Annotated in this window: 38 protein-coding genes and 4 tRNA genes; 21 read left to right on the forward strand and 21 right to left on the reverse strand. The window is 49.0% G+C overall.

Going from position 1 to position 54,134, the window contains the following annotated elements:
• From LLG96_14810 to LLG96_14825, 4 genes are all read right to left on the reverse strand, one after another.
• Positions 1 to 1,148, reverse strand: a 1,148-nt coding sequence (locus LLG96_14810; GenBank protein MCE5251482.1) for a tetratricopeptide repeat protein, incomplete at its 3' end; no start/stop codon positions are given.
• 82 nt (positions 1,149 to 1,230) lie between these two features.
• A complete protein-coding gene (locus tag LLG96_14815; protein MCE5251483.1) occupies positions 1,231 to 2,352 on the reverse strand; it encodes a formylglycine-generating enzyme family protein in 1,122 nt (373 codons plus the stop codon).
• A gap of 26 nt (positions 2,353 to 2,378) precedes the next feature.
• Positions 2,379 to 2,888, reverse strand: a complete 510-nt coding sequence (locus LLG96_14820; GenBank protein MCE5251484.1) for a hypothetical protein — start codon at positions 2,886 to 2,888, stop codon at positions 2,379 to 2,381.
• Positions 2,889 to 4,196, reverse strand: a complete 1,308-nt coding sequence (locus tag LLG96_14825) for a caspase family protein (GenBank protein ID MCE5251485.1) — start codon at positions 4,194 to 4,196, stop codon at positions 2,889 to 2,891.
• Between the two features lie 658 nt (positions 4,197 to 4,854).
• On the opposite strand from LLG96_14825, the gene LLG96_14830 reads away from it, so the two are divergent.
• The 8 genes from LLG96_14830 to LLG96_14865 all read left to right on the forward strand — a co-directional run bounded on the left by LLG96_14830 (position 4,855) and on the right by LLG96_14865 (position 16,275).
• Entirely contained in the window at positions 4,855 to 6,366 is a 1,512-nt protein-coding gene (locus tag LLG96_14830) for a sugar ABC transporter ATP-binding protein (GenBank protein ID MCE5251486.1), read from the forward strand.
• A gap of 120 nt (positions 6,367 to 6,486) precedes the next feature.
• Complete coding sequence (locus LLG96_14835) at positions 6,487 to 7,731, forward strand: ABC transporter permease (GenBank protein MCE5251487.1); 1,245 nt, start codon at positions 6,487 to 6,489, stop codon at positions 7,729 to 7,731.
• A gap of 100 nt (positions 7,732 to 7,831) precedes the next feature.
• Positions 7,832 to 8,803, forward strand: coding sequence for a substrate-binding domain-containing protein (locus LLG96_14840; protein ID MCE5251488.1), 972 nt, complete (start codon positions 7,832 to 7,834; stop codon positions 8,801 to 8,803).
• A gap of 34 nt (positions 8,804 to 8,837) precedes the next feature.
• Positions 8,838 to 10,118 (forward strand): beta-lactamase family protein, encoded by a 1,281-nt coding sequence (locus LLG96_14845; protein MCE5251489.1) that lies wholly within the window; start codon positions 8,838 to 8,840, stop codon positions 10,116 to 10,118.
• 62 nt (positions 10,119 to 10,180) lie between these two features.
• The gene (locus LLG96_14850; protein MCE5251490.1) at positions 10,181 to 11,332 is read left to right on the forward strand and encodes an SGNH/GDSL hydrolase family protein; all 1,152 of its coding nucleotides are present in this window, start codon (positions 10,181 to 10,183) and stop codon (positions 11,330 to 11,332) included.
• 86 nt (positions 11,333 to 11,418) lie between these two features.
• The gene (locus LLG96_14855; GenBank protein MCE5251491.1) at positions 11,419 to 13,650 is read left to right on the forward strand and encodes a DUF5703 domain-containing protein; all 2,232 of its coding nucleotides are present in this window, start codon (positions 11,419 to 11,421) and stop codon (positions 13,648 to 13,650) included.
• A gap of 62 nt (positions 13,651 to 13,712) precedes the next feature.
• Positions 13,713 to 15,062: a hypothetical protein gene (locus tag LLG96_14860; GenBank protein MCE5251492.1), complete on the forward strand. Its 1,350-nt coding sequence runs from the start codon at positions 13,713 to 13,715 to the stop codon at positions 15,060 to 15,062.
• Positions 15,063 to 15,270: 208 nt separating this feature from the next.
• Positions 15,271 to 16,275 carry a hypothetical protein gene (locus tag LLG96_14865; protein ID MCE5251493.1) on the forward strand — a complete coding sequence of 335 codons (1,005 nt, stop codon included), beginning with the start codon at positions 15,271 to 15,273 and terminating at the stop codon, positions 16,273 to 16,275.
• A gap of 111 nt (positions 16,276 to 16,386) precedes the next feature.
• Here LLG96_14865 and LLG96_14870 read toward each other — a convergent pair whose 3' ends face one another.
• Positions 16,387 to 16,548 (reverse strand): hypothetical protein, encoded by a 162-nt coding sequence (locus tag LLG96_14870; protein ID MCE5251494.1) that lies wholly within the window; start codon positions 16,546 to 16,548, stop codon positions 16,387 to 16,389.
• A gap of 72 nt (positions 16,549 to 16,620) precedes the next feature.
• On the opposite strand from LLG96_14870, the gene LLG96_14875 reads away from it, so the two are divergent.
• Positions 16,621 to 18,243, forward strand: a complete 1,623-nt coding sequence (locus LLG96_14875; protein MCE5251495.1) for a sodium/solute symporter — start codon at positions 16,621 to 16,623, stop codon at positions 18,241 to 18,243.
• 227 nt (positions 18,244 to 18,470) lie between these two features.
• Here LLG96_14875 and LLG96_14880 read toward each other — a convergent pair whose 3' ends face one another.
• The 5 genes from LLG96_14880 to LLG96_14900 all read right to left on the reverse strand — a co-directional run bounded on the left by LLG96_14880 (position 18,471) and on the right by LLG96_14900 (position 25,625).
• Positions 18,471 to 20,075 carry a DUF362 domain-containing protein gene (locus LLG96_14880; GenBank protein ID MCE5251496.1) on the reverse strand — a complete coding sequence of 535 codons (1,605 nt, stop codon included), beginning with the start codon at positions 20,073 to 20,075 and terminating at the stop codon, positions 18,471 to 18,473.
• Between the two features lie 116 nt (positions 20,076 to 20,191).
• The gene (locus LLG96_14885; GenBank protein MCE5251497.1) at positions 20,192 to 20,968 is read right to left on the reverse strand and encodes a Mut7-C ubiquitin/RNAse domain-containing protein; all 777 of its coding nucleotides are present in this window, start codon (positions 20,966 to 20,968) and stop codon (positions 20,192 to 20,194) included.
• Between the two features lie 273 nt (positions 20,969 to 21,241).
• On the reverse strand, positions 21,242 to 21,934 hold the full coding sequence (locus LLG96_14890; protein ID MCE5251498.1) for a ComF family protein: 693 nt from the start codon (positions 21,932 to 21,934) through the stop codon (positions 21,242 to 21,244).
• Between the two features lie 4 nt (positions 21,935 to 21,938).
• Complete coding sequence (locus tag LLG96_14895; protein ID MCE5251499.1) at positions 21,939 to 23,495, reverse strand: hypothetical protein; 1,557 nt, start codon at positions 23,493 to 23,495, stop codon at positions 21,939 to 21,941.
• A 36-nt stretch (positions 23,496 to 23,531) separates the two neighbouring features.
• Complete coding sequence (locus tag LLG96_14900) at positions 23,532 to 25,625, reverse strand: B12-binding domain-containing radical SAM protein (GenBank protein MCE5251500.1); 2,094 nt, start codon at positions 25,623 to 25,625, stop codon at positions 23,532 to 23,534.
• A 288-nt stretch (positions 25,626 to 25,913) separates the two neighbouring features.
• On the opposite strand from LLG96_14900, the gene LLG96_14905 reads away from it, so the two are divergent.
• The 7 genes from LLG96_14905 (at position 25,914) to LLG96_14935 (ending at position 33,980) form a co-directional block, all read left to right on the forward strand.
• Complete coding sequence (locus LLG96_14905; protein MCE5251501.1) at positions 25,914 to 26,912, forward strand: DctP family TRAP transporter solute-binding subunit; 999 nt, start codon at positions 25,914 to 25,916, stop codon at positions 26,910 to 26,912.
• Between the two features lie 182 nt (positions 26,913 to 27,094).
• A complete protein-coding gene (locus LLG96_14910; GenBank protein MCE5251502.1) occupies positions 27,095 to 27,553 on the forward strand; it encodes a TRAP transporter small permease in 459 nt (152 codons plus the stop codon).
• A gap of 1 nt (position 27,554) precedes the next feature.
• The gene (locus LLG96_14915) at positions 27,555 to 28,847 is read left to right on the forward strand and encodes a TRAP transporter large permease (protein MCE5251503.1); all 1,293 of its coding nucleotides are present in this window, start codon (positions 27,555 to 27,557) and stop codon (positions 28,845 to 28,847) included.
• A 264-nt stretch (positions 28,848 to 29,111) separates the two neighbouring features.
• Positions 29,112 to 30,578 carry an SUMF1/EgtB/PvdO family nonheme iron enzyme gene (locus LLG96_14920; protein MCE5251504.1) on the forward strand — a complete coding sequence of 489 codons (1,467 nt, stop codon included), beginning with the start codon at positions 29,112 to 29,114 and terminating at the stop codon, positions 30,576 to 30,578.
• A gap of 111 nt (positions 30,579 to 30,689) precedes the next feature.
• On the forward strand, positions 30,690 to 32,408 hold the full coding sequence (gene polX, locus LLG96_14925; protein MCE5251505.1) for a DNA polymerase/3'-5' exonuclease PolX: 1,719 nt from the start codon (positions 30,690 to 30,692) through the stop codon (positions 32,406 to 32,408).
• A gap of 52 nt (positions 32,409 to 32,460) precedes the next feature.
• Positions 32,461 to 32,536, forward strand: a tRNA-Glu gene (locus LLG96_14930).
• A 268-nt stretch (positions 32,537 to 32,804) separates the two neighbouring features.
• Positions 32,805 to 33,980: a hypothetical protein gene (locus tag LLG96_14935; GenBank protein ID MCE5251506.1), complete on the forward strand. Its 1,176-nt coding sequence runs from the start codon at positions 32,805 to 32,807 to the stop codon at positions 33,978 to 33,980.
• A gap of 219 nt (positions 33,981 to 34,199) precedes the next feature.
• Here LLG96_14935 and LLG96_14940 read toward each other — a convergent pair whose 3' ends face one another.
• Complete coding sequence (locus tag LLG96_14940; GenBank protein ID MCE5251507.1) at positions 34,200 to 35,702, reverse strand: hypothetical protein; 1,503 nt, start codon at positions 35,700 to 35,702, stop codon at positions 34,200 to 34,202.
• Between the two features lie 1,014 nt (positions 35,703 to 36,716).
• On the opposite strand from LLG96_14940, the gene LLG96_14945 reads away from it, so the two are divergent.
• The 5 genes from LLG96_14945 to LLG96_14965 all read left to right on the forward strand — a co-directional run bounded on the left by LLG96_14945 (position 36,717) and on the right by LLG96_14965 (position 47,182).
• Positions 36,717 to 38,513 (forward strand): T9SS type A sorting domain-containing protein, encoded by a 1,797-nt coding sequence (locus LLG96_14945; GenBank protein MCE5251508.1) that lies wholly within the window; start codon positions 36,717 to 36,719, stop codon positions 38,511 to 38,513.
• Between the two features lie 832 nt (positions 38,514 to 39,345).
• Positions 39,346 to 42,273, forward strand: coding sequence for a hypothetical protein (locus LLG96_14950; protein ID MCE5251509.1), 2,928 nt, complete (start codon positions 39,346 to 39,348; stop codon positions 42,271 to 42,273).
• Positions 42,274 to 42,381: 108 nt separating this feature from the next.
• Positions 42,382 to 42,813 (forward strand): hypothetical protein, encoded by a 432-nt coding sequence (locus LLG96_14955; GenBank protein MCE5251510.1) that lies wholly within the window; start codon positions 42,382 to 42,384, stop codon positions 42,811 to 42,813.
• Between the two features lie 708 nt (positions 42,814 to 43,521).
• Positions 43,522 to 44,979 (forward strand): DUF362 domain-containing protein, encoded by a 1,458-nt coding sequence (locus LLG96_14960; GenBank protein ID MCE5251511.1) that lies wholly within the window; start codon positions 43,522 to 43,524, stop codon positions 44,977 to 44,979.
• 184 nt (positions 44,980 to 45,163) lie between these two features.
• On the forward strand, positions 45,164 to 47,182 hold the full coding sequence (locus tag LLG96_14965) for a transglutaminase-like domain-containing protein (protein ID MCE5251512.1): 2,019 nt from the start codon (positions 45,164 to 45,166) through the stop codon (positions 47,180 to 47,182).
• 117 nt (positions 47,183 to 47,299) lie between these two features.
• Here the strand turns inward: LLG96_14965 and LLG96_14970 are convergent, their stop codons facing one another.
• The 10 genes from LLG96_14970 to sppA all read right to left on the reverse strand — a co-directional run bounded on the left by LLG96_14970 (position 47,300) and on the right by sppA (position 53,729).
• Positions 47,300 to 48,679, reverse strand: a complete 1,380-nt coding sequence (locus LLG96_14970) for a hypothetical protein (GenBank protein MCE5251513.1) — start codon at positions 48,677 to 48,679, stop codon at positions 47,300 to 47,302.
• 37 nt (positions 48,680 to 48,716) lie between these two features.
• Positions 48,717 to 49,283, reverse strand: coding sequence for a hypothetical protein (locus LLG96_14975; protein MCE5251514.1), 567 nt, complete (start codon positions 49,281 to 49,283; stop codon positions 48,717 to 48,719).
• 699 nt (positions 49,284 to 49,982) lie between these two features.
• Positions 49,983 to 50,060, reverse strand: a tRNA-Pro gene (locus LLG96_14980).
• Between the two features lie 5 nt (positions 50,061 to 50,065).
• Positions 50,066 to 50,662 carry a DedA family protein gene (locus LLG96_14985; GenBank protein ID MCE5251515.1) on the reverse strand — a complete coding sequence of 199 codons (597 nt, stop codon included), beginning with the start codon at positions 50,660 to 50,662 and terminating at the stop codon, positions 50,066 to 50,068.
• Positions 50,655 to 51,299, reverse strand: a complete 645-nt coding sequence (locus LLG96_14990; GenBank protein MCE5251516.1) for a protein-L-isoaspartate(D-aspartate) O-methyltransferase — start codon at positions 51,297 to 51,299, stop codon at positions 50,655 to 50,657. The genes LLG96_14985 and LLG96_14990 overlap by 8 nt, the downstream gene beginning before the upstream one ends.
• A gap of 21 nt (positions 51,300 to 51,320) precedes the next feature.
• A complete protein-coding gene (gene surE / locus LLG96_14995; protein MCE5251517.1) occupies positions 51,321 to 52,061 on the reverse strand; it encodes a 5'/3'-nucleotidase SurE in 741 nt (246 codons plus the stop codon).
• Between the two features lie 60 nt (positions 52,062 to 52,121).
• Positions 52,122 to 52,198, reverse strand: a tRNA-Pro gene (locus tag LLG96_15000).
• A gap of 17 nt (positions 52,199 to 52,215) precedes the next feature.
• Positions 52,216 to 52,292: transfer RNA gene (locus LLG96_15005), tRNA-Arg, on the reverse strand.
• A gap of 156 nt (positions 52,293 to 52,448) precedes the next feature.
• Positions 52,449 to 52,724 (reverse strand): integration host factor subunit beta, encoded by a 276-nt coding sequence (locus LLG96_15010; GenBank protein ID MCE5251518.1) that lies wholly within the window; start codon positions 52,722 to 52,724, stop codon positions 52,449 to 52,451.
• Between the two features lie 132 nt (positions 52,725 to 52,856).
• A complete protein-coding gene (gene sppA / locus LLG96_15015) occupies positions 52,857 to 53,729 on the reverse strand; it encodes a signal peptide peptidase SppA (protein ID MCE5251519.1) in 873 nt (290 codons plus the stop codon).
• Positions 53,730 to 54,134 lie beyond the last annotated feature (405 nt).

Raw genomic sequence — 54,134 nt, forward strand, 5'->3', positions numbered from 1 at the left:
CGCGTCTCTTTCAGTTCGTCACGGGCGGGAGTGAATGCGGGATCGAAATCGAGGGCTCTTTTGAAGCAATTCCGTGCATCTTCGGATGCGCCTGTTTTCTTTAAAACGCACCCGAGTTCATACATTACCGATGCATGCCCCGGTTCAATCATAAGCGCGGTATTATATCGTTCGATTGCGGCGTCAAACTCTTCCATGTCGGTATATAACCGGGCAAGGTTGAGGTTGGCATCAAAATTATACTGGTCGGCGGAAAAAGCCCTGTTAAAATATTCCATTGCTTTTTCCGTGTCTTTTTTCCCCCTGTAAGCGAGCCCGATGATATTATATGCCGCCGGAAGAACGGGATTTATCTCCAGAGCCTTTGTACAGGTTTCGATTGCGGAATCGTACGCTTCATTTTTCATGTGTACGAGCGCCATCGAGATATAAAGGGCGCTGTTATTCGGGTCCACCCCGATAGCTTTTTTATAATGAGCGACTGACTCGCCATATGCGCCGAGGATACCCTGAACGCAGGCGCAGCCGATGCGCCCCGGCAGACAATCCGGATCGATTTCAAGGGCTTTTTTGAACTGTGCGAGCGCATCCTCATATTTTTCAATATTTTTAAGCGCTTCTCCGAGATAAACACGAATCAGAGCGTCCCCGGGATTGATTTCGATGGCTTTTTCATACTGTTCAGCCGCTCCCATGTAATCACCGGTATTGAAAAGCGAGGAACCGAGGTGCACGTATGCATGAACGTTGTTTCGGTCACGGTCGATTGCCTTTTTATAACTCATGACGGCTTCGGAGAAATTCCCCTGAAGGCGGTAGCATTCACCGCAATAAAAATCGTTATCGCCATTTTTCGGATCGAACGCTGAAGCCTGCGTGAAAAAATATACCGCGCTCGCGTAATCGTTCTTTCTGAAATACGACATGCCGAGACGGTTGAAAATCACCGCATCGCCCTGTGTTGACTCTATGGCTTTTGTATAATATGCTATGGCGTGGTCAAAATCCCCTTTTTCGAAAGACTCATTTCCTTTTTCGACAAGGTTCCGGTCGATATTCTGGGTTTCCGCAGTAATCGGCATGACAAGAGGCAATGCCGCGATAACCATTATTATAATGAGGAAAAGATGTGTCTGTCTGATTTTCATGAAAGCGTAACCGTTTTTTATGGTGTATATGTTTGTTCTGGCTCCCGAAGCCGGTTATGTTCCGGTACTGTCCGAACAGGTCTCAGAGATTTCCGTTTCGGACAATCCTGAGTCCGATACCGCTGGATTTTGCTCCCTCATTGCAGCGTGACCGCGCAGAAGACCGGCATGTATATGCATCGCTCATCCAGTTTCCCCCGCGAACGATTGTGGATCTTCTCCGGGTTTCGGGACCCGTGGGATTTACCCCGGGACTGGAACCATAGTAAGTATCACTGTAAATGTCGTAACAGAATTCGGAAACATTGCCATGCATATCATACAGACCCCATGCATTCGGTTCTTTTCCTGCGACCGGCCATGTCGATACTCTGCAGTTAAGGGTATACCATCCCGCATTGTCGAGGTCCTGTTCCGTGTCTCCCGTATTGTAACTGGTTATCGTCCCCGCACGGCATGCGTACTCCCACTCGGCCTCTGTGGGCAGCCGGTAACCGTTTCTGGTGTAATCGCAGTTCCATGATTCCTCGTCATAGCATGGCTCCAGACCCGCGATTATGCTCACCTGGTTGCAGAATTTCAGCGCATCTTCCCATGAAATGCTGTCGACGGGACAGGTCATATCGAGATTAAACCGTGAGGGATTTGTGAGCATGATGTTTTTCCACTGTACCTGCGTAACTTCCGTGGTACCAATTATGAAGGCATCGAGGGTGACGGTATGAACCGGTTTTTCATCGGTTTCGCCGGAATCCGAACCCATCTGAAAGCTGCCGGCGGGAACCGCCACATACCCATGCTTTTTCATGGCAACGGTTACGGATGTGGTCTGATCGGGAACAACAGTGATACCGGGTGTTTTCCCCATATAGGAAATCGACCAGATGTTATCGAATCCCATGACTTTCACCGTTATCCCGCTCTGCGCCCTTATCCGGAATGTTTTTGATATCTGTATCCCATCATACGAGAATACCTCGCCGCCGATGAGCGAGTGAAAACTATCGTACACGAAAACAAGCGCGTGTGTCGTTTTTTCTTCAGTCGAGGCTGCTTTTGCGGCATGCTCATCGGGGAAAACAAGCTTTATACTCACCGAGCCGTATTGTTCGTCCGTCTCAGTAGACTTGAGCGGACTTTTTTTACTGCACGAAAGGAAGAGTACGATTAAAATCATCATGAATGCCGGAAAAAATCTGCGCATTGCCGTTGTCACCTCATAGATGCTTCTCATTCGGGGAAAAAGATTTCAACCAAGACCGTTCCGAACTGAATGACCGGAATGGGGCCTTCCGTTTCTTTTCCGGTTTCGCCTCCGCCGGACATCAGGGCAACAGCCCCGCCTACAAGCACGAGTCCCGCAAGGATATACAGTTTATTTACCGGTTTCCCCGGTTCCTGTGTGGCTTCGAGCATGATAACCATGTCGCCGGTGAGTCGGTCAATATCCCTGAAAACATCCCATTCGATAAGCCGGTTGGCTCCGGGACCGATTCCTTTCCCCACATCGCCCGAAAGCGCCGTGGGTTTGATCGGGAACGTTTTACCGCCATCCAGCGAAACCTGAATGGAAACGGTGTATGTCCCTTTTCCGGTAATCTGGTAGCTGATCAGCACCGTTTCATTCGATGTGATGTTGCACTGGATATTTCCGATGGTGGCGGCCGCTGCCTGAGACCGGAACAGCATTACCGCAATCAGTCCGACAGACAGGCATTTTCTCCAGTTTTTCACTCGCATTTATTTCGCTCCGGCAAGAATAAGTTCTGCATTACCCGTGAACCGCGGATGCTGGACATGAGCATTGAATATGACCTGTGACAGGCCGGGAACCCCGATTTTTTCATCGGCCACGTTTTTGAACAAATCCCCGGCGAAAATGGCGGTTTTCCCCTCCATTGCGAGGTTTCTGGCCGAATCGAGAAAAACATAGGTAAAAAGACCATGCATGGATTCATGATACCGGCCGGACCTCTCTCCGGGTGAGGCAGCCATAAAAAGCGCCATATTCCCGAACCTGTCCGCATAACCGTCGATATCGGTTCCGGCTGTACCCTGATTTCCGGTATCGGAAAAAGCAGTATCGATCACGAGTGTCACCGACCGTGGTTTCAAAACGGCGAGGTTGTTCAGGAGGAGTTCGAGAGAGCAGCCGCTTTCCTGGAGATTCTCAGGGGCGTACGCGCTGTCCACCGGTATAAGACATGGTATGCCCGTTTTCTGGTCAACAGCGCCGAAACCGCAGTAATAGATGAATACATCCGATGTATCCGGTTTTATATACTGCGTCATGATGCCCGCCGATTTAACGGTACCGAAAACCTCGCGGAAATCGTCAGCCGTTGCATTCTGATAGAAGAGAATACGGTCGGGGTCATATCCGAAAACACGGACGAGATATTCCCGCACAGTCCGGGCGTCGTTTATCGCATAAGCGTTCGATCCGAAGGACGCGGGATCGTAGTCACAATTTCCGATTACGACAGCGACACCGTCGGGGTTGACACAGCCTGTAGAAGGAACGGCATCGTCTATGGAAATCCGGTTCATGGTAGTACGGATGGTTGTCGGGGTACTGTTACGGGAGTTGTTTTTCGCCCTGCACGAAAGCGCGATATCGACCACCGCCGGTGAATAACCGTACTTCTCGGTTATTGCAAGTCGCAGAGGTATGATGCGGTCGGTTATGGAATCGGGCGCACTTGACGAGAAGGTCAACAGTTTTTTCCCGCCCGGAGGAATGGTTCCGGCCACTGAGGACTGTTCGAGCACGATTCCGTTCAGCGGCCCCCCCGAAATATATCCTTTCACATCGTATGCCTTCCCTCTGCCCATGTTGGTAATCTCTACGACAACCTGTGCTTCCTGCCCGGCATCCATGTAACGGTCGGGATCGCTGAAACTAACCGTTACACCGAGCACAGGTTTCTGATGAACAAGGGAAACCGGAATGAGAGCCGATTTGCTGAATATGATTTCAGCGAACGCCCCGGAACGGAAGGGCATCAGAATGGCGCAGAGAAGAAAAAACCACAATCGCATCGGCATCGCTCGTTTCTGAGAACACTTTTATGGTAAGCTTCTGTGTGAACCTGTAAACGTTTTCCATCAGCCGGAAAAAATTCCTTACAATACCATATAATATATACAACAAATAAACCGGACAGGTTTAGTATTTTTATAAAAGTAAATTTACTACGGTAAAAAATTATTTCAAGTACTTTTTTTATCGTGCAGTAAAATATATGAATTCCGCACGATACATGGATGTTTGTTTTGACAATTACAATCTGTTACCATACATTATAGTGAATTTTACCTGAGTATGATACTACCATATATACACCTCATTATATATTAGAGTATCATTCAATAAAAAAGGATTAAAGCAATTTTCACCTGTTGTAAAAAACCGGTTTCCTTTAGTTTTTCTTTTAGCCCGGATTATTCGTGAAAATATTTCACCACAAAGACACAAAGGCACAAAGAGACATAATAGATTGTTAATACTGATATTAGTAGCGATTAATCGTCGGCATCAAAAAAGATATATAAAAAACGAATTCGCGAAAATCCGCGTTCTATAATTCATGAGTAGATCGGGTTAGTTGTGACGGTGACTGAAAATGAAAACGATATGCCTTTTTACGGAGGAACAGCGCTCGATGCCATCCTTACGAAGCCCTTACGGCAAGGGGAGTGAGATATGAAGCCGGTTCTCCGTATGGAAGGGATAACGAAGGGGTTTTCGGGCGTTCGTGTGCTCCATGGAGTCGATTTTGAGGTGCTGCCCGGAGAGGTCATGGCTCTCATGGGGGAAAACGGCGCGGGAAAATCAACGCTCATGAAGATACTTGCCGGAGTACACACCGACTGGGAGGGTCACATCCATGTCGATGGCCGTGAAGTGCGTCCCGCATCGACGAGAGAGGCGGAGGATGCCGGTATCGCCATCATATACCAGGAGCTTAACCTGATTCCCGGGCTGACAGTAGCAGAGAACATCTTTCTCGGACGGGAGCCGGTCCGTTTCGGCGGCGTAATCGATTACGGCGCCATGAACGACTCGGCCCGCGGCATCCTCAATGACCTTCATTTTACCGCTCCGGTCACCGCGCCCGTATCATCGCTCAACATCGGGAACCGCCAGCTCGTGGAGATAGCGAAAGCGCTCTCGCTCAATGCCCGTATCCTCGTCATGGATGAGCCGACATCGGCGCTTTCCGAGGCAGAGACCGTGATTCTGTTCTCGGTTGTGCGGAAGCTCAGGAATCGTGGCGTTTCGGTTGTCTATATCTCCCATCGTATGGGCGAGGTCTTCGATATTGCAGACCGTGTCACCGTGCTGCGGGACGGTTCTCTGATCGATGTGAGGCCCGCCGGTGATGTCTCCCGTCAGGAGCTCATACGGCTCATGGTCGGACGGGACGTGGACCAGTTTTTTGTCCACAAGGAGGCGCCGCAGAAAAATGTGGTGCTCAATGTCTCCGGTCTGAGCCGGATTACGGGTGATGCGACTGGAAAATCCTCCGTCAGGAATGTATCGTTCGAGGTTCGGAGAGGCGAAAACCTCGGGATTGCCGGTCTGCTTGGAGCGGGAAGAACAGAGCTGCTCGAAGCGCTGTTCGGCGCGGCGGCTCCGTTTACGGAAGGAACCGTAGAGCTCGATGGCATTCCACGGCGTTTCCGTAATCCCGCCGATGCCATAGAATCGGGAGTCGTCCTTATTCCGGAAGACCGTAAGGGAAACGGCCTCGTGCTCGGTATGACGGTAATGTACAATATGACCCTCGCGGCGCTGAAACAGGCGGTCAGGCACGGTGTTCTATCGCGGGCGAAGGAACGTCAGCTCGCGGAAGGATATGTTCGTGATCTTTCGATTACGGCAAGCGTTATGGAAAGCCCTGTCGAGTCCCTCTCGGGCGGGAATCAGCAGAAGGTGATGATTGCCAAGTGGCTGGCGACCCATCCGAAAGTGCTTCTCCTCGACGAGCCGACTCGCGGTATCGATGTCGGGGCGAAGCATGAAATTTACGAGCTTCTTTCGGAGCTCACCCGTCAGGGGATCGCCATTGTGCTGGTTTCATCGGAAATTCAGGAGCTTCTCTCGCTCTGCGACCGTATCATGGTCATGCGCGAAGGGGAAATTTCGGCATTTTTTGACCGCGAGGAGGCCACACAGGAAAAAATACTCGATGCCGCCTCGCCGCTGGCATAAACCTGACATGAAAAAACGCGGAGAAACCGGAAGCAATAAAAAAATCGCACTGAGTCATTTTTTTTCAACAGTATGTTTCTGCTGAAGGAATGATGATTATTCACCGGTAAGGAATACTCCATGATTCAGAACGCACCACTCTCACGGTCATACACACGGATGCTCATGCGGCGTCTTGCGCCGTTCATGGGCCTGATCGTAATTTTTATTGCCGGGATCGCTCTCAACGGCAATACGTTCATCAATATGTACAATCAGCTCAATGTGCTCGGAAGGGTATCGATCAAGGCGCTTCCCGCTGTCGGGATGACGCTTGTCATCATATCCGCAGGGATCGATCTTTCGGTGGGAAGCATGGTGTCGCTGTCTTCGGTCGTGTGCGCCATGCTGCTCATGGAACGAACGTGGACGAAGGCCACATCCCTGTCGCTGCCGCTGTTCGCGCTCATGGGACTCGTTCTCGGCTATGTCGGCGTTTCGCGGCTCGCGCCGAGGGTCGGGATTCGCGGGACTTCATCCGCAGCTGCGGGCTGGACCGGCGGAATCGCTGCCGCCGCTGTCCTGTTCGTGTGGGGATACTCGCAGGTGCCTTCCGGATTCTCGACAGTTGCGGTGCTTCTTATCGTTCCGGGTGTGGGAGCAGCTCTCGGAGCGCTCAACGGTCTCATCATCTCCAAGGGGAAAATCCAGCCGTTTATCGTCACCCTCGGCATGATGAGCGCCGCAGTCGGTCTTTCCAAGTATATCGCCGGCAAGGGCGGCCAGATTCATACTATCTACTATGATGCAGCAGGGTATTCCGCGGCAGGAACCGCCCACATAGCGCCGAAAAGCTTCGATATCCTCAACAGCACCATTCCGCTCATGGGCATGAGGATATTCCCGGTGACCGGCGTCTTTTTTCTCGTGTCGGTGCTCGTCATGTATTTCATACTGACACGGCTCCGGCTCGGCCGTTACATATATGCGATCGGCGGTAACGAGGAAACTTCGCGGCTGTCTGGCATTAATGTAGACAGAGTAAAAATAGTCACTTACGCTGTTTCGGGGTGCCTCGCCGCTTTTGCCGGTGTGCTCTATTGCTCGGCGTACACACAGGGGAAGGCCGATGCCGGAATAACGTGGGAGCTCGACGCCATCGCGGCGGTTGTCATCGGCGGTACGAGCCTCATGGGAGGGAAAGGGTCGGTCATTGGCACGATGGTCGGTGTCCTCATTCTCGGATATCTGAGCAACATACTCAACCTTCAGGAGGTTTCGAGCGAGGTACAGGATATTCTCAAGGGAGTCATCATCGTGGGGGCGGTGCTCCTCCAGGAAGGTATTATTGCCCGGTGGCTCAGAGTGCTCAGAAAAAGATTGTAAAACCTTTATATTTTTTCAGTAATCCGGACAATATGGATATCTCTTGCTATGGAACCATAAACGCTTAAAAGTGCAATGTACAACAGGAAAGGATGACTGCATGAGACGGATTATATGTTTCAGAGTATTACCATTCCTTTTGCTCACGGTGTTTCTGATCGGAGCCGGTGTTACAGGCTGTGCAAAAGAGTCGAAAGAGAATAAAAAATTCGTTATCGGGTTTTCACAGGTGACTGTCAAGGAACCGTGGCGCGTGGTGTTCAACGAAAAACTCAAAAGCCATGCCGACGAGCTTGCCGACAGGGTCGAACTTATCATGCTCGATGCAGATGACAAGACCGAGAACCAGGTCGAGCATGTCAAGACCTTCATCTCGAAGCGTGTCGATGCCATTCTGATCTCGCCCAAAGAGGCGTCGGGGTGTTCACGGGTTATTCAGGAGGCGACCGAATCGGGTATCCCGGTCATTGTCCTCGACCGTGCGACCACCTACAAGAATTATGCCGCTTTTGTCGGCGGCGACAACATGGACATCGGGCGCGCCGCGGGAAAGTATGCGGTCGAGCTCCTCGGCGGTGCCGGGAAAGCGAAAGGCAAGGTTTACGAGATATGCGGCGGGCTGGCGTCGACACCCGCTCAGGAACGCCGTGACGGTTTCCACGAGATTGTCGGGAAAGAGGCGGGGATCGAGCTGATCGGCGGTCTGGACGGCGACTGGAAGCTCGACAGGGCGAAAGCGATCACTCAGGACGCCCTCCAGGTTCACAAGGACATCGATGTCATTTACGCGCATAACGACCCCATGGCATATGGAGCATACCAGGCCGCAAAAGAGCTCGGGATGGAAAAGAAAATTAAGTTCATCGGTATCGATGCGCTTCCGAACGAAGGGTGCGTATGGGTGCGGGACGGTATCCTCACCGCGACGTTCCTGTATCCCACTCCCGGGGCTGCTGGTCTCGATATCGCGCTCGATATACTGGAAAAGAAGCGGCCCGTAAATCCGGGTGAGCGGATCACCCTGCCGACCGCGCAGATAACGCAGGAGAATGTGAATGAGTTTCTCAAGTGAGGTGAAAATTTCTCATAGCAGGATGAGGTGTTCCATGAAAAATCTTTTTCGTACGATGTTATATTGTATCGTTTGCGGATTTTCCCTTGCTGCTCTCTCATGGGGACAGGGCCTCCCGTCTGCGGCACCGGGAGATGTCGGATTTTCGCCCGAGCGTTTGAACCGTATCGCTCCTGTCATGCAGCAGTATGTCGATCAGAACAGGATTGCAGGATGCCTCGTTCTCGTTGCCCGTCACGGAAAGGTGGCTTATTTCAAAGAATTCGGCATGTCGGACAAAGAGGCGGGGAAACCGATGAAATCCGATGCCATTTTCCGGATAGCCTCCATGTCCAAACCGGTTACGGCCACGGCGGTCATGATGCTGTACGAGGAGGGGCGTTTCCTCCTCAGCGACCCGGTTTCAAAGTACATTCCCGAATTCAGGAATATGCAGGTTCTGGTCGCTGATTCCGGCGGCGGTTCCATGAAGCTCGTTCCTGCCACCCGCGAGATAACGATACGGATGCTCCTGAATCATACGTCCGGCATAACATATGGTGGCGGAAAACTCAGTGATTATTATACCAAAGCCGGAATTTCGACCGGTCTGAGATCCGAGGACGGAACGATAGGCGACATGGTCAAAAAACTGGCGGGTCTTCCGCTCAACCATAATCCGGGTGACGAGTGGGCGTATGGATTGTCTCAGGATGTGCTCGGGTATTTCGTGGAGGTCGTTTCCGGCATGCCGTTCGACCGTTTTCTGGAAGAACGGATTTTCAAGCCCCTCGGCATGAAGGATACCTGTTTTTTCCCGCCGGAGGCAAAGCTGCCGCGGGTTGCCACGCTCTATATCAAGAATAAAGAGGGTGGTATCGACCGTCAGAAGCCCGAAGATGCCCGCGCACTGTATTATGGCCCCCGTAAATATTTTTCCGGTGGCGGGGGATTGCATTCGACGGTATCCGATTATGCCCGGTTCGCCCAGATGCTTCTCAACGGCGGGGAGCTTGACGGCGTCCGCCTGCTCAGCCGTAAGTCGGTCGAGCTCATGACCTCCGATTCCACCGGCGGAATCGATATTCTGGGTGATTCTCCCGATACCCGCGCGACTCACGGCGACCGGTACGGGCTCGGACTTGGCATTCACCTCTCGCCGGCCGATATGGAATCTTCGGGAACGTTCGGATGGGGCGGCGCTTTCCATACGCTCTTCTGGGTCGATCCGAAGGAGGATTTGATCGGGATTTTCATGTCCCAGCTCGGCGGGGAGGGCGACAAGTCCCAGCACAGAAAACTCAATGTCCTCGTGTATCAGGCGATTATCGATTGATGTATTAAGGAGCACAGGGAGAGCTTTCACGGATAAATCACTTTAACTGTAAAGGATGACGTATGCGTTTGTTACGGATTACCTTACCGTTTACGATTGTATCGTTGTTTATCGTGGTGTTCGCAGGTGTCTGCAATGCTGCCGAACCGCTCGCGCCGTCGCTTGCCCGGAGCGAACCCGGTGATTCGACATTGTGGTATGATATCCGTAATCTCGATGTCGAGGGACGCGGCTGGACAGACACCAAAGCGTTCTACGACCGTCTGCCGTCGAAAGCGGAGGGTGTCGTGCGCGAACCTGTCTGGAACCTGAGCCGTCACTCCGCGGGAATATGTGTGCGGTTCATTACCGATGCGAAATCGATTTCGGCGCGGTGGACGCTTACCTCCGAGAGCCTGGCCATGCCTCATATGCCGGCAACGGGAGTGAGCGGACTCGACCTGTATGTACGGATGGAATACGGGCAGTGGCGCTGGCTTGCAAACGGCCGCCCGACCGAGTATCCGACCAACACCGCGCAGCTTGCGGCGAATCTGCCGCCCGGAAAGCGCGAATACATGCTTTATCTCCCGCTCTACAATGGTGTCTCGGCGGTCGAGATCGGTATTCCGAAAGATGCCGGTCTTGCCAAAGCCGATTCCCGCGGCCCCGGAAGGGACAAACCGATTGTGTTCTACGGAACCTCGATCACGCAGGGTGGGTGTGCTTCACGGCCCGGGATGGTGCATACCGCGATTTTGGGGCGATGGCTCAATTATCCCGTCATCAATCTGGGTTTCTCCGGAAACGGAAGAATGGAGCCGGAAATGGCGGACCTGTTCGCCGAGCTCGATCCGTCCGTCTATGTGCTCGACTGCCTGCCGAACATGGTGGCTGATGAAATAACAGAACGCGTGGAGCCGTTTGTCCGCACTCTGCGGAAGACGCATCCCGACACGCCCATTCTGTTCGTGGAAGACCGGACATACCCGAATTCGTTTCTCGTGGAATCGAACAAAAAACGTAACACGGAGAATCGCGCCGCATATCAAAAGGCATTTGCCCGTCTCGTGGCATCGGGAGTCAGGAACCTGTACTATCTGCCGGGCGAACAACTTCTCAGCGAGGACGGTGAAGACACGGTGGACGGTTCCCATCCGACCGATCTCGGTTTCATGCATCAGGCAGAGGCTCTCTACAAAGCGCTCGCGCCGATTCTGGAGGTTGACCGGTGATGTTATCCTTTAATAAACAACGACATGGCGGAAAAAGCGGATTTATAAATACCAGAAATACGTTCGTTACTTACGGATTACCGCTGGTGTGCCTGTTATTGCTTTCGTGTACGGAGAAAAAGCCTCCTGAGGAAAGCGGAACCGATCCGCTTGTCCCGTACAACGTTGTCTGGAAAACACCGAGCCTTGATTCTTCCGGTTCCATGCCGATCGGTAACGGCGATATAGGCCTGAACGTATGGGTCGAGGGGGACGGCGATCTCCTTTTTTACATCGGCAAAACCGATTCATGGAGCGAAAACTGCCGTCTTCTCAAGCTCGGACGGGTGCGGGTGAATCTTACGCCGAATCCCTTTGTGAAGGGCAATCCGTTCTGCCAGACTCTCCGTCTCCGCACCGGGGAAATCGAGATTACCGCCGGTCCCGACGATTCCGCTGTGAAGCTCCGTGTATGGGTCGATGCGCATAATCCTGTTATCCGTGTCGAAGCCGAGGGAAAGAAGAAATTCGATGTTCGTGTGCAGTTAGAGTGCTGGCGTAAAGAACGCCGTCAGCTTACGGGGGATGAGCTTTTTTCCGCGTATGGTATTACGGGCGGTCCGCAGCCGGTATTTGTCGAGCCTGACAGTATTATGGACGGTTTGAGCGACCGGATTGTCTGGTATCACCGCAACGAACGCTCATGCTATGAGGAGACGCTCGGTCTTCAGCACCTCGGCGACCTTGTCGAACGGTATCCCGATCCCCTGCTGAACCGCACGTTCGGCGGATGTATGAAAGGGAAGGGACTGACCCCTGTCAATGATACGACACTGTCGTCATCGAAGCCCCGTAAACGCTTCACATGTACGATCTATACCCTGACGGCACAGACGGGGACTATCGGCGAGTGGCTCGACAGACTGAACCGGGCTGTCGCGGAAACCGACCGGAAAGACCTCGAAAAAACCCGCTCCTCGCACCGTGCATGGTGGAATGATTTCTGGAACAGAAGCTGGATTTATGCGAGCGGCTCTCCGGATGCAAAAACGGTCTCGCAGGGATATGTGCTTCAGAACTGGATAAATGCGTGCGGCGGTCGCGGTGATTACCCGATCAAATTCAACGGTTCGATCTTCACGGTGGATGCGGCGATCAAAGACCGGCGATTCGACGCCGACTACCGGTCGTGGGGAGGATCGTACTGGTTTCAGAATACCCGTCTGCCATACTGGTCGATGCCTGCCGCGGGTAATTTCGATCTGATGGAGCCGCTGTTCAGAATGTATCTCGATACGCTCCCCATGGCGCGGGAACGGACAAAGGCGTATTACGGTCATGATGGCGCATATTTCCCCGAAACCATGTATTTCTGGGGAACGTACAACAATGACAATTATGGATGGGAACGCACGGATGAACCGCCCGGGATGACGGTCAACCGGTATATCCGCTATGAATGGCAGGGCGGAATCGAGCTGAGCGCCATGATGCTCGATTATTACGTCATGACGCAAGATGAAAGGTTCCTGAAGGATACTCTTGTTCCGTTTGCCAATGAGATTCTTACCTTTTACGACAAGCACTATCCCCGTGACGGAAACGGGCGAATACGTTTCGAGCCTGCGCAGGCCCTCGAAACCTACTGGGATTCGGTGAATCCCATGCCGGAGATTGCGGGATTGCAGTGTGTGCTGAACAGGCTTCTGGAACTGCCCGAAAGTTGTACGGCCGAATCGCAGCGTACGCTATGGCGGCGTATCCGTGACGAGCTCCCACCAATTCCGACCGCAGAAGCCGACGGACAGACGGTACTGTCTCCGGCGCAGATCATGGGACCGAAGAACAATCGGGAGAATCCCGAATTGTACGCTGTTTTCCCCTACGGACTTTACAGCGTGGGCAAAAAAGACATCGATGTCGCGCTGCGGACATTCGAACGCCGGGTTCACAAGAGCACCGGCGGCTGGCAGCAGGATGCGATACAGGCTGCGATGCTTGGTTTGACCGGAGAGGCTGTGCGTATGGTGACCGCGAATTTCAGAGCAAAAAACGAAGGAAGCCGGTTTCCCGCCTTCTGGGGGCCGAATTTCGACTGGCTGCCCGACCAGACTCACGGCTGTGTGGCAATGACCGCCCTCCAGCGTATGCTGATGCAGACCGATGGCCGCGTTATCCGACTTTTTCCCGCATGGCCCCGAACGTGGGATGTGAATTTCAGGCTTTTTGCTCCTTTCAGGACGATTGTCGAAGGAGAAGTCCGGAACGGCTCGCTCGTACGGCTGGATGTTCAGCCTGAAGCACGCCGCGCGGATGTGGAGATAATGGAAATGAAATAACAGCAAAGAAAACGGATGGATATATTGAAACATTATTAACCAAGGAGTATGCAGTGATCTTAATGAAATCGGCCAGGTTCCGCCATATCGCGGCATTCGTGTTTTCCGTTGCCATGCTGTTTACCGGGAATGTGTCATTTGCCCAGGAGCGCGCTTCCATGAGCGATGAAGTTCTCCGGAATATAGCGCATGAACACTGGCAGGCATGGAGGCTGAACCGCTGGTCTTTTCCCATCGGGGCGTGGTCGTACTTTCAGCGATTCGAAGGTACCCCGGAGGAATACGAAACGTACCGGGCGGCAAACATGACTGTTGTCATGGTGCCTTCCGGCCAATATGAAAACGCCGTATCCAACGGTCTTGAGGCGGTTCTCGGCGCTTTTGAACCGCTTCATGAGGACAATACGCTGCTGCGGACAACCGTCAGGTTTCCACGACCGCACGATATGCGGGTGACAGCATACATGCTGAAGGACGAACCGCTTGTCGAGGATTTTCCCGCTATCGGCAAAACGGTCAGATTTATTTACGCGAACGATATTCGTAACGCTATCCCGATTATCGATTTCCGGCCGAACTGGTCTGTCCCGTATGAACGATTCGGCATGAGTTACGAAACCTATCTTCAGCGGTTTATCGACGAGGTTCATCCCTGTGTGCTCCTCACCTGTAACTACCCGTTAATGCGGGACGGCAGCACACGCGCCGGGTACTACGACAACCTCGAACTGTTCAGGAGCAAGGCGCTCGAATACGGCATCGGACTCATGGGATTTGTGCTCGTTACTCCCCATACGCTTCCGGACAATCCTCAGATCGATTACCGTAAGCCGAGCGAATCCGATCTCCGCTGGATGGTATACAGCAATCTCGCGTACGGCGCGCAGGGGATATGGTACTACAACTGGCGCATCGATGATAACCGCTATGGTGAAAGCCTCATCGACGGAAAGACCGGACGCCCGACCGTTCTGTATCCGGTGGTGGCCGGTATCAATCAGGAGATTCAGGCGCTCGGGAAAGTGCTTTTAAAACTCCGATCAACGGGCGTTTATCATACCGGCGATGTAATTCCATCGGGAACAAGACGTTATATGGAGAGATGTCTTGCTCCGATCAGCGGGTGGAGCGGAAACGACTTTCTCATCGGTGAGTTCGAAAATCAGGACGATCCACGCGATGCTGCAGCCTACCTCATGATTGTCAACAAGCGCCACGAGATCGGAACTGCTGCGGCTGATCTCCGTTCAACCGCTTCATTCACCGTAAACCCGGAGTATGGAGATGTTTTCTGTTATAACAGCGAATCCGGGAATTTTGTTACGTTAAACGGAGTGAATCGTAATTATAAACTGGAATTGAACGGCGGACAGGGTGTCCTGCTCCGGTTCGACCGTGAAGGGAAGCAGTAATCGGAACTGATGTTATATATAAATCATCGAATTTCCAATATCCGATCGTTCAACGGACATGAATACGGGAAAAAATATTACCTCGGAGACACGGAGGACACGGAGAAAAACCATAAAATCTGTATAAACCGCTCATAATCAACATAGATTGTGGCTGACAGGCTGTATATGAAAAAAATGTATTTATACCTGGAATAGAGAGGATTGAATGGGTAATACGGTTACGGTAGCGGTCACACAACTAGAATATGAAAAAGGGAAAGCCGTATTTGAACGCGCGGCAGAGAGGGGTATGATCTGTATCGCCGTTCCGCCCGGTGAAGCGGAATTAGCGGCTGCGATCCGTACGCACGGCGCCGGGCATGTTATTCTCGGTGTAGAACGATATTCCGGCGTACTGTATGACGCCATTCCCGCCGGGGGCGTGCTCGCGCGCTACGGTGTCGGGTATGACGGGATCGATCTCTCCCGTGCCACGGGGAAAGGGCTGTTCTGTACGAGCACACCCGGTGTCCTCGATGATTCGGTTGCTGAATATGCGATGACATTGATGCTTGCCGCGGCTCGTAATGTGGTCGAACTGAACGAGAGCACCCGCAGGGGAGCATGGGAATTGAGGATGAGCACGGAAATTCGAGGGAAGAGGCTTGCGGTAATCGGCTGCGGACCGATAGGGTGCAGGGTATCGCGGATCGCTTCGTTCGGGTTTGGTATGAGGGTTACCGGCGCGGAAATCCGTGATGTCGACCGTGATAAAATGCGGCACGAGCATGGTCTCGAATCCATCGTACGAGATTTCGGTGATGCTGTTGCCGACGCCGATTTCGTGTCCCTCCATATACCGGGTATTCCGGCAACCCGACGGTTTATTAACGGAAGCCGTCTCTCGCTCATGCCCCGGAAGGCATGGCTCATCAATACCGCTCGGGGCTCGGTGGTCGATGAAGCCGCGCTCTATGATGCACTGGCATCGAATGCCATCAGTGGTGCCGCGCTCGATGTGTTCAATCATGAACCCTATGTTCCGGTTGAGAATGGCGGGGATTTACGTACGCTTCCCAATGCCATCATGACTCCTCACATGAGCGCCAGCACTCATGAGGCTTGCGATCGTGTAGCGGAGCGGGCGCTTTTTAACATCGCATGCGCCGAACGCAGGGACTATGAACACATGGACCTGCTGAATCCGGAAATACTGCGCTCAAGAGAATAATAAAACGGTTACAAGTCTCTCATTGATACATCCATATTCTCCCGATAGCATGACATCAGATATCAGGGGCTTATGCACATAATACCCTATATAATCTCCGGTAGTATGGTATTATTTGGAATAAACGCGGATTCTCACGCGCGGCTTCCTGATAGTGAGACTCAGGTCAGTCACCGTGTAAATATTCTTGTTGAAGGGTTGACTCGCCCGAATCCATTCCGGGTCACCATGAATACCCGCGGGGCAGCGCATGGACATTACAAAGTTTGCCAAGCCTCCGGCAGTGACAGAGAAAATTCCGACCTCCCCGCGATAGAGAGACCGCCCGGTGAAACCGCAGCACGTGTGAGTGAGAACGCCGCAGATGCCCGTATCCATGAAGAGCGGGGAGAGTACCGGGGATTGCGCTGGCCTGACTGGATTGTGATTGCGGGGTACATCGCGTTCATGCTCGGAATCGGCCTGTTCTACCTTCACAGGCAGAAAAACACCGAGGATTACCTGCTCGGCGGGAGAAAAATTCATCCGGTCGCTTCCGGTATCTCACTGTTTGCGACCATGATAAGCACCATCTCGTACCTCGCCTATCCCGGCGAGGTTATCAGGCACGGCCCCACGGTATTACTGCTGTACATTGCTTCTCTTCCGGTTATTTACCTTATCATGGGGTACGGATTGATACCTCTCCTCATGCGGCTCCCCGTCACAAGCGCGTATGAAATTCTGGAAAAACCACTCGGTACCGGAGTGCGGCTGTTCGGGTCGGCTATTTTTGTCCTGACACGGCTTGCGTGGATGGCCCTTTTGATTTTTCTCGCCGCAAAATCGATGGTGGTCATGGTTAACGGTAAAACCGAGCTTATCCCCATAATAATAACTGTGGTCGGTGTCGTCACCCTCATATATTCCTCCATGGGAGGGCTGCGTGCGGTTGTTGTAACCGATGTGGCGCAATTCTTCATACTCGCGGCGGGAGCGATGCTGACGATGCTGTTTGTCACGGTGGCCATGGGGGGACCATTGACGTGGTTTCCCACCTCCTGGGCGCCGAACTGGGACAGCTTTGTCGTATTCAGTATCGATCCTCATGTCCGCGTCACCGTAGTGGGAAGCATGGTATTCACCATCGTATGGTGGGTCTGCACTGCCGGAGCGGACCAGATGGCGATTCAACGTTACCTCTCGACCCGTGACGTTCGAGCGGCCCGTCGCGCGTTTTTTACCAACAACTGCGCGGATATTACCATTACGGTGCTTCTCGGGCTTGTCGGATTTGCCCTGCTCGGCTTTTTCCGGGGGAATCCGCATCTTGTCGGGGACGGAAAGAGTATCACCGGGGATACCGATTTCCTGTTTCCCCATTATATCGCGAATTTTCTTCCGGTCGGGGTTTCGGGGCTCGTTGTCGCGGGGCTGCTTTCCGCCGCAATGTCGAGCCTTTCATCAGGCATCAATTCCACAGCCACCGTCGTCGTGTCCGATTTTATCGACCGTTTCCGGAAGCGCACGGACAGCGAGATACATCATGTGAAGATTGCCCGGTACATAAGCATCGCGGCCGGTGTGATCGTCATTCTCACCGGAACCTGCATGGAGAAGGTGCCGGGCAATATCATGGAAGTCACCAGCAAAACGAACGGCCTTTTCGTGGCGCCGCTTTTCAGCCTTTTCTTCATGGCGCTGTTCGTTCCGTTCGCCACGCCGTTCGGGGCGGTTTTCGGATCGATATACGGATGGTGCTGCGGAGGTTTTTTTGCTTTCTGGGATGTTATCACGGGACAGCCCGGGCTCAGTTTTCTGTGGATTCTGCCGGTTTCGCTTGCGTGCAGCATTCTGTTCGGTATGCTCTTCAGTATGGTTCCGTCACGGGGGAAGAGCTGGAAGGTTATTTCTGTCTGGTCTTTGGCACTTCTCGTTCCCCCCGTAACGACCTATGTTATTTTATCAGGGAAAATTCTGTTGTGGTGACAGTTTCTCACGGATATGTGGACAACGTAAGACATTACTGGTATATGAATGCCACCTTTTTTCCCGGTTCACCCCTTTGTTTCCTCTTTATGACCGTTTGCAGGTATAATAATAATCCCCCCTCTCCAATGGGCAGGAAAGGGGGGATTAATGTAAACTCAGGTTCTTTGACCTTCGACAGGTATATCGAGGCAGTCTATTATATTAACGCTGCCGGTAGTAATAGGCTAAACAGTGATGCTGATCTGTTTCGTCTCCGAAAAACTGCCCGCTTTTAACTGGTAATAATAGGTACCCGAAGCGGCTTTTGCGATATTCCATCCGGCCATGTGGTAGCCCGCTTCACATGCGCCGTCCACAAGCACCGCAATGGATTGTTTTTTCCCGTTGAGGACTTCGAGACGGACGTTCTGTTTCTGCGGTACATCGTATGCTATGCACACATACGGGTATGAGGCGTTCGGGATATTCTGATACAGAACCCGTGCGCCGGGAGACTGCGGCAGAGGTGTTTTCTGCTGTCTGACTTTTGAGTAATCGAACGGCTCGTTGCACATATGGAACCGCGGCTCGGTCATGTTATTATAGTTTTTCTGGAGGTAGTATGTCAGAAGTTCCGTCCGCTTGAAACTATCGAGCGGAGTCAGAACCGCGCCTTCGGTTTTCCAGTCATATACAGGGATGATTCTCGGGTCGAGCACATTGAGCATACCGCGTTCCATGGCAAGGTGGAAAAGCCCGAAATTCCCGGGTTCATGGCCGGCGAGCCAATGGCCGATGATATCGGTCTTGATCGGGTCCATACCGAAAACGATGATATTCGACATGAAATCCATCACCGTATTGTTTTCATGTGGTCCGCCGTTGAAACCATCACCGTCCCTGCCGACAATGCCCTCGACAACACAGAGTCCCATGGGGGAAGCCGAGAGGTTGTCGAGTGTCCGTGTCGCCCAGATGTCCATCCATTGACCGCCGCTGTTTTTGTCTGCACGCTCCCAGCGGGGGATGCCGGCTGCAACATGGCGTTTGTAGTTTTCATCGAGTGTCTTCTCAACGTCTTTAGTGATGTGGTCCTTATCGAGCTTTCTCAGAGCACCGAGCTGTCCGCAGAACTGCTGGTAATGATGGGCGATGCTGCCCTGGTGGTTTTTGCAACAGAGGGTTATGCCCATGCCATGCGCCTTGAATTTCGAAATATTGAGCAGCCACGAATCTTTCGTGTTGATTGGATAGAGGTAAGGAAATTTCGTGTGAATGACACCCTTGGGGACATCGACCCAGTTGATGTCCTCGGATCTGAGTTTGCTTACTTCGGGGCTTAAATCCCGTATATCGGCCCCTGTCCGGTCTGCCATGGCGAAAAATCCCTGTGCTTTCCAGTCTTCGGGGCAGTTGACTTCCCTGATATAAAACTGGCTGCCGGAAAGCCCGAGTTCCTTCATGCCCTCGATGACGCCCTCGGTAAAATCAACGTCAGTGTTGACCGTCATGCTGTAATCGTAAGAATACTTTGGGCTTCCTGATTGACAGCAGGTAAGGTTCGGTTTGATGGGAATCTTGTGAGTGACAGGGATACCCTTGTCACGCTTCGGGACCATCACAGAACGGGAGAAATCCAGTCCCACCTGTTTTTTTGCTGCTGAATTGGTTTTTACATCCACATTGGTTCGCATGATGAATACCGCTTCGGGATGCGCCTCCACAAACGGATGGACGCCGAAAAATCCCGCGGATGTCTGTGCCCGTGCGCCAAAGGAATGCAGTGGTTTCAACAGTTCGATACCGCCAGCGGCGGCAGTCAGCTTCAGAAACTCTCTCCGTGAAAACATGGAAACTCCCTTGCAGTTGAGTATTGTAATAGTTTATACAAAATATTAAGGTATTTTCTTATCTGAACCATTTTTTACATACAGGACTCTATTCGTAATTTCAGTATTTAAATTTACTACAAATATGGTGCCTGAGAAATTTCTTTTTTCACATCTTCAACGAATTCTTCCATTTTTTTGAAATGAGAACCCTTCCAGAAGACTTTTCCGCATGACGAGCACCGGAAGAACTCATCATAGTAACGTCTCGTGTTCGGCTCCAATATGTCGATTACCGATTCTTTCGGTACCTCTTCCACAATTCCATTACATGAAATGCACCGTGAAAACGGCTGTATATATGCATGGAGGTCGAGACGTCTTATAACTTCATGTACCTGCTTTTCAGAATGCTGCGACCTGATCCAGTATCCATGGGTGACCTCGTTCATTTTCAGGAGCGAGACATCACGTGTCAGTATTATCCGATGGTGCTCACGCGCAATTCCGACAATTTCCGGGTCGGTATACGAATTATCGTACAGTGCGTCAAATCCAAGCATTCTCAGGCACCTTGCAAGCTTTCCGAGATGAACATCCAGGATGAATCGCGGCTCACGAAGTGGTTTTGCGCGGAGGCGGATCACCGGTGAGATATCCATACTTTCGAATACGGGATACACCGAAACACAGTTGCCGTCCTGAAGGTGGTACAAAAATGAAACAGAATTTCCATCAACAAGGATGAGGTCGATCTCGGTATGGGGAACGCCGATAGCTTCGATTGCATCCTTGACCGAGGGATTTCCTTCAAAGAGATAGGGAAACTGTGTTTTCCTCACCGGCCGGGGAAGAAAATCGTTGAGCTCTTCATAGAACCGGAAATGGGCTGTTTTTGCCGTTGCTGTATTCATGATTGAGTGGTGTTACTCGAAAAATCCTCCGTATTTAGGGATTTATAATGTTGGGTAATGGAACAGGATGCTTATTTCCATGCTCCGGAAAGAAAAAATCTCACTGGTTCATCGTTGTGCACATGAAAAAATACTTTTCAGCGCCTTCATATGCTGTATGACGGGATATGATTCATAAAAGTTTCAGAAAATTATCATCATGACGATATCAGGGCAGGAATCGGGGTGAAATGGAATGCCGTAATAATACAAAAAACCGTGGATGAAATACACCTACTCGTTTCCCGGATCGGGAGTGGCGAGCACGCAGACCGTAATCCTGCCTGCGCCGCCTTCACTGAGCGCGCGGGCGCACTCTGCGATGGTGGAGCCGGTCGTCAGCACATCGTCGATGAGAATGACATCACGGCCGGACAGGGACCTGCCGCCGCAGAAGACAAATGCATTCCGGACATTCTCGGCACGTTTGGAATGGTCGAGCGCAGTCTGGGTATCGGTTTTCCGGGCCCGTTTCAAAATATCAGTTCGTATCTCATGGCCGGAAAACGATGAGATTCCACGGGCGATATGCTCGCTCTGGTTATACCCTCTTTCCTTGAACCGGTCGGGATGGAGAGGAACAGGAACGAGAAGCGCATTTTCGCCGACAGGATTCTGTGCTGTGGCTTTCCGGGCCAGAAGCTCACCCATGACAAGACCTATGGACGGCATCCCGTGATATTTCAGGGAGTGAACGATACGGCGGCACGAACCATCATAGGGGAGGAGAATGACAAAATCTGTCACATGTTCCATGGCGCGGGGCGGAGCAGCGTAATGGAATGCCCTTTCCGTGAACGATTCGATACAGTCGGGGCAGATGATCCCGCCGGTAATCATTGCGGATTCGCAGGAGGGGCAAACCGGCGGGAACAGGAAATCTTTCAGGGAATGGTAAATCTCAAGAACAGCCGACCGGCCATTCATGATCTTATCTCACCTTCATGACCGTCTCGATTCCCACAAAACGGTTTTTGTCGAGACCGCCCTTTTCGTTCGGGGTGAACGTATACCGTGTATCCCATACGATCATGAGCGATGGAGCAATCTCGAAGCCGATACGGGTTCCGTACATCGTGTTTTCGGTGTAATCGAGGAGGTTATACCGGTCCATATCGACGTATGTGTTATAGAAATAGGCTTCGGCAAGCGAGATTTTGGGAATCTGCTGAAGCACGCGGTCGAGGACATTCACAACCCCGGTGAGGTCCTGGTACTGTCTGTCGCCGGTCATGTACTGATAGGTTGCGCGGGCGCTTACCATATCGAAGAAGTTATATCCCGCCATGCCATACATACCGTTAAGGGTCTCGTCCGGGAGAAAATCCTCTTTTGTTCTCGGTGATGCGCCTACCAGCACGACACGTTCATGTTCGTAAAGGTTGTCAAAGTAATTCGGGCGGAAACGGCCCTCGAAGTGACGGTACTCGATACGGCCTTTGAAACGCTGCACGAGGAGCTGGAGACCGGGAAAGGCTGTTCCCCATCCGCCATCAATATTTTCATCCCCGGTGTGAATCTTTGCATACTGGCCGTACAAATCCAGGTTTACCGGTCCTTCAAGCAAAGGCAGCCCGGCATCAAACCCGTAAACCGAGACGCCGTTCTTGTGCTTCTTGATATTGAGGGGATCGCTGTAGGTCACATTATTGTCAAAGCCTTTATTGCCTGCGTTGTCGCTCCACCATGCATCGGTAAAGTTATCCCCGTCGGCGTCCGGATCGACGAATGTTTTTACGCCGTTATCGATCGTATAATCTGTTAAGCCGTCATGGTCGGTATCGATCCAGAGATGTCTGTTATTGGGGAATCCATCCTGAAAATCAGGGTAACCGTCATTATCCGAATCCTTCAGTCCGGCGAACTGATTGATGTCTCTGACAAACGTTCCGCCGATGGTGAGCCTGCTGATGATTCCCATCTCCATGGGTTTGAGAGGCCGTGCAGTGACTCTGCCCCCCACAACTGCGCCTTTGTTTTTCAGGTCGCCGAAGGAATTCACCATGCCATGAAAACCGATACCGAATGTGCCGACATCTCTCACCGCGAAATCGAGGCCGACCTTCTTGTCGGCGGGATAGTTGAGCGTGTTGCGGTACCCGTCCATGATAAGACCGTACCCGAGCGTGACATCGTCGAGCGCGCCTGCCCGGGCATATATCTGGTCGAGCGGTTTGCCGTATCGTACGTAGTAGATTTTACGGAGGATTGTATCCCATACCCTGTTTTTATTGGAAAAATCCCATCCTTCGTCCGAAATTTTTCCTTTTTCGTCGATGAAAACTTCAATATCGAGGCCAACACCGAACTTCCCGATGGGTACATCGGGGCGGAATGAAAACCGCTGCCATTGAACGCCACCCATGGTAACTGTGCCGTAGCCGGCCTGGATGGTCATTTTCTGTGAAACCTCTTCCTGCGCGGAAATCAACGGAGTATTAAGAAAAGCGAGGAATGTTACAGCGATAGCGATCCAAGAAGGTTTCATGGCTGTTCCTTTCCCGGGGCGTTGATTTTGATTTTTTCAGAATGTACGGTTCATGACATGAAAGGCGAATGAAAGACTCAGACGGAAGTCTCTCAGTGCAATCAAAATGATTTTCGGAATCGAGAACGTGAAAGGCACAATTCTCCGATGTCTGAGCCGCTCGAGGGTAAGCGACCAGAACAGAGTTATCTTACGGCGCCGTGCAACCTGCTTGATCGAAAAATTTTCCACCTGCTGGATGACATTGGTAAGATAAGGTGAAAACATGGTCGGGCTTTGAGAATCGTGCTTTTTCGATGTCAGACGATCAAAATAGAGGTTCATTTCCCCGATAAGCATGTTAAAGCGTTTTTTGGCAGAGCCCCTGAGAATCGCGCCATCATAGTAATCGAGGATTTTGCTTTTAAGGGAGGTAACAAATACGTGCATTTCTTCGTTGTTTTTGATTTTATTGAAACGATTTTTAGCCTCGGCCAGATATGCGGTAAAATCGGCTACGAACTTGAATGTCGGATCATCGGGTTTACGGGTGAGCAGCCACAGCTCCTGAAGCTCGAAGAAAAACGCTATCCGTTTTTTGAGACCGCCAAGCAGTTCACGTATCCGCCTCATCTGGAACGCACCCCAGGGCATGACAGGAGTCCCCGGGCGGATGTTGGTGCGGTGTTTTCTTCTTACGAATCCCGCGACCATCGGATGACGCGGTTCGAGCAGGCTGTTTTTATACCACATTATGTTCTGAAATATATTCCAGTATGCTTTACTGCCGGAGCGTATCAGTATTTTTTTGAGGTTTTCAAAGCTGTAGAACGATTGCCATGCCTCATTGTATGTTGCAACCCATTCCTCACGGCTCATGAGCGGGTGATTCATGGATGGATGAAACGAGTCATATGTGTTGAGATCGGGGTCCATGTATTCACCGGCAACCACCATGTCGTAATGGTCCTTTGATCCGGGAAGCGGGGTGAGCATGAAAAACGAAGCCTGATCCACCTTGATGTCATTCTTAAGCCTGCGGATATCTTCGCGAACAGATTCCGGTGTGTCATAGGGGAAACCGATAATATACCCGACATGGGTCATGACACCTGAATTATGCCATGCCTCGATGAATTCCGCATAGTTATCGACATTGTTCTGTTTTTTACCGACAGCCTCGATATTTTTAGGATTGAGGCTTTCCATCCCGATAAATACCTGCGTGCATCCGGCGCGCGCGGCCTTTTCAACAAAATTCCTGATGGTATGGGATTTCATATCGACCTGCATCAGGAACGAGATTTTCAATCCATCTTCCTCAATGAATTTGATTATGCCGTCGAAAATCTTTTCCCATTCGGGATTACGCGAAAAATTATCATCGGTGAAAAAATAGCTGTTTATACCATTCTGATAATTCTGACTTATGGTTGCAAGGACTCTTTCGGCGGAACGGTGCCGCATTTTATGCCCTTGTACATTGATGACGGTACAGAAGGAACACCCGAAGGGACATCCCCGCGAACAGTCGAGCGTGCCGAGATGAGGTATTGCGAAACGATTCATGTACGAGGAATCGGGCCGGGGTATGTGCATCTGTGAAAAATCGGGGAATTCGTCCATGCGGTAGAGGGATTTTTCTTTACCCTGCACTACATCGAATAAAATCTGTTCCCAGCGGTTTTCCGCCTCGCCGTGGACAATGGTGACCCCAATGTCCATGAGTTCCTGAATTTCCGGTGTCGGTTCACCGAACATTGAAATGATACCGCTCACATGGAATCCCCCGATGAGGGTTTTTATCCCGAGCGATGTCAGTTTTTTCGCAATATCCGATGCGCGGGGAAACTGGTTTGACTGGACGCCTACAATTGCGGCGATAACCCGGTTTGAACCTTTGTTTTTTCTGGCAAGACGTTCGAACGGAATGACATCGATGACTTCATCGAACAGCTTTATCGATATATCTATGTTTTTTTCTTTTTTCCAGCGGTCGACAAATTCGAGGGTGATGCTGCGCATGCATGCAAGCGTGTTGCACGGCAGAACACCGCGTAAATAACGAATGACATAGCCCTCTTCATCATATCGCGAAGGATTGATGAAGAGCATAGTTAGAGATTGTGGAGTTTGCGTGGTTTTTTCCATTCTGTTTTAAATTCGTGCCTTCATCATTAATTAAACGCTTAATGACGCGCAATGGTGACTGAATATTTGTAAGAATTTTTTTAATTAAATCCAATATAACAATCTATACCTTTTTTCAATAATAAGCAAGGACAATCTGGGAAGCTTACATATCGGCAGGCCGTTCTTTTATACACTTGCATTATTTCACCTTTTAAAGCACTTTATAGACAGGTATTTTATACCGGCTGTTTCAACACGGTTGATTCGGGTTGATACTCTCGGCGTTTCGATAATTGAGGAAGGACAATGCGAAGAAACATTTTCATCCTGATTATGGTATGCTGTATAATCGTTATTATTTCCTGCAGAGACGGGGGCGAAGGGCCACGTGAATTGAAGCTGAGCCTTATTTTGGGGAATACTTCGGACTGGTACCGTGGAGCGGCACGGTTTGCCGAGCTCGTCGGGGAGCGAACCGGGGGTGCTTACAAAATCAGGATTTTTCCTCATGCCCAGCTCGCGGGGCAGGTTCAGCGCACGGAACTGGAAATGGTGCAGTCGGGTGTTATCGACATGTCTCTCGAATCAACCATACTCCTGTCCCTCATCGAAAGACGGATGAGTGTTTTCAGCATGCCCTGGTTATTTGATGATTACGAAGAGGTCAACCGTGTTCTCGATGGCCCGCTCGGGAAGGAAATACTCGGCCTGCTCCCCGAAAAGAGAATCATGGGGCTTGCCTATGGCGCCAACGGTTTCAGGCAGGTTACCAATTCGAGGAATCCGATCCGTACTCCCGAGGATATAGCAGCCATGAAAATCAGGGTTCCGGGAATCAGAATGTATATCGATATTTTCAAGCTTCTCGGCGCCGATCCCTCTTCGATGAACTTCGGGGAACTGTTTACCGCGCTTGCGCAGAAAACCATGGATGGCCAGGAAAATCCCGTATCGGTTATTTTTTCGTCGCGGCTCTATGAGGTGCAGCGGTATCTCACCATGTGGAATTATTCGTACGATCCGGTCATCCTCTGCGTAAACAAGCGCCTCTGGGATTCTCTGTCGCCTGAAACCCGCGAGATTTTCACCCGGTGCGCACAGGACGCGATGCGGTACGAACGGGGCATCGTGGCTGATGGCGAACCCGCGATCATCGATTCGCTGAAAGCGAAAGGAATGGAGATAAATTCCCTCACGCCTGATGCAATCGCCCAATTCAGGAAGCTGGCCGAGCCATTGTATGCCGAATTCGCCCGTGAGACCGGAAACGATCTGGTGAAACGGTTTCGGGACGCGGTAAAATGAATACGCGGCCATGAAAGTCGTTTATCACGGGGGGGGGGAACTTTCCCCGAATTATTAATCGGGGATCGGCACTTCGTGCCGACCCTTGACAGCTTATATCCACGTAAGTGGTATTTATAACAATGCGTTAAAGTGAGTTTTGGGTTATTTCGGTTCTGATTTTTGTGTCGAATGGCGGAATTATGAAAAAAAACATGCTTGTCGAAGAACTGTTTATCGCGGTTCTCCTCATGGTCATGGTGCTCCTGGTCGTTGCTCAGGTCTTCAGCCGTTATGTGTTCCATACTTCCATCTCCTACACCGAAGAGCTGGTGCGATACGGTTTTGTATGGGCGACATTTTTCGGTATCGCTGCTGCGGCATACCGTGACAGGCACCTTTCGATTTCCATTTCCGATCAGTATGCTCCACGGCGGCTTGTGAGATGGTCGCGGTTCGGTGCCGGATTGCTCGCGTCTCTATTCGCTGCGGTTATTCTCGTTTATGGTGTACGGGTTGTTCTGCTTCAGGCAGAGACCCATCAAACCACAGCGGCGCTCGGCATTCCCATGTGGATTGTCGGTCTTGCAGTACCGGTATCGGCGGTTGTTCTTGTTATCCGGCTTGTTCTTGTTTTTCTGAAGGGGAGGGGAGCGGCATAACATGGAATGGCGGATAGCACTGCTCCTCTTCGGGTCGTTTGCGGTCATGCTTCTGGTCGATTTTCCGATTGCTCTCGCGCTGGGACTTTCGAGCCTCATCACCATTGCGGCTTTTTCGCTGGTACCCCTCGATTTTCTGCCGCAGCTCATGTTCGGAACGGCGGATTCCTTTACATTGCTTGCGATTCCGTTTTTCATTTTTGCGGGCCTGGTTCTCGGGCGAACATCAATTGCGCGAAGGCTTATTGACCTTGCCGGGCGCCTGGTAGGGGATTTTCCCGGAGGGCTGGGCATAGTCGGTATCATTACCGCGGTCTTTTTCGCCGGGATTTCGGGTTCGGGCCCTGCAGATGTGGCAGCTCTCGGACTTGTACTGATTCCGGCCATGAATCTCCGGGGATACGACAGGGATTTTTCATCGGCGCTTGTTGCTACGGCTGGTGGAATCGGTATTATCGTTCCGCCTTCCATCGCTTTGATCATATATGGTTTCATCGCCGAGGTTTCCATTACAAAACTTTTTATTGCCGGAATAATTCCCGGAATTATCGTGGCCTGCTCACTCAGTATCGTAACGTATGGTATATCCCGACGGAGAGGGTATCAGGTTCATGGGCGGAAGCAGGAGAAAATGAGGCTCCGCACCGCTTTCAAACGGGCGTTCTGGGGTTTGCTTGCTCCGGTGATCATTCTCGGCGGCATATACGGCGGCATATTCACTCCAACCGAAGCGGCTGCGGTCGCTGTTGTATACAGCATCGCCGTCGACATGTTTATCTACCGGTCGATGAAGCCCGGAGACATTATCAGGGTTGCCGGTGAAGCCGGGATAACATCATCGGTAATCATGTCGATCGTGGTCACGGCGAGTCTTTTTGCCTGGATTCTCAATACCCAGGGAATAGCGCAGAAGAGTGCTTTTTATCTTGTTTCGCTCACGAAAAATCCTGTACTTCTTCTGATTATCATAAACGCGGTTTTGATTGCAGCGGGAATGATACTCGATGCGATTTCGATATTTTATATCTTTCTGCCGATTTTACTGCCGGTCATACGGTCTCTCGGTGTGGATCCCATCCATTTCGGAATTATAATGACGGTGAATCTTGCAATCGGCCAGGTTACTCCTCCGGTCGGGGTAAATCTGGTCGCAGCGTCCGGGGTGTCCGATACGAGTATTAAACGTATTTCACGGGCGGCGCTTCCGTTGATTATTGGTGAGTGTTGCGCCCTTCTGCTGGTGACGTTTATACCGAAACTTTCACTGGTATTGCCAAATTTTTTTTTAAAGTGAAATAATGTTTGCATGTCAAAGAGAAATTTGTATTTTAAACCAATAAGGAGCGCAATTTATTAATTAATACCCTAAAATAATAAAATACGTTCTTGACAGACTTTTAACCTTATACTATACTTATATTGATTCTATATTGGATGTGAGGGAATAGTATATTGTTTTTTAAGTGAATGCGGTGAAAAGGGTATGTTCGTTTTCACAGCGCGGAATGGTTTATATCGTTAATTAAAAATAAGTCATTACTGATTATGGAGGAAGCCAATGATTCGTAGGGCCGCGATTTTCCTTTTAGTCCTTCCGTTCATTTTCGCGGTTGTATCATGCTCCAAAGATAGTTCCAGTTCAAAAGACTCCGGACCATCTGATGTATCCATTGTGAATCCGTGGGATGATACAACCAGAGATGGTGTAGTAAATGTTACGGTATCGGCTGTTGATGATGATGAAATTGAACGTGTGGAGCTTTTTGTTGCAGGATCTCTGTACGGAACAGACACAAAAGAACCATATGAATTTCAGTGGGACATGGGGCCTCTGACAGATGGCTCATCCACATCCATCTATGCCATTGCTGTGGACGGATATGGAAATGAAACAAGCTCCAAGGTTGTGACGGTTACCAAAGGTGTCAATGCTGTCCCTGAAGTAACGCTTACAAGTCCTGCAAATGGAGCGAGTGTGCTTCAGGATAAACCCATTACCTGTACCGGCACTGCAAAAGACAAAGAGGACGGTGATCTTGGACCGTCGAATATCACGTGGAGTTCAAGCCTTCAGGGTTCTCTGAAGCTTGATGCGAACAATCAGTTCACGGGACTGGCGATCGGGGAACATGTAATAACCATGACCGCGACCGATTCCGATGGTGTTTCAGGATCAGTCAGCGTTAAAGTCAAGGTTGAAGAGAATAAATCCAACAATTTTGCTTACATACCTGCCGGGTCATACTATATAGGTCAACCGGCATATAAAAAGAGCCTTGTTACATTAACCCATTCTTTCTGGATTGCAAAAACTGAAATGACTGTCGGTGAGTGGCTTGAAGCAGATGCTCTTGTATTCGGAAAAGATCTCAAGAAAAATTTCACCGATAAAAGAAATAAAGAGCTGGCGACACTCTATGTGCAGGTATATGATGGCAGCTGGACAGATTATCCTGCCGAATTTCTTACCTATAAAGAAGTTATTGCTGTCTGCAATGCCATGAGTGACAGAGATGGCCTCACTCCGGCGTATGATGTGCAGAGTAAGTCGATTACTTTTATCAAGGACGCCAATGGCTGGAGGCTGCCGACAGAAGCCGAGTGGGAAGTCGCAGCCCGCGGCGGACTGATGGGCAAGAAATTTCCATGGGGTGACGGCGCTCCGAACGGTATGTGTAATTCAATGTCTGAACAGAACCTGCCGTCTCCGATGCCGCTCGTAAACGGCAGAGGACCGGTACCCGTAAAATCCTATCAGCCCAACGCTTATGGAATCTATGATATGTCGGGGAATGTTGCCGAGATGTGCTCTGACATGTTTGTAGGCAGTGTCCCCAACGGTATTGATCCTATTGGAATCACCCAGGAAAAACTGCCGCGGTATACGGTAAAAGGGGGAACATGGTACGGGTTCGGCGAAGAACAAATGATCTGTGCTCGTGTTCTTTCGATGCCATATAACGATAAAGATAAAGATGGTTACAATTCAGGTTTCGGATTACGTGTTGTCCGTAACGTTGAATAAATGATATCTGAATAATCGAAGCGGGGGATAGAACGATATCCCCCGCTTTTTTTTGCCCTTTTTGCCACATATATATTAAACGGATATCAGCGGTGTTGAGGGAGCAGGATATTGGAAAACAGGGAAATTGCCGGGATTCTGGAGCATATTGGTCTTCTTCTGGAGATCAAAGGGGAAAATCCGTTCAAATCCCGTGCCTACTACAATGCCGCACGAACCATAAGCAGGCTGCCGTTCAGCGTGAAAAATGCCGCTTCTCAGGATGAATTGAAGAATATCAAAGGTATCGGAGAGGCGCTGGCAAAAAAGATATTTGAATTGCTGTCAACTGGCTCTCTGGAGTATCTCGTCAATCTCGAATCCGAAATACCGCCCGGTGTGATGGATATGCTGCAGATTCCCGGCCTGGGAGCGAAAAAGATTCACAGGATTGTCAACGAGCTCGGGATTGTCTCTGTCGGTGAGCTCGAATATGCATGCCGTGAGAACAGAATCAGGCTTCTCGATGGTTTCGGAAAAAAATCCCAGGAAAAGATTTTGAATGGTATCGCATTTGCCCAACGTTTCAAGGGCAGCATACTGTATGCCGGCGCGGAAACTATCGCGAAGGAAATCGTATCAGCTCTGCAATCCGTATCAGGCGTTGTCCGGGTCAGCACCGTCGGTTCGTTAAGAAGATGTATGGAAACGGTGAGAAGCCTGGATTTTCTTGTGGCAGTTGATAAAGCACCTGTCGAAAAGATTGTTGAAAGCATTGAATCTCTTACGGTAATATCAAAAACTCTCAACCGGGGAAAAGAATCGGTTTCTGTCGAATATTCTAAAGGATTCACCGGCACTATTCTCATAGTCGGAACGGAAATGTTTCCGTTTGCTCTCCTCTGGAATACCGGTTCGGAACAGTTTATCACGAGTCTTTGTGCGCATGTAAAAGAAATAGGCTTCGATATCCGTGAGCAGGGGATATACCGGGATGGTGCTGCCCTACAGTTCGCAGAAGAAAACGAGCTGTTCGATGTATTCGGCATGGAATACATTCCGCCGGAACTCAGGGAAAATAACGGTGAAATCGAGATGGCGCTGAAACACCGTTTACCGGAACTCATCCGTCAGGAGGACTTGTGCGGGATATTCCATGTTCATACGGTGTGGTCGGATGGCTCCGATACGATAACGGGCATGGCGGAAGCCGCACATGGCATGGGAATGCGCTATATCGGAATTTCCGATCATTCCGCGAGCGCAGGCTATGCCGGCGGACTTTCGGTCGAGCGGGTTAAAGCGCAGTGGGAGGAAATCGATTCGTTACGGGATCGTGATCCCGGTATATATATTTTCAAGGGAATCGAATCGGATATCAGGGTGGACGGTACTCTTGACTATCCCGATGAGATACTCGAAGGCTTCGATTTTGTCATCGCTTCGATCCATTCAAGATTCACCATGGATGAGGATATGGCTACCGAACGTATCATACGGGCGATATCTCATCCTTCTGTGACAATGCTGGGGCATCCCACCGGCAGACTGCTCCTGGCCCGGGAGGGATATCCTGTCGATATGGAGCGAATTCTCGATGCCTGCGCCCGTAACGATGTCGTGATCGAGCTCAATGCAAATCCGCACCGTCTTGATCTGGACTGGCGCTTTTTGAAAACGGCGGCATCGCGGGGGGTAATGATAAGCATAAATCCCGATGCGCATGATGTTTCCATGCTGTCTCATATACGGTTCGGGATTAATGTCGCCCGCAAGGGATGGATTACGAAAGAGTCAGTTTTCAACGCCGGGACCCTTGAAAAGGTCAAAAATCATTTTAAACGATATTAAATGACTTGTGTAAGTCGGGATTTTTTTTTATTTTTACAGCGGACAATACGGCGGCTCATTCGTCTAGTGGCCCAGGACGCTGGCCTCTCACGCCGGAAACAGGGGTTCAATTCCCCTATGAGCTACCATAAAAAATAACAAGGACTTATGGCGATAATATAAGTCCTGTTTTTTTTATTATTGTGAGTAATCCAGCCGCATTTCCACTTTGTACCCATTTTATCAGAGAATTTCCGTCTTTCTCGGGGTAACAACTCCCTGACAGCTTCCTTTTATAGTAATTTCTTTCCTTGATTGTATACGCTATAGAGCGTTTTAATAGCTTCCATGGCCATTTTGGTGTATTTTATTTTATACCTTATTAACGGATATACTCTAATTGAAAAGGAGAGTGTTATGGACAAAAAACATTCGCGCCGCAGTTTTTTCGGGACGGCAGCGGCTGCTGGTGGAGCGGCGCTCGCTTCGACTCCTGTGGCACGGGCGCAGGTGAAACGTAAACCATCGACTGTCGAGTTAATCCAGGTCGGCGCCGCCTGCCTGAGCGATAACAGCCACATGAATTACAGCATATGGGCGCCGATGATCAACCAGACCGAGCCCGACCGCTGGCCCATGGGGCGGACCACACGGATGCGTATTACCCACTGCTGGGACCGTGACTATAAAGTGGCGCAGGAATTCGCGAAAAAATATCAGTGCGAAGCGGTTAAAAATTACTACGATATGACGGACAAGGTGGATGGGATGATTTTCGCGGGTTTCAACGAAGTAAAATGGTGGCCGCAGCTCTCGAAACCTTATCTTGAGGCGGGTGTTCCCTGTTTCCTCAACCGTCCGTTCGCCTACAGCATGCGCGACGCCATGGAGATTGTCGAGCGTTCGAAACAATACAACACACCGATTGTGTGCACCGACGAGCGCGAATTCATCCAGCAGACCAACATCGGCCGTAAAAAAGTCGCCGAGCTTCTCAAGAACGGATTCACCATCTCAGGCGCGAATGGCGACAATTCTGCGGGAAACGAGTATCCCCAGCACGGCGTGCACGGCCTTTATTTCATGCTCGCCATCCTCGGACTCGATGTGGCTAAGGCGGGGCTGCAGGCGGACGGCTGGTGGCGCGAAGTGACCAAAACCGCCCTCAAAGCTCAGACCTGGGCACAGATCACACTCCAGTACCGCGGTATCAAGGTTGAGGGAGTGGGGGAGCAGACCACGCCCTTTGTTTGTTCACAGCATCAGACCGGATCCTCCGGCGATGCGAGCATGCGGGTGTATTATAACGGCCCGTTCCGCGCCTACTGGGATGTTGAGCACCCATGGACGACCGGCTGGGAGCGGATGTACTACCTCTTTTTCCCGACAATTCTCGCGATGCAGCACCTGTTCGAGACACGGACAATGCAGTGGAGCTACGACTACATCCTCAAGAAGACGCGGATTTTTCTCACTGCGTTCAAATCGCACCTCGAACACGAGGGCGCAATGATCGATGTGGACAGCCTGCCCGACAACTGGGAAGCGCCATGCCCGTACCCCGACTGGCTTGACAAGGCGATGTTCAGGTAAATGAAACGGCGAGGTAAGCGGAAAGGTTTGTGGATCATAAAACGGAAAAATGAGCCGCAAAACCTTTTGTGATCATTGCTCCGGCGGATAAAAACTGAGATCGATGATGTCATGCCGAAGTTGTGTCGGCACCAATTCTCAAGTAGAAAAGGCCTGGTGAAAACCGGGCCTTTTCTACTTGCCTCAGGGTGAGCGTCAAATGCCCATTCGCCATTTTTACTACGGTCTTTCTTCCGGCGGAATTTCCACCACCAGAATTGCCGGATGCCCGAAAGCGTTCCCCTTGCCGCAGAATTCGCCGTTCATGGCGAACACCAGGAAGGAGCCGTCATTGGAGATGTTCATGCCGTAGACCTCGCCCATGAAATAGCCGTACTTGTCGAAATAGTAATCCTGCAGCCAGCAGAGAGCCTTTTTCTTACCGGTCTTTACATCGTACTGGACAATGGGAGCATCGCCCTTGGGGTAATAGTAGACATACCGGCCGGAGGGGTCAAGCGCCAGCTGGAGGACATCGCGGCCTTTGTCCCAGGTGGTTCCTGCCGATTCGACGAGCGGGTTTTGATATGCCTTGTAGGGCTTTTCCCAGCCGACATCCTCTCCGGGAACTCCGGGCATGGCGGTGGGATTACGGAGGGGCTTGAATTTAAAGAACACACCGTTCTGGGTAGTCATGTAGTACCAGCCGTCCATTGCCGGACTGTCAGTGAAACCGCGGGTACAGTCCACCTTATGGGTATACGGATTTTCCGGCGGAGATACATCGTAACGGAGGAACCGGTTGAACTCCGGGTCATAGCTGAGGAATTGAGTCTTGTCGTGCCCGGGAAGCAGCTTCCGGCTCGATCCCTCCACACTCCAGAAAATGCCTGTTTCCTCATCGAGAAACATTGTCCGATCCCACCAGACCCAGCCCTCGGGCGGGCAGCCGGCATAGAGTACCTTTTTTCCGATGGTATCCCAGCAAAGGATGGTTCCGAAATCGCCGTTCGCCACCATCCTGCCCCGACGAGTGTCCACGTTGAAGCATGGATAATTGGAAGGCGCCATGGGATTACCCCAGTTCTTAGCTTCATGGGTGAAAATGTTATAACTCAGGAGCCAGCTCCCCCGAAAACCATTGGCGTACCAGGAAGAATCCGGGATAGCGCCAAAGTGCGTAGCTGCCCAGAGGGTGCCGTCAGGCATGATTCTCATATACCCGTGGATTTTGCCGTCGGTGTAAGTCTTGTCTGTCCAGCCAAGAAGTTTTGAGACATCCAATACCCGGTGCAGAAGGTTGCGGGCAGGGCAGTACTCGTAGAGGTTCAGCTGGCAGCCCATGCCCTTATGGTCTCCCACGGAGAAGTAGAAGCGGTTGTCTTCGCTGCGGGTCACATGGCCCCAGATTGCCCAGCCTGCCATATACTGCACTCCCTCATCGGTGAAGTATTCGGGTTTCATGTCCGGGACGATACGGAGTTTGCAGGTGGGAGAGACTTTCGCAACAATATACTCACCCGCCGGTTTTTCCTTTGCATCGGCGGGAAGCTGGAGAAATTTGTCCGAATTGTCTACCACAAAATCGGTTTTCTCGCGAAGTTTCATTTTATCGAACCGGGCGTTCTGCTCCATGCGCTGCTTTTCCTTCGCGGCATGCTCCTGGGCGGAAGCCAGAGAGGGTAAAAGAAAGGCGGCACAAAGGAGGATCATGATGCAGGTCATTCTGTACGGGGTAAACATTGGAATCTCCTTTCCAACCGGAACTATGAGGAATCGAACTCCAGAGTACTTTCGGTTTCAATTTCCACTGGTAACAGAATAGAATCGGGTGACGCAATTTTTTACGAATATATCATGAGGCACCCTGAAAGCAAGCATTTTTCGTAGCCTATGGTTCAATCGCCCCTTGATGAAAGCATTCTCCTGCCTGCTGAAATCTCACAACCTGATCAGCCGAAGTGAAAAACAGTATCGAAAAACACGGCACAACAGGAGAATCACAGTAGAGTGTGAGTTTGGCAGACTGAAAGATGAGTTTTGGAGGAGAAGTGTTTTGAGTGTTGGCCGATTGCTGGAATAAGTTTACATAAGTACAGTTATTAATGTTTTTTTAGTCGCTCAATTGTAAAAAATTGTACAATATGGAAAAATTCTTACAATTTAAATAATTCTTACAATTTATGATATGGGATACATTTGTTGAAAATTAGTAATTTTTTCCGCTAAAACAGTTGATGATTTTAAACTTTAACGATCTGTTATTTTTTAGATTACCGATGTTAAAAAATTATGTCTGTAATTTTTAAAAGATGCTCATATGATACTGATCAGTATATTTGAGTTTTATATATAACAAATAAATATAAAAAATCATAATAGCCATAAATACATGTATTAAAGATATATATATATTATAAGTAAATTCAATATAAATGTTATTGGCGTTTATTATATTATATACTAAAGTATATCATCTGTTAAGTGTATAGGAATTTAAAAATATTTAGAGTTTTAAATACATTTTAAGGAAGAAACTATTTTTTTTACAAAAAATTTCAAAAAAAAGTTGCTTTTTGTGAAACCCCAAATATATTTCCTTTAATTACTTGCATTTGGTGCAGTAAAATTCATTACCGGGGAGCAATCCCACAAACAATTTATAAGGGGGGATGTGCATGAAACATATCTTTAAATCATGAGTTTTTTTGAAATCGACGGTTGAATGACATCTACGGTAAGAATTCGGAGGAAAGAATGAAAAAACTTTTTTTAACAATAGCATTAATGCTGATTATACCGACAATGGTATTAGCTATCGATTTTTCCCCCACGGTATTGCGGCTTTCGGCTCCCGAAACAGTACAATATGATTTTGACGGGAAAAACATTGAGATTCCCATTACAGTCAGCGGAGTACCTGCCCGTACGCAATTCCTTGTATACACCAAGGATAAAGGCGAGTCGGTAGGCGCAGTTCGTAACGGTTATCTCGGATGGCACTACGTCCATAATATTGACACCTGTGTTTATTTATCGGAACCATATGATTTTGATACTGGCAAAAATACTATCACATGGAACGGTAAAAACGATGACGGAGCTATGGTTCCGGCTGGTGACTATACATACTATCTTTGGGCATTTGATTTCTCGTCGGCAAAGCAGAGAGTTTGTCCAGGCGCTGATGCCAATGGAGGCAGAACTTTTGATATAGAACGTAACAAACTCACTTACCTTGAAAAAGATGAGTCCGGTCAGGTTCTTGTCCGTCCTGTTCTCTATAATTTCAGCGGTGGGAACTCTTCAGTAGCATATAAATGGATTCTTGGTGGAGACCCTCTCGATAATACTCTTCTGGAATCCACCGATTTCGGTATACCCAAAGAATGGTGTTACAGATCACCCTTTATGGGAGCATTCAATCCCACCGATCATAGTACGACGTATGTATCCTTTACCCATACCGAAACTCGTTCGCATGTTGTATACAAGTACAAATGGGTACCGAACGGTCTTTCGGAAAAAGATGATAAATGGGGAACAGATCTTGTATGGACTCATAATATCGAGGCCAACTCAGGAATAGTGACGGATGGCGATTATCTGTATATGGATACTTGTAACATCAGGGTGTCCGATCCTAATTCACATTTTTATATCATGGACTTCGATGGAACCGAAGTTGAGAACTTTCTGCTCGAATGGTGGATCAAGCCCGATGAGTATACCAAAGACGTCGGCGCGGCGCCCTATCTGAATGGCGGTCCTCAGTGGACGGATATTCGTGGTGATAGAGTATTCATGGGATATTGGTTCTGCATGTTCCAGATGGTCAATCCAAAGCTGTATCTTGAAACCGGAGATATGGATGATTTCACCATGTATTGCAATATGAACGGTGACTATATCAATGACCGTCAGTATCAGACAGATGCTGAAACCCCATGGGTTTGTTTCGGCGAAGGAGCTCCGAACGTTTCCACAGTATACTCAGATGCCCTTTACTTCGTCGCAACACCCCAGGATGGTATGGGTGCTGTTTCTTTTTGCGTAATGGGTCCCGATGGCACCGGATTGGGTTATTGTACCTTTGCGGGTGAAACCGCCGGCAATAAGAGAGGTGTCATGTTTATTGATTCCGGTTCAGCCTTTGATGGTATCTATACCGATAACAATTCTGCTCAGACCACGGAAACAGGCTTTATTTCTGGTTTGTTTTATGTAGGCCACGATTCAATCAAGGGAACGATTACCAATTCTTCTGTTATGGTTGAGGAAAATAAACCGGCCGCATTCACAGTCGAACAGAATTCGCCGAATCCATTCAACCCGACTACATCGATAAACTTCACCATCGCTGAAGCCGGTAATGTTTCTGTTGATGTGTTCAATGTAGCTGGCCAGAAGGTTGACACGCTTGTCAACGGCTTCATGGGTGCCGGCACGCATTCGGTTGTATGGGATGCTTCCCGGTTCTCCGCCGGTGTTTATTTCTACACGGTAAAGACTGGAAATTTATCACAGACCATGAAGATGACGTTGCTGAAGTAATAATTTTCAAACAGAATGTAAATAAAGCCCGGTATGGCAGCACTCCGGGCTTTATTTACTCAATTTCCCGGTTTGTGAATCCGTAACTGATTCAAAGGTATTTACATGGTTAATTATTCTATGAAAAATTGAGTTATGCTTTTTTACATGATATCATAATGACTGTCATGCCTTAATGGTTAGGGCATCTGTGTTTCTATCATATTCGTATGTTAAATCACCGGTGTAATGATTAAAATCTGCATGATGATAAATGAATATATTATATATTGATAATATACCTTTGCAGATGGTTTAAACTCATATGCAATCCGATTATGGTAATACCATTAAGTCGTTGAAATAATTCTCTCCAGTGAGGTTTTTATAGAAATCAGGATTTTTGGATTACATCCCCTTTTGCCTTCACGCAGTGACACGCGCAGCGTGGCGAGCTGGATATTCTTTTTCCCCGGGGAGGCAGGAAAAACAGTGGTGCAGAAATATTCCTTGCTCCTTTCGTGCAAATGTGGCAGAGGAAATTGAACTGTCAATTTTTAAAAAACTGTATAATAATTTGTCTGAATGGTTCAAATAATATGAAAAACATGCCTATGTAATCGATAATGTTATGAAACACTTTAAAAGAATAAAATCTGATGTAGCTATGGAATGTTATTACGAAAAATAATCATTTTAATATATAAGCACCTACTTAGACATCAAGGATCGTACCATGAAAAGAACAGTTATTTGCGTTGTGTTGTTTTGCGTGAGTTTTTGTTTTTCGGGAAAGTTACAGTCGCAAAATATGTATGATTTACACAAATATACTGAAAGACAATGGATGAGCATGACAACGGAACAACGGTTAGCTGCCCTGGGAACCAGTCTCGAGTATGCTCCCAGCCAGACCTTTCTGGGTAATTTCGGCCAGAATTACGAAAAATACAACAAGTGGGGTTATGATTTCTATGAAATGAATGATCGGTATGAGAATTATTCTTTTCGTGGAATGGAAACCTATAATGTCATTGAACAGCGCAGATTGAGATGGTCGTACAACGAGTTCGGCGACCGTATTACAAAAATGAACCATACTGGTAGAGTATGGGGAGAAACATACCTTGGTGACGGAACGTTTTATGTGGATCCTCCGGAGAATTATATTAATTCAATGGCAACATATAATATTGACGGGGTCTGGCTGGCAAGGGAAGCCACGGAAGACTGGAACGTCTCGGTTGTCGGAGCAGGGGCTATACGTAAAAAATTTACACCTCTTACCATGAGTCTTCCCAACATCAACGGCATGTCGATTGAGTTTGAGTCCCCGAAAACAAAAGTGAGTTTCATCAACAGTTCGCTTCTCGGTGACAACAGTGTTTATCTTGGCAGAAAAGCAGAGCAGTCGGATCTTTCCAAGTATGGCGGTTTGCTTTTGCGGGGCGGTAGTATGAGGAGGAAATTTGGGGTTTTGACACTCGGCGCGACTTACGTAAACCAGTACTCAGTCCAAGGAAACCGGGAAGGGGGAGACGATTGGTTCGGTACGGTCAATAACTTCACTCCGACTCCTATAATTGTGGCAATGCGTTTCCTGGACGACTCTCCGAATGATGGTGAGGGGGGAGCGGTGATTTACCAGGTCCGTCTTAAAGTGAACGGTCGCTACCGTGAGGATATTATCCCGAAAATTTTCAAGGACAGTGTAAAATTGGATCGTACAACATCGATAACAAGTCTCTTGTATAACAAGTATCTGACTCCTCTGTCCGAAGCAATCCAGTACGGTCCCCCGATCGATCATCTGAATACACGGGAAAATATACCGAAATATGGTGATTATCTATACTACCTGGATTACATTCGCGGTAACAATATCAAAAAGGTTAATAACGATTTCAATCTCCAGAATGCCCAGAATAGTTTTGAAATACTCGACAATTCGAAATACCCCATTCATGCCAATGGTAACGATTCGGTTGTGTATTTTTTTGATCTTGCAAGTATAAAGGAAGTCGTTCAAAGTGTGGAAGCTGAAGTCACGGTGGCGAACGATTATCGGATTCAAACCTCTGAAATATTCTCGCAGGAAATAGCGGGTACTCATGACACATCAGGTGATATTGTCAAATGGTATCGGGCCCTGTACTGGAAAACCCTCGCACAGGCTGACGGAAACATAAAGGATGGTTCGAATGTTCGTACCATTAACCTGAAATTCGGTTTTCAGGTTGCTTCTGTCATGTATGGATTTGATGCCGATTTTAATTACTATGGTGTTAAAGTAAGCGGAGAGTTTGTTACAAACTCGAGTCATTATATGTTTCCGGATGGTCTGCCAGGCACTGGAGACCCGCAATACATCGTCCCGGGGCAGGCGCCTCGTGAAGGAGACCGCTGGACATTACGGGATACGGCGTATTATGTAACAGCGAAAAAAGACTGGAATAAAATCGGTTTCGGAGCCGAAGTCTTCAAAATGGGTAAATTTTACCGTCCCTACATGGATTATTACACCTCGACCGTTCAGGACAGATATATGTGGGATGCAGGTCAATGCGCGCCGCGTAATCATATTCTGAGGATTCCACTCATCGAGGATAACGATGACGACGATCAATATCCCGATACGGACTGGAGCCGTCGTACCATGGGATATAGTGTGTGGGCATTCGAGGATGCGGATGGCGTATTTCCGGGCAATGATAAAGATCATGACGGTTTACCGGATAATAATAAAAACAATAACTCGATACCCGATTACTCCGAACCTTTTCTCATGTTTGATTCAGATCCCGATGAATTTGTATTTGGTGATGATTTTAATAACAATCAGATTCCCGATTACCGTGAAGATGACATGAAGTTCGATACACCGTATGATCTTGACCGTAAAGGCTATCATGCATTTATGCGGTACAGCTTATTCCCGTCGCTGAACGCGACTGCGGGGAGAATGCGGACAAGGGGAGTAGGCCTTGATAACCGGACATTTAACGATTACATCAAACTGAATTTGGATTATAAAGTATTCTCTGTAGGAATAATTTCGGCGGAATACAGGTTTGAAAGAATCCAGGATGATATTTCTGATCCGTACCTCCGGGTTGAACTTACCCAGAAACAATGGTATTCTTCGGGCACAAGCAGTTCTTTCGAACGATTCCAAAGAAGCATGTATTACGATATGCTTGATTATAAAAACTCAAAAGTCCATAAACTCTACATCGATTCGAAAATCAGGGCAATTCCCTCAATTACCTTGGAGAACCTTGTCAAATATGAGGTTAACGGACAAATCAAGGGTGAATTATATGATGGTACATATCAGCAGAAAGACACAATCACGAATCTCAGTATGGTCAATAAAGTTGTCTATACGAAGCAATTTGGGGACTTTGTCTTTTCTCCGGGTATAAAATTCAGATTTTATAAAAGAGATCGTTCTTTATCAACATACCCATACGACCACTACCTGATGCGAATTCCTCTTGTTACACTGAAGTATATCATTTCACCGGTGACTGATATCATGGTCGGGTTCGAAGGATTCAAATACTTTGAATTGCGGGTCAGGGATTATGTCCAGCCGGACAACGATTTCAAACGCCAGTCTTTCATCGTACAGCTTCAAAACAAGACATCATATTTTGGATACAACGTATGGGCTTCAACAGGTTTTAAAGCAGACCAGGTCGATTATGACAGCACTACCCGTCAATTTGAGGAATCCAAAACTTCCACTGTATTTGTGAATGTCCTTGTCGGATGGTAATAAATATGAGTTTGCACATTGGATTGAATTCTTCGAAAACGATTCGATATACAAAATGCGGCTAACGGATTCCAATAACACTGAAAGTTTACCGATCTGCACAAGATAATGAAAATAAGCATTAATTGGATTATCACAAATTTAAGTATATTTATAATACCGATTGTTCGTGCAGAATATATTTATTCCGGAAATATTATAAATGATATTGAAAGACCCGTGGTGGGTGAAAAGGCAGCGCTCGAAGAGATCGATGCCGAATCACAGCCCGTCAGCACCCCTACGGACGCTTATGGTGTTTTTTCATTCGGCTTGAAAACGATTGCAGTCGAAGATAACACAACACCTTTCGAAATATGTGGTAACTTTCCGAATCCGTTTATTCCTCTGGCGAAAATTTTCTGCTGCCTTGGTTATCCTTTCTGCTTCGATCCCGGTGATAAAGCCTTAAAACAAATGAACGTTCCGGTTAATGATGTCCCTTTTGATAATGTGCTCTCCACGGCCGGATGGTTTTCATTCCAGGTGAAACTCTCATGACGGATTGTATAATAGGGGTGAATACGCATATGAATGGACATTGGACTGGATGGCAATGAAAAAAATCTTCATGATCGATTCGCTGATTGTAATACCCGCGGATGGATATACGAAAATCTGTCTTTGAGGCGCGGTTTACGGATGATTCCGCGGTGTAAAAAAATGCCGACAGAGCAGGTATGAGTTGATATGCAGCACTTTTCATGATAGTTGATTCGGGACTATTCGACATGTGTAAGAATAGATTGTACTGCTCGATGAGCGAATTCGGGAAAGCATATATCCGGGTTTCATATGGAACTTGTTGTTCACATCTCAGTTTAAAACCTGCGGAACTGCCATAAAACATCACATAGTATCGTTACTCGATTTATTAATGTTAGCTGTTTCGGGAGAAAATAACAAACATGAGAGAGAAGCGCCGGAAGAAAGCATTCATGATAGAATTGTTGTTAATATCACATTTTCCATCTATAACATGGGCGGTCAATGCGTCCGGACAATAAGCCCGGGGAAATGTGGCAGTGAAACCCGCTTTTTTGTTCGATATCTCCGGCTTTGCGGCAGGACAGCATATGTATCGGATTGAAGCCGGGCATGCAGCTTTTATCCGGCGGGGTAATGTTACTGAAGCAAAAAAATATAAAAGATAAAAATGTCCGAGAAAACAGTGAATCAGAAAAAGAGAAATAGAAAAAGGAGGCTACGATGAAGAGACGCACATTTTTCCGGGCTGCCACCGGCGCGGTTGTTGCCGCTCATGCGTGGATGAGAAGTGCCTGGAGTGCTGTCAATGAAAGGGATGTTACGGTTGATTATGCCACGAAACCCGGTAAAACGACAGGTATGAGAATACGGGATGTGTGCAAGATTCTGGACAAAGGCGAAAAAAATAATATTCCTCCCGTTCTTCGCGAGGAGATACTCGATAATCCGGATGCCGTATTTATCATTTATACAGGAATAAAAACCGAAAAGGATGAAAAAGGCAGATTGAAGCCGGTGCCCGATCAGATGGAACGTCTTGGACACAGGATTTCAGAGCTTGTGTTCCGTAAAGGCACGGAAAAACGAGGCAGAACATTCATAAAACCTAACATGGTCGGTTTCAATGGAAAAATTATCGAATGTCACAGTGGTATTGTTCACCCCTATTTCACTGTTGGTCTGGTGGATGGACTGCGCGACATAGGTAACAACAATGTGGCCATGGGTCTGCGCGGTTCAGTCCGGCAATCTCAGGTTGTCGAGAGCGGGTTTCAGGAACTGCTTGATGCTCATAATCTGCCGCTTATCGATGCCAACATCGGGAATTTCAGTGATTATTCGCGCTCCGAACTGATATGGTATAAAAATCCCGAAGGTGTTGTGGCACGGCGGTTCTGTACGTACAAACCCGCATATCAGAAAGGGACAACCTTCATCAATATAGCCCATGCGCATGTTCATCCTGTCGCACAGCTAACACTCACTGTCAAAAACCACATGGGTATCATGCCCAATGGTTACGGTCATATCTGCGACTCATGGTGTACGCTGGATATATGGCGCAGGCAATTCATGGATGATTTCAACCCTGATTTCAGGTCTCTCGTAGAGAAATCCTTTATTAAACATGGGGATATGGGTTATAAACACTGGGATCACGGGGGCTTCTATAAACAATATAAGGAAATGGGCGGTTATGATGCATTCATACGGGTTCATGACGACTACCTGAAAACGAAGGGAACCGCGGAGGAACGAAAAAAAGCACTGTATAAAATATACGATGTTGCGGATTCACGGCTCTTCTGGGGAGAGCAATGGGCGCAGAGGATGTGCGACTGCCTCCAGATTCTTCCGGAACCATATGTAAATATGGTGGAAGGTGTGTTTGCAGAAGGCTTCAGCGGCGCAGAGATCACGAATTTCGTCACTGTCGGCCGTTCACGGGTTTCGGTGGATGCTGTCACCGGCTGGATTATGGGTCATGATCCCCGCGAAGTGCCATCGATGAGAATTTTCAACGAGCGCGGGCTTGGAAACAATAATATTGAAATGATCCCTATCTATACCCTGGATGAAAAAGGCATTCAAAAAGTAGGTGATTATCGTGACCTGAAGCGCGCTTCTCTGGGTATTCCGCTCAACCGGATTCAGAACCTGGGCCCGCAATATTTCTGAGCATTGAAGAGAATGCGGATTTTCACGGATAAATCGGATTGGCAACGGGGAAAAGAATTATACACATAATTCCTGTTTTTATGTATTTTATGATTATTCCGCTGAAAGAATCATGGTTGCGGAAAATGCGCTATCCTTACTGTTCCTGACGGATAGTTCTCCACTGCCACGAAAGGAAATACCGATGGGAAAAATTTCAATTCCTGCCGCGACACTGCTCGTTCTCTTTCTTTACGCTGCATCTGCGCCGGCTGTCGAAAACACCTGTACCATGACTTTCGATGGCTCCGATGCATGGGACAGTGCCCTGTACGACCGTTCGATCGATGTCAGCACGAATCCGGGAACAGCACAGCTTCTCAAGACAGAACTCATTGCTGACGAGATGGGCAATATCACCGATGCGACGCTCGATGTACTCGGCAAGGGTGAACGCGCCCGGAAAGAGCTTGTTATCCCCGATCCAGCAGCGGAAAAAGCGACACTGCTGATATACACCACAGGTATCCCCGAAGGGCAGTTCACGATCAAAGTGAACGGAACTCCCGTTGCCGTTACCTTTGATAAAGACCGCATGCTGACCGGAGGCTGGTGCCGCGCCGATATCGATCCGCGGCTGCTGAAAAGGGGTATCAATACCTTTGTGATATATCCCTCCGGCTCCAATTCCATCGCGTTGTATATCGACAACTGCCGTTTTCCGAACCGTTCGGCAAAAAGCGCTGATTCAGGACTGACCTGGGATTATGATCATCTCGGAGAACAGGGATTCTGCGACGGCGAATATCTCGTGCGCCTGCGGCTCTCCCATTACCCGCAGCAGGGGGAGATACTCTCCGATTTTATCAACACCGGCGACATGATTTCAAACGATCCGGTAAAACCGCTTTTCACGGTGAAGGACATTCAGGTTAAAGCCGACGCCGATCTTCCCGGTAAAACATCGATCGCGCTCTATCTCCGGGGCGGTTCAACGCCCTCGTACGATCCTGCGGCATGGGACAGCTGGAAACCTGCGGAAGAATACCGTTCCATGAAAAATACCCGTCAGGACTGGAAGTTCTTTCAATGGAAGGCGCTGCTAAAAACAGAAAACGCTCTGAAAACGCCTTCGCTGAAAAAGGTTACGGTCACCGCAGTCATCGATATAAGCGGGGAATCCGGTTCGGGACTCACCGCCGATATGTCGGGAAACCGTAAAATCATCCGCGGCTATTATAATTATGCTTATCAGCCGTTCGGTGACGACCGTCTCGAATGGCTCCGGAAATATTTCCGGCTCGACGAAGTGGTTGGCGGCTGTTCGAGCGAATTCGAAAAATTCGAGGTGCTTGCCACATGGCTGAGAGGCCAGTGGCGGGATGCATGGTTCGGCGACCGGACAAAGGGACTCAAAACACCGTGGGACGCCTGGATAGCGCTCAACATGAACTCGGATTTCAAGGCATCCGGCATGTGTACTATCTATGCGAATACATTCGTGCAATGCTGCCAGGCGGTCGGTCTCAATGCCCGCGGGAATGTCCTCGACCACCATTTCGTTTCGGAAATATGGTCTGACGATTACGAACGGTGGATACTCTTCGATATCGGTTTCAATGCTTATTCGCTGAGAACCGTTCACATGGAACTGGACGGCAAACTATTAAGCTGTGTGGATATCCTCAAAGCAGTCAACGCCGGGAAAATCAGCGATATACGGCTTGTGACTCCCGCTCTCTGGAAAGAACAGTGGCGCGGCGACCAGGCGGCTGAATCGAAACTGACCGATCCGATAAACTGGAAAGCGCGAACCGGTATCCCGACCCGTAACAATTATATCGAAAGCTGGCTTCCCGGCGAGCTCCAGCACGGTTTCGGCCAGTACAGCTATGACGGGTATCTGTGGTGGAAAAAAACCACCATTCCGGAATACGAGGAATACACCTACCATACATCGCATTACCGCGACATGTACTGGACTATCAACCAGGTGCAGATTTTCCTGTATGAATCCGGTAATCCGAACGCAGTCACTGTCGTGCTCGATACGGTAACTCCGAACCTCGATAAAGTAATGGCTCGTCTTGACAACGGCGAATGGAAAGAAACACCGATGAACTTTACCTGGACACTCAAGAGTGGAACGAACAGACTCGAGGTGAAGCCGGTCAACAAATGGGGGCTCGACGGCATTACAAGCGTTGTCACAATGCGTAAGTGATCATCAATATGCTCATATATCGGGCTTATCCGGCAGATACCCGAACAGGTTTCGCAAGAGATTACCGTACCCTTCTCCCATGATCGAAAGAGGGGTACGGTAAAGACCATAGAGGGCTTAATACCCTCTGTCAGTCGCCATCGTCCTTATACGGCTGTTAAAGCCATTGCCCCATTTAAGGGCGCCGGAAAAGTGAACACCGGGGATATTGCCGCCTGTGCGCGTACGGATCTGTTCGATGATTTCGAGGCTGATCGCCCAGTTGATGGCAAACATGATAATACCCGATGTCGGGCATACCTTTTTCTCGAATCCCGGTATGGCATACAGACCGTACGTATCGATCATGCGACCTGCATGAACCTCCGTTTCCTTGTGAACCGCCCGGCCTTCGGGTATGTTGAAATCACGGCAGACAGGGCCGATGGAAGCGACACGCATACCGATTTTTTTAAATTCACCGAGATTTTTGAGGTCAGCCTCATCATCCGGCTTGTATACTCCCATGATGACACAGTCTTTCGCCGTACCCTTGATATCGCCGTCCGACATTGACCGTGCAAAAGCGAATCCGCCGCGGCGGCCTGTTGTCTCGGTGGCAAACGTGTAACTGTAACGGCTGTAATAATAGACAGTTCCGCCGTTGAGCAGTGTATCGACAGCCATCGAAGCAATTTTCCGTATATCCCCGAGCTCGGAACCGATCAGCTCCATTTCCCGCCCGATTTCATCGAGAAAATTATCCATGAGCGGATCATCCACATCCACCCATCCGACATTATTTCCCGAAAGCGCCGGTTCATCGCCATCAACCTGAACCGGTTTCCCCTCGATGGAGAGGATGCGGCATACATCGGCAAATATCATCCACATGAGGGTCATATACAGGGGGCCGGAAATCGGGCCGATGGGAGCGGGCATCCCGGGAATCTTCATGATTGCGCCGAGGCTGGTTATACCAGTGTCGATCCAGATTTTTGAATAAGGACGGATCTGCAGGGGTCGAATGGCATCGGTGATATTTTCAAATCCTATGGCATCACCGCTCCACGGTGAGGGGGCACCTATTACAAATATTCCCTTTTTACCGAGATCATCGAATTCCTCACGGCTGAGAATACGGCTCGCCATGAGAATATCCCCTTTTTTAGCTTTCTTGATGTCGTAGCCGTGAGAGCAGAACAGAGGCATCCCATTTCGGCCAGGAAACATTTCAGAGTTGGTACCGTGCCCCTGATCCCAGTTGAGCCAGAGCGTATTCCCCTTGCGGATGGTTCTCGCTATCGCATAAGAGGATTCGAGAAGATTTTCCGACTGGGTTTCACGGATCCGGGACAGCATGTCGAGGACATTTTTCTGGTATTGCATTCCCGGGGGAAGATTTCCACCTTCAGTACACGCTCCCGAACATGTTTCTGCGGCGTTCGCCTGACTGGCAATTCTACTCAATCCCGCCAAAGTCAACGGAATCAGCCGTACTGCTTCGCGACGTTTCATGACGATCCTCCCGCTGGGTAAAATATGTACAAAATTACTATAAGTTTGTTTTCCAGGAGATTTTATATTCGGTACATGGTTGATTTTCCGTCAGGGATTTTAATATTACCACGGTTACATTTTTGCAGCCGCAGACCTCAATGGCACGTTCCATCCAGCCGGCTATCCTGTGTTCGATTAGCTTGTCGATTTCAGGGAATTTGGTTATACGGACCTGAACAAAATTCTTTCCGCTTTCCCCAATCTCAATAGCGCTCGGTTTGTAATATGAACTTAAAATCGGGCCAGCCTTTTTGATCAGTATCTGCGGAGAACTCAGTTTTACCAGTATCCTGTAAAACCCCTTCAATCCATACTCGGCGCTGTACCGTCCGCATTCCCATGCACCGCGATAACTATTATTAAAAAACAATTCGCATATTTTTTGTGTTGGTTCAATAATCAATTGTCTTAGAGGAAACCAATCACCTTTATGTATTGGAGAACTATATACTTCTCTTGCATGGGGAGACAGCGAATCCAGCCAGCGTTCATAGCCTTTATTACCGAACTTTTTCAGTATGAACAGCGGTATTGACAGTAAAGCTTCTCCTTTGACTTCCATAGTGAAATCCTCTCTTTACACAATCGATGATGAACTGTATGACAAGCAGAAACTTAATAGTCAAAAAGGAGAAGAATCTGGTGCAATCCTTACTTATTCACAAAAAAACGCGTAATGCCGTACAGCCGCTTTTAAAGACATACTATAATATGTACAAAAAAGTGAAACAGTGCAGTGAAAAAAATCATTATAATACATGATTCTGTATCAGATACGAATATAATGGTACTATGTTTATTACGAAAGAAAAAAATGGTATGATATTGATAATGTGAGATAAAACTGTCCGGTAAAAATAATGAGCACCTTTTATTCGCAGCAGAACATAACCGGTGTCATTACTGTTGTACTCCGGGGAGTCAATGACCTGACCGGTGTTGCCTTACATGCACCGCGAATAAAGACTGAAAAGATTTTTCCCGGACGGGAACGAAAAGGGTTTATTATCTTGCCGCTAAACTCAGCGAAGAAAAGGTTATCGAAATTCGCAGGCTTCATAAGGAAGGTGTGAGTAAATGTCAGCTTGCCCTGAAGTTCAGAGTATCGAATGTGCGATTGACCAATGTGAGAGGTTTATTACATGGAAGCATGTAGGAGCGGTGGCTTAAAGCGGTTCACTTAGTAAAGATTGAGTACATTTTTATAAAATGAGCGCTTGCTTTCTGTGCTGACAAGAATGTGTAACTTATTGCGGGACAATGGTCGGGGTGGTCAGATTTGAACTGACGGCCTCTTGCTCCCGAAGCAAGCGCGCTAACCGGGCTGCGCTACACCCCGAAACATCAGAGTAAGTATTTCATAACGGCAAAACCGAGCATCAATAATATAATAAAAATAATCGATAAAATGTTAAAATATTTATCGATAAAACACTTTATCGGTTGACCGAATTTCCAGAGCAGACCGGCGACAAGATAAAACCTCGCGCCCCGTGAAAGCAACGAAGCGACAACGAACCTGGTGAAATCCATGTCAAACGTACCGGCTGCGATAGTAAAAACCTTATAAGGGATCGGTGTAAACCCTGCAGCGCCGACGAACCAGACATCATATCTGATATACATGTCACGAACCATTGCGAATTTATCCAAAAAACCATAAAAGTCAAGTATTTTATACCCGATTCTGTCAAAAAACATCATTCCGATATAATATCCGAACATCCCGCCGAGAACCGAACCTATTGTGCATAGTGCCGCAAACCTTAAAGCCTTTCCCGGAGCTCCCAGAGCAAGGGCAATCAGCAGCACATCCGGAGGAACGGGAAAAAACGACGATTCGGCAAAAGCAAGGAGGAAAAGCGCCGCCGGGCCATAGGGTGTAGAAGCCCATTGAATCACCCAGTCATATAACCGCCTTAAAATCCTGGCATCAGCCATTCGTCCATCCCTGTTTGCCTATAAGCGGAACAAAAGCGCAGTCGCATATGTCATGTTTTTCAATCATGTTTTCGCCTTTGATAATAACTATCAGACGCTGGGTGTTACGGTTTCCGATGGGGATAACGAGCCTGCCTTTGAGAGCAACCTGGTCCAACAGAAAATCCGGTACATCCGGGGCGCCGGCAGTCACAAGTATCCTGTCGAAAGGAGCCTGTTCCTGAAGTCCGACGCTTCCATCTCCGGTAAAAAACATGATATTCTGTATTCCCAGCTTTTTTATGACCGCCATGGCATGTTTCAGTAATTCTTCATGGTACTCGATGGTATAAACGGTACATCCGAGAACTGCGAGCAGGGCGGCCTGATAGCCTGAACCGGTACCGATCTCGAGTATTCTCTCGCCTCCCGAAAGACCGAGCGCCTGAGTCATGAGGCCCACTATGTACGGCTGCGAAATTGTCTGGTTGCATCCTATGGGGAGCGGATGATCACCGTATGCTCTCGGCCAGAATGCCTGATCGACGAAGAAGTGACGGGGGAGAGAATTCATTACGCCGAGAACACGTTCATCGCTGATTCCTCGGCTGATTAACTGTTCTTTTACCATGCGGATTCTGGCAACTTCATAATCAATCACAAAACTAACTCTCCGTTATTACATATGCCAGTTCGATATATCCTGCAGGCTCTGAACGGCAGTCATATTGAGCTGAAGAGGAGTGATGGAGACATTTCCGCGCTCGATTGCCGCGAAATCGCAGTGTTCTCCGCCGCTCCACTGATCAGCCTGGCCGCCGATCCAGTAGTATGGTTTTCCCCGCGGATCGACCTTCTCGACAATCACTTCACGATACGGACGATTTCCGAGGGTGGTAACTTCATAAGAACCGCCGCTCCAGTGACCGGGAATGTTTACATTGAGGAATACCCCCTTTGGAAGGGTATTTTTTAACACTGCCTCCGCAACCCGGATAGCAACCAGAGCGCCCTTTTCAAAATCGGTGTTTTCGGGATCGACAAACGAAACGGCAATTGCGGGTACTCCGAGAATGGTCGCTTCCGCAGCTCCGGCGACAGTTCCCGAATATATCACATCATCACCGAGGTTACCGCCGTTATTTATCCCCGATATCACGAGGTCAGGTTTTTTCCGGAGAATTCCTTCGAGCGAGAGCATGACACAGTCCGCCGGTGTCCCATCGACCGCCATGGTACGGTCATCGATCTTTCTCACCCGGAGCGGCCGGTTGAGAGTGAGAGCATGGCTTGCGGCGCTCTGCTCGCTTTCTGGAGCGACAACGAACGACTCCCAGACCGTGTCAATAGCCTTCCGGAGAACACGAATTTCCTCGGCAAAGATACCGTCGTCATTGGTGAGTAATACAGTCCTTCTCACGGGTGATCCATCCCCTAAAACGGAATGAGCAGATATTATCTGCTCATTCCGATCTGTTCATGGTCGGGGCGATTGGATTTGAACCAACGACTCCCAGCCCCCCATGCTGGTGCGCTACCGGGCTGCGCCACGCCCCGACGAACAATATAAATTATGGTGGGCAATGCGCGATTCGAACGCGCGGCCTTTGGCTCCGGAGGCCAACGCTCTATCCAGCTGAGCTAATTGCCCTGTAACCGGAGGAGGGGGTAAAAACACTCAACCGGTTATCTGATCTTTTTCTTATGTCTGTCTTTTCTTAGACGTTTTTTCCGTTTATGAGTGGCAATTTTATGGCGTTTCCGCTTCTTACCGCATGGCACATGAATCTCCTTTCGTTATACGTCTCTATTCGGCGACTTCCTTTTTCATTTCACGGGAAGGCTTAAAAACCGGCTGTTTGCGGGCGGGAATCTTTACTTCCGCACCCGTTCTCGGATTACGCGCCGTACGGGGCGCTCTCTTGATATTATAAAACGTTCCAAAACCACGGATTTCCAGGGGATCATCCTTCTTGAGCGCATATTTCACCGAATCAAGAAATCCCTCGACCACTGCGCGAACATCGGTTTTGGTCAAACCTGTCTGGGAAGCTATTCGTGCGATGACGTCCGCCTTCGTCATGCTGAACTCCTTTCGGACGCTGCTTGTAAAATGTAAAAAAACAATTATTTTCTATCAATATGAGATACCATATATTCTCTCTGATTACGGCTTGCCGCCGAAAGCCTTCCCTAAAAGCCCCGGCTGCAATTATTACATCAGATAGAGTAAATGCGGCTCTCCCTGTTCGAACTTAAGCCACTGCAACCTCGTAATACCATGAAGCAGCATATCTTCCCAGAACGTGCGGGTTTCTTTCAAAACCGGTGGATTTACACCAAGCCCCACCATGGTACCGGCGATATCGATGGCATCCTGATAGGTTCCCATCACATCGACCAGTCCGCGTTCCTTTGCCTGTCTGCCGGTGAAAACCCTGCCATCGGCAAACGACCGCACGGTTTCGGCATCTATGTCACGCCCCTCGGAAACCGCAGTGACAAACTGGTCGTATGTATCCATGATCACGCTGTCAATGAGGGCTTTTTCCTCATCGGTCATCTTCCGGGCCGAACTACCAATGTCTTTGTATTTCCCTGACTTTCGCACAGGAAAATCGATTCCAACTTTTTTATAGAGATCCGAAAAGTCGGCAAAATTGACTATGACGCCGATACTCCCGGTAATAGTACCCGGATTTGCAACTACGGTATCACACGCTGCGGCAATATAATAACCGCCGCTCGCTGCAACCGAACCCATTGAGGCAACAATTTTCTTACCAGCATACCGGGCTTTGATAATGGTCTCGTATATCTCCTGCGAAGCAGCCACACCCCCGCCCGGAGTATCGAGCCGTATGACCACAGCCGGGATATTATTATTTTTCATATACCGTTCGAGCTTGTTCACCACTGATGCCGGACTGATGATGGGGCCGACGATCTCGATGACTGCCACGCGCTTCTGAGCGACACGAAAACCATCTGCACTCATTGACGAGAGCATGATCGTGACAATCAGAACGAATCCTAAAAAAAACATCAGGATAAAAAGCCCGAGCACAATATCCCGTTTATTCAGCATCGGTCATGCCTCAGTTACGATTTAGACTTAAAAATATAATTGTAATAATCACGAAAGTCAATATCAAATAAATGTTTCTGAAGATTTCCATTTCTCCCTTTTATCTTCTGTCATATGCCATATACCTGTCTTTTGGTTTTTCACACCTCTTTTGAGGGATGACCGGATACTTTTATTTGACTCATGTACCGTTACGCGCTATATTCAGAAATCATTGAACTCTCCTGCCAATCCTTTGCATGAATCGATTGATATATGAGAAATGCTCCGGTTGTTGCGGCTGTAATTCTGACAGGGGCGGTTATCCTTTGGAATTGTGATAATAAAAGGGCATTCATTTCATCTCAGGTTCCCCTGTATACCGCCAGAAAAACGTCGGAACCTCCTGTCATCGATGGTGTACTC

This window comes from bacterium (genome assembly GCA_021372535.1).
In the GTDB taxonomy this organism is placed as follows: domain Bacteria; phylum Latescibacterota; class Latescibacteria; order Latescibacterales; family Latescibacteraceae; genus JAFGMP01.

Excerpts from the sequence above, each read along its gene's own strand:
- LLG96_14950 (MCE5251509.1), top strand. The coding sequence starts at position 39,346 with ATGACAACGGAACAACGGTTAGCTGCCCTGGGAACCAGTCTCGAGTAT.
- LLG96_14885 (MCE5251497.1), bottom strand. The coding sequence starts at position 20,968 with ATGAATACAGCAACGGCAAAAACAGCCCATTTCCGGTTCTATGAAGAG.
- LLG96_14880 (MCE5251496.1), bottom strand. The coding sequence starts at position 20,075 with ATGTTTTCACGGAGAGAGTTTCTGAAGCTGACTGCCGCCGCTGGCGGT.
- LLG96_14815 (MCE5251483.1), bottom strand. The coding sequence starts at position 2,352 with ATGCGCAGATTTTTTCCGGCATTCATGATGATTTTAATCGTACTCTTC.
- LLG96_14960 (MCE5251511.1), top strand. The coding sequence starts at position 43,522 with ATGAAGAGACGCACATTTTTCCGGGCTGCCACCGGCGCGGTTGTTGCC.
- LLG96_14975 (MCE5251514.1), bottom strand. The coding sequence starts at position 49,283 with ATGGAAGTCAAAGGAGAAGCTTTACTGTCAATACCGCTGTTCATACTG.
- LLG96_14825 (MCE5251485.1), bottom strand. The coding sequence starts at position 4,196 with ATGCCGATGCGATTGTGGTTTTTTCTTCTCTGCGCCATTCTGATGCCC.
- LLG96_14865 (MCE5251493.1), top strand. The coding sequence starts at position 15,271 with ATGGGTAATACGGTTACGGTAGCGGTCACACAACTAGAATATGAAAAA.
- LLG96_14900 (MCE5251500.1), bottom strand. The coding sequence starts at position 25,625 with ATGGAAAAAACCACGCAAACTCCACAATCTCTAACTATGCTCTTCATC.
- LLG96_14920 (MCE5251504.1), top strand. The coding sequence starts at position 29,112 with ATGATTCGTAGGGCCGCGATTTTCCTTTTAGTCCTTCCGTTCATTTTC.
- LLG96_14835 (MCE5251487.1), top strand. The coding sequence starts at position 6,487 with ATGATTCAGAACGCACCACTCTCACGGTCATACACACGGATGCTCATG.
- LLG96_14860 (MCE5251492.1), top strand. The coding sequence starts at position 13,713 with ATGAAATCGGCCAGGTTCCGCCATATCGCGGCATTCGTGTTTTCCGTT.
- sppA (MCE5251519.1), bottom strand. The coding sequence starts at position 53,729 with ATGCTGAATAAACGGGATATTGTGCTCGGGCTTTTTATCCTGATGTTT.
- LLG96_14985 (MCE5251515.1), bottom strand. The coding sequence starts at position 50,662 with ATGGCTGATGCCAGGATTTTAAGGCGGTTATATGACTGGGTGATTCAA.
- LLG96_14955 (MCE5251510.1), top strand. The coding sequence starts at position 42,382 with ATGAAAATAAGCATTAATTGGATTATCACAAATTTAAGTATATTTATA.
- LLG96_14965 (MCE5251512.1), top strand. The coding sequence starts at position 45,164 with ATGGGAAAAATTTCAATTCCTGCCGCGACACTGCTCGTTCTCTTTCTT.
- LLG96_14915 (MCE5251503.1), top strand. The coding sequence starts at position 27,555 with ATGGAATGGCGGATAGCACTGCTCCTCTTCGGGTCGTTTGCGGTCATG.
- LLG96_14850 (MCE5251490.1), top strand. The coding sequence starts at position 10,181 with ATGCGTTTGTTACGGATTACCTTACCGTTTACGATTGTATCGTTGTTT.
- LLG96_14845 (MCE5251489.1), top strand. The coding sequence starts at position 8,838 with ATGAAAAATCTTTTTCGTACGATGTTATATTGTATCGTTTGCGGATTT.
- LLG96_14970 (MCE5251513.1), bottom strand. The coding sequence starts at position 48,679 with ATGAAACGTCGCGAAGCAGTACGGCTGATTCCGTTGACTTTGGCGGGA.
- LLG96_14940 (MCE5251507.1), bottom strand. The coding sequence starts at position 35,702 with ATGTTTACCCCGTACAGAATGACCTGCATCATGATCCTCCTTTGTGCC.
- LLG96_14935 (MCE5251506.1), top strand. The coding sequence starts at position 32,805 with ATGGACAAAAAACATTCGCGCCGCAGTTTTTTCGGGACGGCAGCGGCT.
- LLG96_14905 (MCE5251501.1), top strand. The coding sequence starts at position 25,914 with ATGCGAAGAAACATTTTCATCCTGATTATGGTATGCTGTATAATCGTT.
- LLG96_14895 (MCE5251499.1), bottom strand. The coding sequence starts at position 23,495 with ATGAAACCTTCTTGGATCGCTATCGCTGTAACATTCCTCGCTTTTCTT.
- LLG96_14910 (MCE5251502.1), top strand. The coding sequence starts at position 27,095 with ATGAAAAAAAACATGCTTGTCGAAGAACTGTTTATCGCGGTTCTCCTC.
- LLG96_14890 (MCE5251498.1), bottom strand. The coding sequence starts at position 21,934 with ATGAATGGCCGGTCGGCTGTTCTTGAGATTTACCATTCCCTGAAAGAT.
- LLG96_14945 (MCE5251508.1), top strand. The coding sequence starts at position 36,717 with ATGAAAAAACTTTTTTTAACAATAGCATTAATGCTGATTATACCGACA.
- LLG96_14830 (MCE5251486.1), top strand. The coding sequence starts at position 4,855 with ATGAAGCCGGTTCTCCGTATGGAAGGGATAACGAAGGGGTTTTCGGGC.
- LLG96_14820 (MCE5251484.1), bottom strand. The coding sequence starts at position 2,888 with ATGCGAGTGAAAAACTGGAGAAAATGCCTGTCTGTCGGACTGATTGCG.
- LLG96_15010 (MCE5251518.1), bottom strand. The coding sequence starts at position 52,724 with ATGACGAAGGCGGACGTCATCGCACGAATAGCTTCCCAGACAGGTTTG.
- LLG96_14840 (MCE5251488.1), top strand. The coding sequence starts at position 7,832 with ATGAGACGGATTATATGTTTCAGAGTATTACCATTCCTTTTGCTCACG.